Annotated in this window: 41 protein-coding genes (1 of these 41 cut by a window edge); 24 read left to right on the forward strand and 17 right to left on the reverse strand. The window is 73.2% G+C overall.

Going from position 1 to position 46395, the window contains the following annotated elements:
- Positions 1 to 285, reverse strand: partial view of a TrkA family potassium uptake protein gene (locus tag KK617_RS04290; protein ID WP_277498305.1) — the start only. The gene continues 378 nt to the left of window position 1, outside the view; the window shows 285 of its 663 coding nt (coding positions 1–285); its start codon is at positions 283 to 285; its stop codon lies beyond the left edge, outside the window.
- An 86-nt stretch (positions 286 to 371) separates the two neighbouring features.
- On the opposite strand from KK617_RS04290, the gene KK617_RS04295 reads away from it, so the two are divergent.
- From KK617_RS04295 to acnA, 3 genes are all read left to right on the forward strand, one after another.
- On the forward strand, positions 372 to 2435 hold the full coding sequence (locus KK617_RS04295) for an APC family permease (RefSeq protein ID WP_277498306.1): 2064 nt from the start codon (positions 372 to 374) through the stop codon (positions 2433 to 2435).
- Complete coding sequence (locus KK617_RS04300) at positions 2432 to 3667, forward strand: TRAM domain-containing protein (protein ID WP_277498307.1); 1236 nt, start codon at positions 2432 to 2434, stop codon at positions 3665 to 3667. Before KK617_RS04295 ends, KK617_RS04300 begins: the two co-directional genes overlap by 4 nt.
- 178 nt (positions 3668 to 3845) lie before the next feature.
- The gene (gene acnA, locus KK617_RS04305) at positions 3846 to 6650 is read left to right on the forward strand and encodes an aconitate hydratase AcnA (RefSeq protein ID WP_277498309.1); all 2805 of its coding nucleotides are present in this window, start codon (positions 3846 to 3848) and stop codon (positions 6648 to 6650) included.
- An 80-nt stretch (positions 6651 to 6730) separates the two neighbouring features.
- On the opposite strand, the gene KK617_RS04310 is transcribed toward acnA, so the two are convergent.
- From KK617_RS04310 to KK617_RS04330, 5 genes are read right to left on the reverse strand one after another with little or no spacing between them, the layout of a single operon-like run.
- Positions 6731 to 7774: a heparan-alpha-glucosaminide N-acetyltransferase domain-containing protein gene (locus tag KK617_RS04310; RefSeq protein ID WP_277498310.1), complete on the reverse strand. Its 1044-nt coding sequence runs from the start codon at positions 7772 to 7774 to the stop codon at positions 6731 to 6733.
- Positions 7749 to 8705, reverse strand: coding sequence for a hypothetical protein (locus KK617_RS04315; RefSeq protein ID WP_277498311.1), 957 nt, complete (start codon positions 8703 to 8705; stop codon positions 7749 to 7751). The genes KK617_RS04310 and KK617_RS04315 overlap by 26 nt, the downstream gene beginning before the upstream one ends.
- 1 nt (position 8706) lies before the next feature.
- Positions 8707 to 9012: a hypothetical protein gene (locus KK617_RS04320; RefSeq protein ID WP_277498313.1), complete on the reverse strand. Its 306-nt coding sequence runs from the start codon at positions 9010 to 9012 to the stop codon at positions 8707 to 8709.
- Positions 9009 to 10007 carry a hypothetical protein gene (locus tag KK617_RS04325; RefSeq protein WP_277498314.1) on the reverse strand — a complete coding sequence of 333 codons (999 nt, stop codon included), beginning with the start codon at positions 10005 to 10007 and terminating at the stop codon, positions 9009 to 9011. Before KK617_RS04325 ends, KK617_RS04320 begins: the two co-directional genes overlap by 4 nt.
- Positions 10000 to 10233 carry a hypothetical protein gene (locus KK617_RS04330; protein WP_277498315.1) on the reverse strand — a complete coding sequence of 78 codons (234 nt, stop codon included), beginning with the start codon at positions 10231 to 10233 and terminating at the stop codon, positions 10000 to 10002. Before KK617_RS04330 ends, KK617_RS04325 begins: the two co-directional genes overlap by 8 nt.
- 126 nt (positions 10234 to 10359) lie before the next feature.
- Here KK617_RS04330 and KK617_RS04335 point away from each other — a divergent pair, with 126 nt between their 5' ends.
- From KK617_RS04335 to KK617_RS04360, 6 genes are all read left to right on the forward strand, one after another.
- Positions 10360 to 10665, forward strand: coding sequence for a thiamine-binding protein (locus KK617_RS04335; protein WP_277498318.1), 306 nt, complete (start codon positions 10360 to 10362; stop codon positions 10663 to 10665).
- Positions 10662 to 11648 carry an SMP-30/gluconolactonase/LRE family protein gene (locus KK617_RS04340; protein WP_277498320.1) on the forward strand — a complete coding sequence of 329 codons (987 nt, stop codon included), beginning with the start codon at positions 10662 to 10664 and terminating at the stop codon, positions 11646 to 11648. Before KK617_RS04335 ends, KK617_RS04340 begins: the two co-directional genes overlap by 4 nt.
- 168 nt (positions 11649 to 11816) lie before the next feature.
- Positions 11817 to 13721, forward strand: a complete 1905-nt coding sequence (gene dxs, locus KK617_RS04345) for a 1-deoxy-D-xylulose-5-phosphate synthase (protein ID WP_277498321.1) — start codon at positions 11817 to 11819, stop codon at positions 13719 to 13721.
- Between the two features lie 111 nt (positions 13722 to 13832).
- Positions 13833 to 15311, forward strand: a complete 1479-nt coding sequence (locus tag KK617_RS04350; RefSeq protein WP_346812780.1) for an amino acid permease — start codon at positions 13833 to 13835, stop codon at positions 15309 to 15311.
- A gap of 126 nt (positions 15312 to 15437) precedes the next feature.
- On the forward strand, positions 15438 to 16364 hold the full coding sequence (locus tag KK617_RS04355) for a PAC2 family protein (RefSeq protein ID WP_277498323.1): 927 nt from the start codon (positions 15438 to 15440) through the stop codon (positions 16362 to 16364).
- Positions 16365 to 16442: 78 nt separating this feature from the next.
- Positions 16443 to 17327 (forward strand): acyl-CoA thioesterase II, encoded by an 885-nt coding sequence (locus tag KK617_RS04360; RefSeq protein WP_277498324.1) that lies wholly within the window; start codon positions 16443 to 16445, stop codon positions 17325 to 17327.
- 92 nt (positions 17328 to 17419) lie between these two features.
- Here KK617_RS04360 and KK617_RS04365 read toward each other — a convergent pair whose 3' ends face one another.
- Entirely contained in the window at positions 17420 to 18307 is an 888-nt protein-coding gene (locus tag KK617_RS04365; protein ID WP_277498325.1) for a MaoC/PaaZ C-terminal domain-containing protein, read from the reverse strand.
- Between the two features lie 4 nt (positions 18308 to 18311).
- A complete protein-coding gene (locus KK617_RS04370; RefSeq protein WP_277498326.1) occupies positions 18312 to 19649 on the reverse strand; it encodes a 3-oxoacyl-ACP reductase in 1338 nt (445 codons plus the stop codon).
- A 201-nt stretch (positions 19650 to 19850) separates the two neighbouring features.
- Here KK617_RS04370 and KK617_RS04375 point away from each other — a divergent pair, with 201 nt between their 5' ends.
- Positions 19851 to 21140 (forward strand): acetyl-CoA C-acetyltransferase, encoded by a 1290-nt coding sequence (locus tag KK617_RS04375; RefSeq protein WP_277498328.1) that lies wholly within the window; start codon positions 19851 to 19853, stop codon positions 21138 to 21140.
- Positions 21141 to 21215: 75 nt separating this feature from the next.
- On the opposite strand, the gene KK617_RS04380 is transcribed toward KK617_RS04375, so the two are convergent.
- Positions 21216 to 21977, reverse strand: a complete 762-nt coding sequence (locus KK617_RS04380; protein WP_277498330.1) for a TetR/AcrR family transcriptional regulator — start codon at positions 21975 to 21977, stop codon at positions 21216 to 21218.
- A 154-nt stretch (positions 21978 to 22131) separates the two neighbouring features.
- Here KK617_RS04380 and KK617_RS04385 point away from each other — a divergent pair, with 154 nt between their 5' ends.
- The 10 genes from KK617_RS04385 (at position 22132) to KK617_RS04430 (ending at position 32330) form a co-directional block, all read left to right on the forward strand.
- Positions 22132 to 23121, forward strand: coding sequence for a DNA-3-methyladenine glycosylase 2 family protein (locus KK617_RS04385; RefSeq protein ID WP_277498331.1), 990 nt, complete (start codon positions 22132 to 22134; stop codon positions 23119 to 23121).
- A gap of 279 nt (positions 23122 to 23400) precedes the next feature.
- Positions 23401 to 24351, forward strand: coding sequence for an SCP2 sterol-binding domain-containing protein (locus KK617_RS04390; protein ID WP_277498332.1), 951 nt, complete (start codon positions 23401 to 23403; stop codon positions 24349 to 24351).
- A 9-nt stretch (positions 24352 to 24360) separates the two neighbouring features.
- Positions 24361 to 25194 carry an ABC transporter permease gene (locus KK617_RS04395; protein WP_277498333.1) on the forward strand — a complete coding sequence of 278 codons (834 nt, stop codon included), beginning with the start codon at positions 24361 to 24363 and terminating at the stop codon, positions 25192 to 25194.
- Positions 25195 to 25205: 11 nt separating this feature from the next.
- On the forward strand, positions 25206 to 26027 hold the full coding sequence (locus tag KK617_RS04400; protein ID WP_277498334.1) for an ABC transporter permease: 822 nt from the start codon (positions 25206 to 25208) through the stop codon (positions 26025 to 26027).
- A 4-nt stretch (positions 26028 to 26031) separates the two neighbouring features.
- The gene (locus KK617_RS04405) at positions 26032 to 27108 is read left to right on the forward strand and encodes an MCE family protein (protein ID WP_277498335.1); all 1077 of its coding nucleotides are present in this window, start codon (positions 26032 to 26034) and stop codon (positions 27106 to 27108) included.
- A 1-nt stretch (position 27109) separates the two neighbouring features.
- Positions 27110 to 28132, forward strand: coding sequence for an MlaD family protein (locus KK617_RS04410; RefSeq protein WP_277498336.1), 1023 nt, complete (start codon positions 27110 to 27112; stop codon positions 28130 to 28132).
- The gene (locus KK617_RS04415) at positions 28129 to 29112 is read left to right on the forward strand and encodes an MCE family protein (RefSeq protein ID WP_277498337.1); all 984 of its coding nucleotides are present in this window, start codon (positions 28129 to 28131) and stop codon (positions 29110 to 29112) included. The genes KK617_RS04410 and KK617_RS04415 overlap by 4 nt, the downstream gene beginning before the upstream one ends.
- Positions 29109 to 30206: an MCE family protein gene (locus KK617_RS04420; protein WP_277498338.1), complete on the forward strand. Its 1098-nt coding sequence runs from the start codon at positions 29109 to 29111 to the stop codon at positions 30204 to 30206. The genes KK617_RS04415 and KK617_RS04420 overlap by 4 nt, the downstream gene beginning before the upstream one ends.
- Positions 30203 to 31237 carry an MCE family protein gene (locus tag KK617_RS04425; protein WP_277498339.1) on the forward strand — a complete coding sequence of 345 codons (1035 nt, stop codon included), beginning with the start codon at positions 30203 to 30205 and terminating at the stop codon, positions 31235 to 31237. Before KK617_RS04420 ends, KK617_RS04425 begins: the two co-directional genes overlap by 4 nt.
- 1 nt (position 31238) lies before the next feature.
- Positions 31239 to 32330, forward strand: coding sequence for an MlaD family protein (locus KK617_RS04430; protein ID WP_277498340.1), 1092 nt, complete (start codon positions 31239 to 31241; stop codon positions 32328 to 32330).
- Positions 32331 to 32346: 16 nt separating this feature from the next.
- Here KK617_RS04430 and KK617_RS04435 read toward each other — a convergent pair whose 3' ends face one another.
- From KK617_RS04435 to KK617_RS04445, 3 genes are all read right to left on the reverse strand, one after another.
- Entirely contained in the window at positions 32347 to 32901 is a 555-nt protein-coding gene (locus KK617_RS04435) for a carboxymuconolactone decarboxylase family protein (protein ID WP_277498341.1), read from the reverse strand.
- Positions 32898 to 33785 (reverse strand): SDR family oxidoreductase, encoded by an 888-nt coding sequence (locus KK617_RS04440; protein ID WP_277498342.1) that lies wholly within the window; start codon positions 33783 to 33785, stop codon positions 32898 to 32900. Before KK617_RS04440 ends, KK617_RS04435 begins: the two co-directional genes overlap by 4 nt.
- Before the next feature lie 127 nt (positions 33786 to 33912).
- A complete protein-coding gene (locus KK617_RS04445; protein ID WP_277498343.1) occupies positions 33913 to 35172 on the reverse strand; it encodes a phospholipase D-like domain-containing protein in 1260 nt (419 codons plus the stop codon).
- 58 nt (positions 35173 to 35230) lie between these two features.
- Here KK617_RS04445 and KK617_RS04450 point away from each other — a divergent pair, with 58 nt between their 5' ends.
- The 3 genes from KK617_RS04450 (at position 35231) to KK617_RS04460 (ending at position 39126) form a co-directional block, all read left to right on the forward strand.
- Positions 35231 to 35614: a response regulator gene (locus KK617_RS04450; protein WP_277498344.1), complete on the forward strand. Its 384-nt coding sequence runs from the start codon at positions 35231 to 35233 to the stop codon at positions 35612 to 35614.
- 61 nt (positions 35615 to 35675) lie between these two features.
- Positions 35676 to 37805, forward strand: a complete 2130-nt coding sequence (gene uvrB, locus KK617_RS04455; protein ID WP_277498345.1) for an excinuclease ABC subunit UvrB — start codon at positions 35676 to 35678, stop codon at positions 37803 to 37805.
- 31 nt (positions 37806 to 37836) lie between these two features.
- Positions 37837 to 39126 (forward strand): MFS transporter, encoded by a 1290-nt coding sequence (locus KK617_RS04460; protein ID WP_277498346.1) that lies wholly within the window; start codon positions 37837 to 37839, stop codon positions 39124 to 39126.
- Positions 39127 to 39144: 18 nt separating this feature from the next.
- Here KK617_RS04460 and opgC read toward each other — a convergent pair whose 3' ends face one another.
- From opgC to KK617_RS04485, 5 genes are read right to left on the reverse strand one after another with little or no spacing between them, the layout of a single operon-like run.
- Complete coding sequence (opgC, locus tag KK617_RS04465; protein ID WP_277498348.1) at positions 39145 to 41757, reverse strand: OpgC domain-containing protein; 2613 nt, start codon at positions 41755 to 41757, stop codon at positions 39145 to 39147.
- Positions 41727 to 42182: an ATP-binding protein gene (locus KK617_RS04470; protein ID WP_277498349.1), complete on the reverse strand. Its 456-nt coding sequence runs from the start codon at positions 42180 to 42182 to the stop codon at positions 41727 to 41729. The genes opgC and KK617_RS04470 overlap by 31 nt, the downstream gene beginning before the upstream one ends.
- On the reverse strand, positions 42175 to 42507 hold the full coding sequence (locus KK617_RS04475; protein WP_277498350.1) for an STAS domain-containing protein: 333 nt from the start codon (positions 42505 to 42507) through the stop codon (positions 42175 to 42177). The genes KK617_RS04470 and KK617_RS04475 overlap by 8 nt, the downstream gene beginning before the upstream one ends.
- Entirely contained in the window at positions 42504 to 44525 is a 2022-nt protein-coding gene (locus KK617_RS04480; protein ID WP_277498351.1) for a glycosyltransferase family 2 protein, read from the reverse strand. The genes KK617_RS04475 and KK617_RS04480 overlap by 4 nt, the downstream gene beginning before the upstream one ends.
- Positions 44525 to 45799, reverse strand: a complete 1275-nt coding sequence (locus KK617_RS04485) for a GAF domain-containing SpoIIE family protein phosphatase (protein ID WP_277498353.1) — start codon at positions 45797 to 45799, stop codon at positions 44525 to 44527. The genes KK617_RS04480 and KK617_RS04485 overlap by 1 nt, the downstream gene beginning before the upstream one ends.
- A 159-nt stretch (positions 45800 to 45958) precedes the next feature.
- On the opposite strand from KK617_RS04485, the gene KK617_RS04490 reads away from it, so the two are divergent.
- A partial coding sequence (locus KK617_RS04490) for a response regulator (RefSeq protein ID WP_277498355.1) occupies positions 45959 to 46395 on the forward strand: 437 nt, incomplete at its 3' end.

Genomic DNA, 46395 nt, shown 5'->3' on the forward strand with positions numbered 1-46395 from the left:
GACCTGCTCGATGCCGAACGACTCGCGGGCGACCCGGGCGGCGATGATGTTGGAGTTGTCGCCGCTCGACACCGCCGCGAACGCGTCGGCCCGCTCGATGCCCGCCTTGACGAGCACCTTGCGGTCGAAGCCGAGGCCCGTCACCTTCTCGCCGTTGAAGCCCGGGCCGAGTCGGCGGAAGGCCTCGGAGGCGACGTCGATCACCGAGACGGTGTGGTTGCGGTCCTCCAGGCTCCGCGCCAGCGTCGAACCGACGCGGCCGCAGCCCATGATCACGACATGCACGTGGCGAACCGTAGCCCAGTCGGGCTCGGGCGGGCTCCACCGCGAGGAAGTGGCGCCGCCACCGCGCGGGCGTACGATCGCGCCTCGTGGGTCTCGCCGACGCCTCGAAACGGGTCCTGCTCGGGCGCAAGCTCAGCAGCTCCCAGCTCGGGGAAACACTCCTGCCCAAGCGCATCGCGCTCCCCGTCTTCGCCAGCGACGCGCTCTCGTCCGTGGCCTACGCCCCCGACGAGGTCTTCATCATGCTCTCGATCGCGGGGGCGACGTCGTACGTCTTCTCCCCGTGGATCGGCGTCGCCGTCGCGCTCGTGATGGCCGCGGTCATCCTGTCGTACCGCCAGACGGTGCACGCCTACCCGAGCGGCGGCGGCGACTACGAGGTCGCGAGCGTCAACCTGGGCCCCGCGGCCGGCACCACGGTCGCGAGCGCGCTGCTCGTCGACTACGTGCTCACCGTCGCGGTGTCCATCTCCTCGGGCTCGCAGTACGCGGCCGCGGCGATCCCGTTCCTGTCCGGGCACGAGGTCTTCTTCGCCTCGGCGCTCGTCGTCCTGCTCATGGCGCTCAACCTGCGGGGCATCCGCGAGTCGGGCAGCTACTTCGCCGTGCCGACGTACCTGTTCATGGTCGCGATCCTCGGCATGGCGGTGTACGGCGGCATCCGCTGGTTCGCCGGCACGCTGCCCGAGGTCGAGAGCGCCGACCTGCAGGTGGTGCCGCGCGAGGGGTTCGAGGACCCGCTGAGCCAGTTCGCGATGGTGTTCCTGCTGGCCCGGGCGTTCTCGTCGGGCTGCGCCGCCCTGACCGGGGTGGAGGCCATCTCGAACGGGGTGCCGGCCTTCCGCCGGCCGAAGAGCCGCAACGCCGCGGCGACGCTGCTCATGCTGGGCGCGATCGCCATCACGATGATGATGTCGGTCATCCTGCTGGCCCGGGAGATGGGGCTGCGCTACGTCGACCCGCACGAGGTGGACCGCCTGCGCACCGTGGCGGGCGACCCGCTGCCGGAGGGCTACGACCAGCACACGGTGATCGCCCAGATCGCCGGCGCGCTCTTCTCCGACTTCCCGCCGGGCTTCTACTTCATCGTCACGATGACGGGCATCATCCTCGTGCTGGCGGCCAACACCGCCTTCAACGGCTTCCCGGTGCTGGGCTCGATCCTGGCGAAGGACGGGTACGCCCCGCGCGCGCTCGGCTCGCGCGGCGACCGGCTGGCCTACAGCAACGGCATCGTGTTCCTGGCGGTCATGGCGATCGTGCTGATCGTCGCGTTCGACGCCCAGACCACGAAGCTCATCCAGCTCTACATCGTCGGCGTCTTCGTCTCGTTCAACCTCAGCCAGCTCGGCATGATCCGGCACTGGACGCGGCACCTGGCGAGCGAGAAGGACCCGGCGAGGCGCCGGTCGATGCAGCGCTCGCGCGCCATCAACACGGTCGGCCTCTGCTTCACCGCGGTCGTGCTCGTCGTCGTGCTGGTGACGAAGTTCCTCGAGGGCGCCTGGATCACGATCCTGGCGATGGCGGCGGCGTTCTTCCTCATGCGGGGCATCCGGCGCCACTACGAGCGCGTCGCGCTCGAGCTCGCCGCCGAGGAGGGCGACAAGGTCCTCCCGACGCGCGTGCACGCCATCGTCCTCGTCTCCAAGGTCCACAAGCCGACGCTGCGGGCGCTGGCCTACGCCAAGGCGTCGCGGCCCAACGTGCTCGAGGCCGTCTGCGTCTCCACCGACTCCGCCGACACCGACCGCCTGCTCGAGGCCTGGGACGCCCGGCGCATCGACGTGCCGCTCAAGGTGCTGCACTCGCCGTACCGCGAGCTGATCCGGCCGATCGTCGACTACGCCGTGGAGATCCGCCGCGCCAACCCGCGCGGCGTGGTCGCCGTCTACATCCCGGAGTACGTCGTGGGTCACTGGTGGGAGCAGCTGCTGCACAACCAGAGCGCGCTGCGCCTCAAGGGCCGGCTGCTCTTCACCCCCGGCATCATGGTCACCTCGGTGCCCTACCAGCTGCGCTCGTCCGCCGCCGCCCTCGAGCGCGAGGACCGGCAGATGACCCGCGTGCGCCCGGGCGACCTGCGCCGCGGCCGGGTCACCGACGCGCCGCCGGACCGCGTGACACCCCCGTCGGAGCGCGGCCGGTGAGCGAGCCGGCTCCCGGCCGTCGGCGGTCCGACCGGGGGCGCGGTCCGCGCGACGGCGGGGTCCGTCGTACCCGTGCCCCGCGCGGGGCCTCCCGGGTCGGCGAGCGGTTCACCGCCGAGGTCGGCCCGGTCGCCCACGGCGGCCACTGCGTCGCCCGCGTGCAGCTGCCGGGCCAGGAACGGCCCCGCGTCGTCTTCGTGCGCCACGCCCTGCCCGGCGAGCGCGTCGTGCTCGAGGTGACAGAGGGCAGCGACGGCGACCGGTTCTGGCGCGCCGACGCGGTCGTGGTCGAGGAGGCCTCGCCCCACCGCGTGGACGCGCCGTGCCCGTTCGCCGGCCCCGGTCTGTGCGGCGGCTGCGACTTCCAGCACGTCGACCTCGCCCACCAGCGCCGCCTCAAGGCCGACGTCGTGGCCGAGCAGCTGCGCCGCCTCGCGGGCCTCGACCTCGACGTCGAGGTCGAGGCCGTGCCCGGCGACCTCCCCGAGCAGCTGGCGGGCCTGCGGTGGCGCACGCGGGTGCGGTACGTCGCGCTGCCCGACGGCGGGCGCGGCATGCGCCGCCACCGGGCCCACGACGTGGTCGAGGTCGACGACTGCCGCATCGCCCACCCCGACGCCCGCGAGCCCCGGCCCGGTGTGGTGCACGAGGAGGTCGCCGCGGGCGGCACGGGACACCGCTTCGCCGTCGAGGCCGCCGGGTTCTGGCAGGTGCACCCGGGTGCGCCGGCGACGCTCGTCGAGGCCGTGCTCGGGATGCTCGCGCCGGGGGCGGGGGAGCGGGCCCTCGACCTGTACGGCGGGGTGGGGCTGTTCGCGCGGTTCCTCGCCGACCGCGTGGGCCCGGACGGCTCCGTCGTCAGCGTCGAGGGGGACGCCGCGGCCTCCGCCCACGCCGCCACCAACCTCGCGGACGCCCCCGGGGCGCCGCAGGTGCGCCGCGGCGACGTGGCGCAGGTGCTGCGCGACGGCCTCGGTGACCCGGTCGACGTCGTCGTGCTCGACCCGCCCCGCGAGGGCGCGGGACGCGAGGTCGTCGACGAGGTGGTGCGCCGCTCGCCGCGCGCGGTGGCGTACGTCGCGTGCGACCCCGCGGCCCTGGCGCGCGACGTCGCGTCCTTCGCCGAGCGGGGCTACCGCCTGGAGCGGCTGCGCGGGTTCGACCTCTTCCCGATGACCCACCACGTCGAGTGCGTCGCGCTGCTCGTGCCGGACGGTCGCGACGCGGCCTGACCGCTCCTCCGGTTTTCACTCGACGCCGTGTATCTTGACGTCGAGACAAATGCCGGCCAGCCGCTCCGACCGCGGCCAGGCCGTCCGGCCCGAGGTAAGGCGAGCCTTCCTAGGAAGGTGACCGGGCCCGGCGGCAAGATGGGCCGGGAGCGCGAGACCAGCGACGAGGAGTGTGACTGTGGCAAGTCAGGACAGCTTCGGTGCGAAGAGCACCCTGGACGTGGACGGCAGGTCCTACGAGATCTTCCGTCTCGACGCGGTGACCGGTGAGGGGCTCGACGTCGCGTCGCTGCCGTTCTCGCTCAAGGTCCTGCTGGAGAACCTCCTCCGCACGGAGGACGGCGCGAACATCACCGCCGACGACATCAAGGCGCTGGCCGGCTGGGACGAGACGGCCGAGCCCGACAAGGAGATCCAGTTCACGCCGGCGCGCGTGATCATGCAGGACTTCACCGGCGTCCCCTGCGTCGTCGACCTCGCCACCATGCGCGAGGCGATGGCGGACCTGGGCGGCGACCCGGCCAAGATCAACCCGCTGGCGCCGGCCGAGATGGTCATCGACCACTCGGTCATCGCCGACGTCTTCGGCTCCCCGGAGGCCTTCGGCCGCAACGTCGAGATCGAGTACGAGCGCAACCGCGAGCGCTACCAGTTCCTGCGCTGGGGCCAGGGCGCCTTCGACGACTTCAAGGTCGTCCCCCCGGGCACCGGCATCGTGCACCAGGTCAACATCGAGCACCTGGCCCGCACCGTCTTCACCCGCGAGGTCGACGGCGAGCTGCAGGCCTACCCCGACACCTGCGTCGGCACCGACTCGCACACGACGATGGTCAACGGCATCGGCGTCGTCGGCTGGGGCGTCGGCGGCATCGAGGCCGAGGCCGCCATGCTCGGCCAGCCGGTCTCCATGCTCATCCCGCGCGTCGTGGGCTTCAAGCTGTCGGGCGACCTGCCCGAGGGCTCGACGGCGACCGACCTGGTGCTGACGATCACCGAGATGCTGCGCAAGCACGGCGTCGTCGGCAAGTTCGTCGAGTTCTACGGCCCCGGCGTCTCCGCGCTGCCGCTGGCCAACCGCGCCACGATCGGCAACATGAGCCCCGAGTTCGGCTCGACCATCGCGGTCTTCCCCATCGACGAGGAGACCACGAAGTACCTCGAGCTCACGGGCCGCTCGCCCGAGCAGCTCGCGCTCGTCGAGGCCTACGCCAAGGCCCAGGGCCTGTGGCACGACCCGGCCGCCGAGCCGCGCTTCTCCGAGAAGCTCGAGCTCGACCTCGCGACCGTCGTTCCGTCCATCGCCGGCCCGAAGCGTCCCCAGGACCGCATCCAGGTCACCGACGCCAAGCAGTCCTTCCGCGCCTCGCTGAAGGACTACGTGGCGGGCGAGGAGGAGGACGGGTACGACGAGTCCGTCGCCGAGACCTTCCCGGCCTCCGACCCGGCCACCAGCAACGGCCACGGCAAGGCGGCCCCGCCGAGCGACCACCTCTCCGCGGCGTCCACCGACGGCGGCCGGCCGAGCAACCCGGTCGAGGTCACCCTCGAGGACGGCACCCGGTTCACGCTCGACCACGGCGCGGTCACCATCGCGGCCATCACGTCGTGCACCAACACGTCCAACCCCTCGGTCATGATCGGCGCGGCCCTGCTCGCGAAGAAGGCCGTCGAGAAGGGCCTGCAGCGCAAGCCGTGGGTCAAGACGACGCTGGCGCCGGGCTCGAAGGTCGTCTCGGACTACTACGAGAAGTCCGGCCTCACGCCGTACCTGGACAAGCTGGGCTTCAACCTCGTCGGCTACGGCTGCACGACCTGCATCGGCAACTCGGGCCCGCTCATCCCCGAGGTCTCCGCGGCTGTCAACGAGAAGGACCTCTCGGTCGTCTCGGTGCTGTCGGGCAACCGCAACTTCGAGGGGCGCATCAACCCCGACGTGAAGATGAACTACCTCGCGTCGCCGCCCCTGGTCGTGGCCTACGCCCTCGCCGGCTCGATGGACGTCGACCTGTTCACCGACCCGCTGGGCCAGGACGCCGACGGCAACGACGTGTTCCTCAAGGACGTCTGGCCCTCCCCGACCGAGGTGGAGGAGACGATCGCCCAGGCGATCAACTCCGACATGTTCGGCGAGAGCTACCAGGACGTCTTCGCGGGCGACGAGCAGTGGCGCTCGCTCCCGACGCCCGAGGGCAAGACGTTCGCGTGGGACCCCGAGTCGACCTACGTCCGGAAGCCCCCGTACTTCGACGGCATGCCCGACGAGCCGACCGCCGTCACCGACATCGACGGTGCGCGCGTGCTGCTCAAGCTCGGCGACTCCGTGACCACCGACCACATCAGCCCGGCCGGTGCGATCAAGAAGGACTCGCCGGCGGGCCGCTACCTCGCCGAGCACGGTGTCGAGAACCGGGACTTCAACTCCTACGGCTCGCGTCGCGGCAACCACGAGGTCATGATCCGCGGCACGTTCGCCAACATCCGGCTGCGCAACCAGCTGGCCCCCGGCACCGAGGGTGGCGTGACGCGCGACTTCACCGCCGGTGGCGAGGTCACGTCGGTGTTCGAGGCCTCCGAGCACTACCAGGCGGCGGGCATCCCGCTCGTCGTGCTGGCGGGCAAGGAGTACGGCTCGGGCTCCTCGCGCGACTGGGCCGCGAAGGGCACGTCGCTGCTGGGCGTCAAGGCCGTCATCGCCGAGAGCTACGAGCGCATCCACCGCTCGAACCTCATCGGCATGGGCGTCGTCCCGCTGCAGTTCCCGGCGGGCGAGAACGCCGAGAGCCTCGGCCTGACCGGCGAGGAGACGTTCTCCATCACCGGCATCACCGAGCTCAACGAGGGCCGCACGCCCAAGACGGTGAAGGTGAAGGCCGGTGACGTCGAGTTCGACGCCGTCGTCCGCATCGACACCCCGGGCGAGGCGAACTACTACCGCAACGGCGGCATCATGCAGTACGTGCTGCGGAGCCTGCTGAAGGGCTGAGCGCCCCCACGCGCGCCGCACCGCCACGACGGCCCGTCACCCCGCGAGGGGTGGCGGGCCGTCGTGCTGCCCGGCCGGCCTCAGCCGCGGTGCGGGCGGAGCGGCGGCACGTGGTCGAGGCCCTGCGCGAGCGCGCGCAGCGGCCCCTCGAGCGGCCCGCGGTCCCACGGCCGCACGCGCACGACGCGCGGCCACGCCCACCCGAGGGCGACGGTGCCGAGCGCGAGACCGCCGAGCAGCAGCCACGAGTCGTCCGTCGTGCCGGGCGGGGCGTCGCGCACCCACGCCGCGGCGACGAGGACCTGCACGACGTACGCCGTGAGGGCCACGGTCCCGGCCCCGGCCAGCAGGGCGAGGACGGGGCGCACCGTGCGGCCCACGAGGTCCTCGAGGGTGCGGGCCCCCTGCACGACGAGCGCGCACAGCGCGAGCTCGAGGGCGAGGACCGGGTGCGTCCCCGAGTACGGCGTGAGCGCGACCTCCCCGGCCGCCTCCGCGCCGAGCAGGACGGCGGCGACGACCGCGGCGACCCCGAGGGTCGCCAGGGTGACGGCGCGGCCGCCGTGGCGGGCGAGGAGCACGCCGACCGCCGCCAGCGGCACGAGCTCGACGAGCCGGTAGAACGGCCCGGCCGCCGCCACCTCGAGGGCCCGCGGGTAGAGGCCGTCGGCCGGCTCGCCGGCGAACACCCGCTCGATGCGCCACTCCCCGAGGTGCGTGGTCGTGGACGCGACGACGTCCGGGGCGGCCCACAGCAACGCGACCGCTCCCACCGCGAGCACCAGGTCCGGCAGGCGCACCAGCAGCACGGCCAGCAGCGTCAGCACCCCGAGCCAGACCAGCACGACGGCGATCTGGGCGCCTGCGTCCTCCAGCAGCAGGCCGAGACCGACGAGGGCCGCGCCGCGCACGAGCACCGACGACCACTCCCCGCCCCGGCCGCGGCCCAGCTGGGCGCCCCAGCCGATGAGGAGGGCGAACAGCGGCGCCGTCAGGTGGTCGGCGAGCAGCAGCACCTGGCCGGGGCCGAGCGTGGGCGCGAAGTGCGCCACGAACATCGACAGGATCGCGACGCCGCGCGCGGCGTCGACGGCCAGGTCACGGGACGGGGTGGGGACCGGCATGGCCCGCAGTCTGGCGCACCAGGCCGGCCACGACGTCGGGATCCGCGACCTCCGGCAGCGTCAGCAGCTGCCGCAGGGTCTCGGGGCCGACGCGCGAGAGCACCGGCAGCACGTGCTCCCAGTCGCCGCGGGCCACCACGGCGGCCACCACCTGCCGCTGGGCCTCGCGCTCGAGGCGGGTGAGCAGCTCGAAGAGGCGGGTGCGGGTGTCCAGTCCCAGGACACCGAGCAGGAGGACGGCGTCGGCGGCCCGCCCGGCGTCGGCGGCGTCCGCCAGCACCCGCAGCAGCGTCGCGTCGGGCAGGCCCGCGACGACCGCGTCGAGCGCCCTGGCGTCCTCGGCGTGCAGGGCGACCTCCAGCACCGCGAGGCCCGGGGCGTCCCGGATGACCTCGACGCTCGCGCGCGGGGCCATGACCCCGACGAAGCCGCCGAGCGCGAGGTGCTCGGCGCTCGCCAGCATCCGCCGGCCCACGGCGACGAGCAGCGGCTCGGGCAGGCCGGCGACGAGCGGCCCGCTGCGGGCCGGGTCGAGGTACGTCGTCAGCTCGGCCAGGAAGTCGGGGGAGATGCGCGACGCGAGCCGCACCGCGTCGGGCTGCGGCATGACCTCGGCGGTCCGGGCCGCGACGAGCGGGCCCAGCGCGGCCTCCGCCACGCGGGCGCAGACGGCGACGGGGACGAACCGCGTCAGGCCGGCCAGCCGGGCGAAGCGGTGCTCGTGGCGGCGGTGACGGGCGTCCACCACCCGGCGACGCAGGCGGGCCACCTCCGTCGGACCGAGCTCGGCGAGGAAGTCGAGCGTCGGGTCGTCCGCGCCCAGCGCCAGCTCGTGGCGCAGGCGCGCCAGCTCCACTGCGACGTGACCCGTCCCGGTGGCGGGGCCGGTGGCCGCGCCGGTGACGGTGGCGGTGGCGTCGGGGCTGCTCACGTCACGCACCCTCCGCCTGCACTCCCGGCTCGGCTGCGCCATCGCGGCGCCCATCACCGGGCTCGTCGGCGGGGAAGAGCGCCGCGGCCACGCGACGGCGCAGGGGAGCGGGCACGAAGCGCACGGCGTCGCGCATGCTCCGGCGTACCTCGAGGTCCTCGGCGTGCTGCGCCATCGCGATCGCGGTGTCGAGCGCCTCGAGGTCGGCCGGGTCGCAGCGCTCGAGGGCCGCGAGCTCCGCGAGGGGTACGTCGAGACGCTCCGCGACGCGGACGAGCGGGGGCGGGACGGGGGCGCCCTGGGTCACGGAGCCACCGCGTCGAGGCGGGCCGCGGTGGCGGTGTCGCCGACCGCCCGGGCTGCGGCGGACACCCCGGCGAGCGCGGCGGGCCCGGCGGGGGGCTCGAGGAGGGTGCCCAGGGCGGCGTCGTCGACGTGCGCGAGGCCGGGCAGCACCTCCGACCAGGCCCCGAGCTCGGCGGCCACCGTGAGGAACCCGGCCCGGTGCTCGGCGGGCAGGGACGCGAGGCAGGTGAGGACGCGCCCGCGGCCCGGGGCGTCGAGGGCGGTGAGGAGGGTGAGGGCGTCGGTCTCGGTCCCGTGGTCGTGGCACGCGGCGAGCACGGCGCGCAGGGCGTCGACCGGCAGCTCCCGCACCAGGCCGGGCAGCACGGAACGGTCGTCGACGAGCAGCGCGACCTGGAGCAGCGCGGCGGGGTCGGCGTGCTCCACCACCGCGAGCGCGGCCTCGGGCGGCACGGCCGAGACGAGCCGGCCGAGCACGAGGTGCTCGCCCTCCTCGAGCAGGCGGCGGCCGACGGCGGTCACCAGGGCCGGGTCGAGCCCGGGCACGACGCGCTCGACGCCGGCGGTGTCGAGGGAGAGCGTGAGCTCGGCGAGGAAGTCCAGGGGCAGGCGCCCGGCGAGCCGCACGGCGTCGTCGGGGTCGAGCGCGCTCGCGACCCGGGCGCCGACGACGGGGCCGGCCTGCTGGGCCGCCCGCGCCGCGAGCCCCGGCGGGAGCACGCCGGCGAGGCCCGCGACCCGGCGCAGCCGGGCCTCGTGGCGGGCGGCGAGGCTGGTGGCGACGTCGGTGCGCAGCGCCCGCAGGGCGTCCGCCGGCTCGTCCGCGAGGAAGGCGAGCTCGTCGGGGGCGAGGTCGAGCTCGTGGGCCAGCTTCGCCACCTCCGCCCGGGTCGCGAGGCGGGCCGCGACGTCACCGAGCGCCGGGGGAGCCGCCGGGCCGCCGGGGGCTGCTGCTCCCGGGTCGCCGGGGGTCTCGGGGACCTCGGGCTCAGGCATCGTCGTCCCCCAGCAGGAGCGCGCGGGCGCGGCCCCGCAGCGGCAGGGGCACCATCCGCAGCGCCGCGGCCAGCCCGTCCTCGACGGCCCGGTCCTCGGCCAGCACCGCCAGCCCCACGGCGTCCGCCAGCACGGCCACGTCCGCCTCGGCGTGGCCCTCCAGCAGGGCCAGGCGCTCGACCGGCAGGCCGAGCCGGGCGGCGAGCTCCTCCACGGATCGCGACATGGCGGCCACCCTACTGTCGGGTAGGACGCGCCGGGAGGCATGCTGGGCCGAGGCCGTCGCCGGTGCGTCCACCGGCGGCCCGGGCGCCGCGCGGTTCCCCGGTGGTCGCGAGGAGAGGAGTGCCCCGTGCTGGTTGCGTTCTCGGTCGCCCCGACGACGGGTGGCGACGACGGCTCGGTGAGCGCGGCGGTGGCCGCCGCGGTGCGCGTCGTGCGGGAGTCGGGCCTCCCGAACCGCACCGACGCCATGTTCACCACCCTGGAGGGGGAGTGGGACGAGGTGATGGCCGTCGTCAAGCAGGCCGTCGACGTCGTCACCGCGGTCTCCCCGCGTACGAGCCTCGTGCTGAAGGCCGACATCCGACCGGGCTGGACCGGCGAGCTGACCGGCAAGGTCGAGCGCGTCGAGGCCGCCCTGCAGGAGCAGGCGTGAGCACCGGGGGAGCCGCTGCGTCCGACGGGGCCGACGGGGCCGTGGCGCGCACCCTCGACCTCGTCCACGTCCCCGGGTTCGGCACGGAGGACGTGCTGGTCGGCCTGCACGGCGTCGACGAGGGCGCGGTGTTCACGGGCACGGAGGACGGCGCGCTCCTGCGCATCTCCCACGACGGCCGCCGCGTCACCCGGGTCGGCCACACCGCCGGCCGGCCCCTGGGCCTGGAGCACCTGCCCGACGGCCGGCTGCTCGTCTGCGACGCCCGGCGCGGCCTGCTCGCCGTCGACCTGGCCGGCGACCGCGTCGAGACCCTCGTGCGCGAGGTCGACGGCACGCCGATGCGGTTCTGCAACAACGCCGCCGTCGCGCCCGACGGCACGGTCTTCTTCTCCGACTCCTCCCTGCTGCACGGGATCGACGAGTGGAAGCACGAGATGGTGCGCGTCACCCGCACCGGCCGCCTGCTGCGCCGTGCGCCGGACGGCACGGTGGAGGTGCTCCTCGACGACCTGGGCTTCGCGAACGGCGTCGCCCTGGCGCCCGACGGCTCCTGGGTGGCGGTGGCCGAGACGGCGCTGCGCACCGTCGTACGGCTGTGGCTGACCGGTCCCCGTGCCGGCGAGCGCGACCTGCTGGCCGACGACCTGCCCGGCTACCCCGACAACATCGCCACCGGGAGCGACGGCCTGGTGTGGATCGCCGTCGCCAGCCCCGAGGACCCGCTCGTCACCCGCATCCAGCACGCCCCCGGCTGGGTACGGCGCGCCGTGACCGCCGTGCCGGACCGCCTCCAGCCCGCCCCCCGCCGTACCGTGCGGGCGATCGCGCTCGACGCCGACGGCGGGGTCGTGCACGACCTCGAGGTGCGGGACCCGGCGACCCGGGCGCAGTTCCACATGGTGACGGGCGTGCGGGAGCACGAGGGCCGGGTCTGGCTCGGCAGCCTGCACGAGGGCTCGGTGGCCCGCGTCGACCTGTGAGGGGCGGGCCGAGGTGCCGGCCGCGGTGCCGGCCGAGGGGCCGGCCGAGGGGCCGGCCCGAGGATCCGGGAGCACGCGCACCCGGCCGATACACTCGACAGACGCCCACGGCACGGTCACGGGCGTGCACGGGCCACGAGCGACGACACGACGGAAGGGACGCGGCTGATGGGCTACCTGGAGTCGGTGACGGCGCCGGAGGACCTGCGTGACCTCACGGCCCCGCAGCTCGAGGAGCTGGCCACGGAGATCCGCGACCTGCTCGTCGCGACCTGCGCCACGACCGGTGGCCACCTCGGCCCGAACCTCGGCGTCGTCGAGCTGACGCTCGCGATCCACCGCACCTTCGACTCGCCGCACGACCGCGTGGTCTTCGACACCGGCCACCAGACCTACGTGCACAAGCTGTTGACCGGTCGCGCCCCCCGCTTCGCGTCGCTGCGGCAGGAGGGCGGCCTGTCGGGCTACCCGAGCCAGGACGAGTCCGCCCACGACATCGTCGAGAACTCCCACGCCTCGACCGCCCTCAGCTACGCCGACGGGCTCGCGAAGGCCTACGCCCTGCAGGGCGAGGACCGCCACGTCGTCGCCGTCATCGGTGACGGCGCCCTCACGGGCGGCATGGCCTGGGAGGCGCTCAACAACATCGCGATCTCCCCGCGCAGCCGCCTCGTCATCGTCGTGAACGACAACGGCCGCAGCTACACCCCGACGATCGGCGGCCTCGCGACCGCGCTGACGACGCTGCGCACGAGCCCGCGCTACGAGAACGTGCTCGACCTCGTGAAGCGGCGCCTCAACGCGGTGCCGGGCGTCGGCCCGGCGGCGTACGACGCGCTCCACGCCATCAAGAAGGGCGTCAAGGACGCCATCGCCCCGCAGGGTCTCTTCGAGGACCTCGGGCTGAAGTACGTCGGGCCCGTCGACGGCCACGACCTCGACGCGCTCGAGCACGCGCTCGCCCAGGCCAAGGGATTCGGCGGCCCCGTCATCGTCCACGCCCTGACCCGCAAGGGCCACGGGTACGACGCGGCGGAGCGCCACGAGGCCGACCAGTTCCACGCGCCCGGCCCCTTCGACGTCGGCACCGGCGTCGAGAAGCCGAAGGCCCGCGGGTGGACCGACGTGTTCTCCGAGGAGATCGTCACCCTCGGCGAGCAGCGTCCCGACCTCGTGGCCCTGACCGCGGCCATGCTGCACCCCGTCGGCCTGCAGGCCTTCGCCGAGCGCTTCCCCGACCGCGTCTTCGACGTGGGCATCGCCGAGCAGCACGCGGCGACGTCGGCGGCCGGTCTCGCGCTCGCCGGCATGCACCCGGTCTTCGCCGTCTACGCCACGTTCCTCAACCGCGCCTTCGACCAGGTGCTGATGGACGTCGCCCTGCACCGCTGCGGCGTCACGTTCGTGCTCGACCGCTCGGGCGTGACGGGCGACGACGGCGCCAGCCACAACGGCATGTGGGACATGTCGCTGCTCCAGCTCGTGCCCGGCCTGCGCCTGGCCGCGCCGCGCGACGGGGCCCGTCTCGCCGAGCTGCTCGCCGAGGCCGTCACCGTCGAGGACGCGCCGACCGTCGTGCGCTACCCGAAGGGCCCGCCGCCGGCCGACATCCCGGCGCTCGAGCAGGTCGGCGGCGTCGACGTGCTCCACCGCAGCGGGGACGAGGACGTCCTCGTCGTCGCCGTGGGCGCGATGGCCACGACCGCGCTCGAGGTCGCCGAGCGCCTGGGCGCCCACGGCGTCGGCGTCACCGTCGTCGACCCGCGGTGGGTCGTGCCCGTCAACCCCGCCCTCGTCGAGCTGTCCCGGCGCCACCGCCTCGTCGTCAGCGTCGAGGACGGCGGCCGCGTCGGCGGCTGCGGCGTCGCGCTGCTCACCGCGCTCAACGAGGCCCGCGTGAGCACGCCGGTGCGGATCCACGCGCTGCCGCAGGAGTTCCTGCACCACGCCAAGCGCGCCGCGATCCTCGAGCAGGTCGGTCTCGACCCGCAGACGCTCGCGCGGCAGTGCCTCGAGGAGATCACCGCGCTCGCCGACCGCGGCCCGCTGCTCGACGTCGACCACTCCGGCTGACCCGGCGAGGCTGACCCGGGGGCCGACCCGGGGAGGCCGACGCGGTGGCCGAGCCGGGAGCCCGCTCGCCCCGGCGGGGCGCCACGTCGTACGGTCCTCCGCGTGAACGTCATGCGCACCAAGTCCGTCGAGCGCTCGATCGCCGACACCGAGGAGCCCGAGCACCGGCTCAAGAAGAACCTGACCGCCATCGACCTGACGGTCTTCGGCGTCGGCGTCATCATCGGCGCGGGCATCTTCGTGCTGACCGGCACGGTGGCGGCCTCGAACGCGGGGCCGGCCATCGCCCTGTCCTTCGCGGTCGCGGGCCTCGCCTGCGCGCTCGCCGCGCTCTGCTACGCCGAGTTCGCCTCGACGGTCCCGGTCGCCGGCAGCGCCTACACGTTCAGCTACGCCACGGCCGGCGAGCTCGTGGCGTGGATCATCGGGTGGGACCTGGTGCTCGAGTTCACCGTCGGCTCGGCCGCGCTGGCCACGAGCTTCTCGGGCTACCTGTCGAGCCTGCTCGACGGCACGGCGCTCGCGCTGCCCACCCAGCTGTCCAGCTCCACCGACGGCGTGATCGACCTCCCCGCCGTCGTCATCTCGCTGCTCGTCATGGCCGTGCTCATCGGCGGCATCAAGCTGTCGAGCCGCATCAACCAGGTCGTCGTGGCCATCAAGCTGGCCGTGGTCGCCATCGTCATCGTGATGGGCGTCGGCTACATCAGCGCCGACAACTACTCGCCGTTCGTCCCGCCGTCGCAGCCCACCCCGGACTCCGAGGGCGGCTTCCTCCACACGCCGCTCGTCTCCTCGATCTTCGGCCTCGACCCGGCCGTGTACGGCGTCGCGGGCGTCATCGCCGGCGCCTCCATCGTGTTCTTCGCCTTCATCGGCTTCGACGTCGTCGCGACGACCGCCGAGGAGACCATCGACCCGCAGCGCAACGTGCCGATCGGCATCCTGTCCTCCCTCGCGATCGTCACCGGGCTCTACATCGCCGTCAGCCTCGTCATCACGGGCATGCAGAGCTACGAGGACATCGACCCCGACAGCGCGGCGCCGCTCTCCGACGCCTTCGCGGCGGTGGGCCGCGACTGGATCGGCGACCTCATCGCCGTCGGGGCCTGCATCGGCCTCACCGTCGTCGTGATGATCCTGATGATGGGCCAGACGCGCGTCGCGTTCGCGATGTCGCGCGACGGCCTCTTCCCGAAGGGCCTCGCCAAGGTCCACCCGCGGTTCGGCACGCCGTACCGGATCACCCTCATCACCGGCATCGCCGTCGCCCTCATGAGCGGTTTCGTGCCGTTCACGACCCTCGGCGAGCTCGTCAACATCGGCACGCTCTTCGCGTTCATCCTCGTCAGCATCGGCGTCGTCGTGCTGCGCCGCACCCGCCCCGACCTGCCGCGCGCGTTCCGCACCCCGGCCGTCGGGTTCGTGGCCACCGCGTCGGTGCTGCTGTGCGGCTACCTCATGCTGAACCTCACCGGCGAGACGTGGCTGCGCTTCGGGATCTGGATGGTCATCGGCGTCGTCGTCTACTTCGCGTACGGCGTGCGCCGCTCCAACCTGGCGCGCGAGGAGGCCGCGGCGCGCGGCTGACGCACCCGGCCGACGGTCCGGGGGAGTGGGGCGCAGGTCTCACCCCCGGGCCCGCCCGCGGGGGAACAACGGGCGCCACCACTACGGTTGTGCCACCGACCCTGCCCGAGCGAGAGGAGCCGCCCGATGGACCACGACCGCGCCGACCGGCTGGTGCACATCGTCGACGACGTCGAGCCGCTCGAGGCCCCGGTGCTCGTGCTGGCCCTGGAGGGCTTCCTCGACGCGGGACGGGCGTCGGTGCTCGCGGCCGAGCACCTGCTCGCCGACCGCGGCCCGGTCGTCGCCACGTTCGACGTCGACGAGCTCTACGACTACCGGGCGCGCCGTCCCCCGGTGTCGTTCGTCCGTGACCGCTACGAGGACTACGCGGCCCCGCGCCTCGTGGTGCGCCGCCAGCGCGACGCGGAGGGCACGCCGTACCTGCTGCTGGTGGGCCCCGAGCCCGACGTGCGCTGGGAGGCCTTCGCCCGCGCCGTGCGCGTGCTGGTGGAGCGCCTGGGCGTCTCCCGCGTCGTCGCCCTGGCCGCCGTGCCGATGGCCGTGCCGCACACCCGGCCCGTCGCGCTGACCGTGCACGCCAACGAGGCCGACCTGGTGACGGGTCCGTCGCCCTGGCAGGGCGAGCTGCGGGTGCCGTCCAGCGCCCAGGCCATGCTGGAGATCCGCCTCGGCGAGTGGGGGCACCCGATGCAGGGCGCCGTCGTCCACGTGCCGCACTACCTCGCGCAGATGGGCTACCCGCGTGCCGCCATCAGCCTGCTCGAGCACGTCGCGCAGGCCGCGTCGCTGTCGTTCGACCTGACGACGCTGCGCGCGGACGCCGAGCGCACGGACGCCGAGATCGCCGACTACCTGACCGAGCACGGCGAGGTGCTCGAGGTGGTGCAGGGCCTCGAGCGCCAGTACGACACGTTCCACCGCGCCGAGGAGCAGGGCTCGAACCTGCTCGCGCCCGAGGAGCCGCTGCCCTCCGGCGAGGAGATCGGCCGGCAGTTCGAGCAGTTCCTCGCCGGTCTCGAGGGCCCCGACGTGCCCGACGACCGCACCTGACCGCTCGCCCCGAACGTCCCGCACCCGACCGACACACCCTGCCGTGACCGTCCGCGGCGGGGCGCAGAAAGGCCCGCCATGCCGCAGACCGCCGACGAGCTCCTCGACCTGCTCGACATCGAGACGATCGACGTCAACCTCTTCCGCGGCCGCCAGCCCGACACGTCGCGCCAGCGGGTCTTCGGCGGCCAGGTCGCGGCGCAGGCCTTCCTCGCCGGCGCCCGGACGGTCGCCCCGGAGCGCCTCGCGCACTCGCTGCACGCCTACTTCCTGCGCCCCGGCGACCCCGCCGTCCCGATCGTGTACGACGTGCAGCGCCTCCGCGACGGGCGTGCGTTCTCGACCCGCCGCGTCGTGGCCCGCCAGCACGGGCGCGACATCTTCTACGTGACCATCAACTTCCAGGACGAGGAGCCCGGCTTCGACCACCAGGCGGGCGCGCCGACGGTCGTGCCGCCGGAGGAGTCCCTGCGGCTCGTCGACATCATCCGCAGCCGCAGCGAGGGCGGCGTGGACGTCGAGGCCTGGGAGCGGGAGTGGTCGGCGCTCGACGTGCGCTACGTCGGCGTGAGCGGCCTGGGGCTGCCCGTCGACCCGGCCCGTCCCGCCCAGGCGCGCATCTGGGTGCGGGTCGACGGCGAGATCCCTGACGACCAGGCGCTGCAGCGGGCCGTCTTCATCTACGCGAGCGACCTGACGCTGCTCGGCGCGACGCTGGTGCCCCACGGGCTGACGCTCAACTCGCCGGGGATCCAGCCGGCGTCGCTCGACCACACGGTGTGGTTCCACCGCCCGTTCCGCGCCGACCGCTGGTGGCTCTACGACCAGGAGTCGCCCTCGGCCTCGGGTGCCCGCGGGCTGTCGCTCGCGGGCATCTACACCGAGGACGGCACGCGCGCCGCGACGGTGGCGCAGGAGGGCCTCATCCGGCCCGTGGCCGGCCCGAACGTCGGCGGTCCCTGACCCTTCCCCGGGACCCTGCGGCACCCCGGGACGACACGTGGCGGGGGCCCCGGTCGTCCCGGGAGCCCCCGCCACGTGCGGTGGGTGGAGCGTCAGCGCGCGGTGCTGCGCCCCAGCAGGTGCACCGAGCCGCGGCGCGGGTCGGACAGCGAGAACGCGAACCCGTCCTCGGTCGGGCGCGAGCCGAACGCGACCGTCCCCGGCAGGAAGATCGGCTTGCGGAACGACACCTCGACGGTGACGGCGTCGGGCAGCCGGTTCTCCAGCTGCGCGACGCAGCGCGCCTTGCTCCACATGCCGTGCGCGATCTGGCGCGGGAAGCCCAGCGCCTTCGCGGTCAGCGGGTAGAGGTGGATGGGGTTGTGGTCGCCGGAGACCGCGGCGTAGCGCCGGCCGAGGTCGGCGGGCAGCTTCCACTGCGTCCCCGTGGGACCGACCTCCTCGAAGAGGGTCCCGAAGGGCGCGTCGGCGTCACCGCGTCCGCGCCGCAGGTAGACCGACGTGCTCTCCCAGACCAGCTCCTCGCCGACGTACGCCGTCGTGGTGAAGTCGAGCACCCGGCCCTTCGGGTGCGGCCGGGCCGGGGCGACCGCGGTGCGCACGGCCAGCGTCTCGCCGATCGCGACGGGCCGGTGCTGCGTGATCGCGTTCTCGAGGTGGACCGTGCCGATGGCCGGGTAGGGGAACGCCGGGTCGCTCATGATCGCCATGTGCAGCGGGAAGGCGAGCATGTGCGGGTACGTCAGCGGCACGACGTCCTTCGTCGGGAACCCGCAGACCCCGGCGTACGCCGCCACCTCGTCCCTCTCGACCACCACGGCCGGGCGGGTGAACGCCAGGCCGGTGAAGTCCGCGGCGGGACGCTTGCGCACCCCGGGCAGCTGGTTCACGCCGGGTACGGCGGGCAGCGCGGCCCGGGCGAGCACGGCGAGCCCGCCGGTGCTGCCCGAGAGCGTGCGGGCCTCGTCCTGGGCGGCCACCGCGTCAGGCCCCCAGCATCATCTGGCCGCACACGCGGACCACGTTGCCGTTGACGGCGGTGGACCCGGGGGAGGCGTACCAGGCGATGGTCTCGGCGACGTCCACCGGGAGGCCGCCCTGCGCCATGGCGTTGAGGCGCTGGCCCACCTCGCGGGTCGCGAACGGCACGGCGGCCGTCATCTGGGTGACGATGAACCCCGGGGCCACCGCGTTGACGGTGATGCCGTCGGACAGCGTCGGCGCCAGCGCGTCGACGAGACCGATGACGCCCGCCTTGGAGGCCGCGTAGTTGGTCTGCCCGACGTTGCCCGCGATGCCGGCGATCGAGGCGACGCCGATGATGCGGCCGTTCGGCCGGATGGCGTCCTGCTCGAGGAGCTCGGCGGTGATGAGCTCGGGCGCGGAGACGTTGACCGCGATGACGGAGTCCCAGCGGTCCTCGCCCATGTTGGCCAGCTTCTTGTCGCGGGTGATGCCGGCGTTGTGGACGACGATGTCGACGCCGCCGTGCTTCTCCTTGACGTGGTGCGCGATGCGCTGCGGCGCGTCGGGCGCGGTGATGTCGAGGGCGATGTGGTCGCCGTCGAGCTCCTTGACCAGCGCGACGAGGTCGGAGGCGGCCTGCGGCACGTCGACACCCACCACGGTGGCGCCGTCGCGGTGCAGCACCCGCGCGATCTGCTCGCCGATGCCGCGGCTGGCGCCGGTGACCAGGGCGACCTTGCCGGTCAGCGGCTTGGTCGGGTCGGCCACCGGCTCGGCCGTGGTCGAGCCGGTGGTGCCGACGCGCACGACCTGGCCCGACACGTAGGCCGACTTGGGGGAGAGGAAGAAGGCGAGCGTGGAGTCGACCGCGCCCTCGGCGCCGGGGGCGACGTACACGAGCTGCACGGTGCTGCCGCGCCCGATCTCCTTGCCCAGCGAGCGCGTGAAGCCCTCGAGGGCGCGCTGGGCGATGCGCTCGCCTGTGGAGCCGGTGGCCTCGGGCGGCGTGCCGAGCACGACGACGTGCGTGCACGGCGCGAGGCTGCGCAGCACCGGGGTGAAGAAGTCGCGCAGGGCGCCGAGCTCCGCGGCCGAGGTCAGGCCGGTGGCGTCCAGGACGAGGCCCTTGTACGTCGCGCCGTCCTCCCGCGTCGTCGTGGCGGTGATGCCGAGGCCGTCGAGCACCTCGGGCAGCTGCTCCACGAGGCGGCCGGTGCCGCCCACGAGGACGGTGCCGTCGACGAGGGGCGCGCCCTCGACGTAGCGGTCCAGGGCCACCGGGCTGGGCAGGCCGAGGTTCTTGACGAGGAACTTGCCGACGGGGCTCGCGACGAACCCCTGGTAGCGGTCGGTCATGGTCAGACGTCCTCCAGTGCGCGGATGGTTCGGCGACAAGACGGTGCATGATGGGCGAGCAGTAGACTACTCACCAGTAGTAACGTGTGGTGCAACTCGGTGTCCACATTCCGTGACCTGGCGCTCACCGGGTACCGCCCAGGCCGCGGTCGCCGCCAGGATAGGCACACCCGTCGTCCCCAGGATCAGGAGCAGATCGACATGCAGGCCCAGACTCGCCGCGTCGCCGTCGTCGGCGGCAACCGCATCCCCTTCGCCCGCTCGAACAGCGTCTACTCGGACGCCTCCAACCAGGACATGCTGACCGCGGCGATCGACGGTCTCGTCGACCGCTTCGGCCTCGCCGGGGAGCAGGTGGGCGAGGTCGTCGCCGGTGCCGTCCTCAAGCACTCCCGCGACTTCAACCTGACCCGCGAGGCGGTGCTGGGCTCCAAGCTCGCGCCGACGACGCCGGCCACCGACATCCAGCAGGCGTGCGGAACGGGCCTGCAGGCGATCATCTACGTCGCCAACAAGATCGCCCTCGGCCAGATCGACGCGGGCATCGCCGGCGGCTCGGACACGACCTCCGACGCCCCGATCGCCCTGGGTGAGAACCTCCGCAAGATCCTCCTCGACGCCAACCGCGCCAAGGACCTCAAGGGCCGGCTCGCGGCCCTGGCCCGCATCCGCCCGGCGGACGTCGTGCCGACCATCCCCCAGAACGGCGAGCCGCGCACCGGCCTGTCCATGGGTGAGCACCAGGCGCTGACCGCCGTCGAGTGGCAGATCACCCGCGAGGCCCAGGACGAGCTCGCCGCCGCGTCGCACCAGCACCTCGCCGCGTCGTACGACGAGGGGTGGCAGGCCGACCTCGTCACGCCGTTCCGCGGCGTGGAGCGCGACAACAACCTGCGCGCCGACTCCACGGCCGAGAAGCTGGCCAAGCTCAAGCCGGTCTTCGGCAAGGGCGAGGCCGCCACGATGACGGCCGGCAACTCGACCCCGCTGACCGACGGCGCCTCCGTGGTGCTGCTCGCGTCCGAGGAGTGGGCGAAGGAGAAGGGCCTGCCGGTGCTGGCCTACCTCACGGCGTACGAGACGGCCGCCGTCGACTACGTGCACGGCGGCGAGGGCCTCCTCATGGCGCCCGCCTACGCCATGCCGCGCATGCTCGAGCGCGAGGGCCTCGGTCTGCAGGACTTCGACTTCTACGAGATCCACGAGGCGTTCGCCTCGCAGGTGCTCTCGACGCTCGCCGCGTGGGAGGACCCGGTGTTCTGCAAGGAGCGCCTCGGCCTCGACGCGCCGCTGGGCTCGATCGACCGGGACAAGCTCAACGTCAAGGGCTCCTCGCTCGGCGCCGGCCACCCGTTCGCCGCGACCGGCGGGCGCATCATCGCGAACGCCGCGAAGCTGCTCGCCGACAAGGGCGAGGGCCGGGCCGTCATCTCGATCTGCGCCGCGGGCGGCCAGGGCGTGACCGCCATCCTCGAGCGCCCCGCGGACTGACGCGGCGGCACCACCCGCACGCGACGACGGCGGCGATCCCCGGGTGGGGGTCGCCGCCGTCGGTCGTCGTGGCGGTCAGCCCGTGGTCGTGGCCAGCGCGAGGGCCGAGGTGACCATGTAGACCCGCACCTGCTCGGGCGAGATGCTCGAGACGGTCGGGATGCCCGGCGCGGCCTCCTTCACGAGGATGCCGACGCGGGCGAGCTGCAGCGCCCCGAGCCCGCTCGCGTAGAGGGTGTTCGAGAGCAGGATGGGGTCGGCCACGGAGAACTCCCCGGAGCGCACGCCGTCCTCGAGCACGCCGGTGAGGACGGCGAGGCACCCGGAGATGCCCCGGCCCAGCCGGAGCATCGCGCTCTCGCTGATCTCGTCCAGCAGCTCGGTGCCCGTCCGCCGCATGAGGGTCTGGGCGCAGTCGACGAACGCGGGGTAGCCCAGGCCGTACTCGATGAACGCGGTCACGACCGCCTCGAGGCGCTCGGGGGCGCGCTGCGACGTCGCGGCGCCGGCGGCCAGCGCGTCGCGCAGCTCCTCGAGGTAGCCCACGAGCGTGAGGGCGAAGAGCTCCTCCTTGCCCGTGAAGTGGCGGTAGACGATGGCGCGGTTGATGCCGACCGCCTGGGCGACGTCCTCGATCTGCGCGTCGCGGACGCCCCGTTCGTCGAAGAGCCGTCGGGTGGCCTCCAGGATGTCCTGCTCGCGACGACGCCGCCGCGTCGCCGCCGCCGACCGTCGCCGGTCCCCGCCGGGTGCCTTCTCCTGGGTCGCCCCGCCCGACTCGTCGGGCCCGCCCGGCCCGTCGGCCCCGTCGGCAGGGGGCGCCGCCGCCTCGCTCATGCGCGGCATCGTAGTGCAACGCGCAGTTGCACGGGCGTGGCACGCGTGTCCGCTCGCGGAGGGGCCCGCCCGTCGGTGCGGCGGACTAGCGTCGCCCACGGACGTCCGGGAGGAGGAGGGTGCGGTGAGCCGGTGGTGAGCCCGTGGTGAGCCCATGGTGAGCGGCGAGGTGCACCGCACCTGGCGGCCCGGGTGGCCCTGCCCGGCGACCGCCGTCCTGCGCCAGCAGCGCCACGGGGCGGGGGACCCGTCGTACGCGGTCACCCTCGACGGCGCGCACTGGCGCGCCCAGCGCACGCCCGAGGGCCCCGCGACCCTGCGCGTGCTGGCCCGGCCCCACGACGGCGAGGTCGACCTCACGTGCTGGGGCCCGGGCGCGGACTGGCTCGCCGAGGCGGCCCCCGGGCTCCTCGGGGCGGCGGACGACGTGACGGGCTTCCGGCCCCACCACCCGGTCGTGCGGGACGTCTGGCGTCGCCACGGTGCCTGGCGGCTCGGGCGCAGCGGGGTGCTGCTCGACGCCCTCGTGCCCGCGGTCATCGAGCAGAAGGTGACCGGCCAGGAGGCCTTCGCCTCCTACGCCGCGCTGCTGCGCCGGTACGGCGAGCCCGCCCCGGGGCCGGAACCGGGGGACCGGCCGGCGGGCGGACGGGCGCGGACCGGTGCGGGTGTCCGGCCGGGCCGCCCGCTCCTCGTGCCACCCGCCCCCGGGACGCTCGCGCTGGTGCCGTCGTGGGAGTGGCTCGCCCTCGGCATCGACCCGGGCCGCTCGCGCACCCTGGTGCGGGTGGCCCGGGTCGCCGACTCCCTCGAGCGGGCCGTCGGCCTCGAGCCCGCCGAGGTCACCCGGCGCCTGCGCACCGTGCCCGGGGTGGGCGTCTGGACCGCCGCGGAGACCACGCGCCGCGCGCTCGGCGACGCCGACGCGGTGAGCTTCGGCGACTACCACGTCGCCAAGGACGTGGGCTGGGCGCTGGTCGGCGAGCCCGTCGACGACGCCGGGATGGCCGAGCTGCTCGAGCCCTACCGGCCCCACCGCGCCCGGGTCCCGGAGCTGCTGGCCGTGGCCGGGCTGCGGCGCCCCCGGCACGGGGCGCGGATGTCCCCGCGCACCCACCTGCCGGTGCGCCGGCGCGGCCGGTGAGCGCCCCCGCGGCGCCGGACGGACGCTCGGCAGGCCCCTTGGCAGGTCCCGTACCCGCGAGTACCTTCCTCCCGCCGGGACGTGAGCCACGACACGACACGAGCGGTGCAACGGTTAAGGTGTGACCCGCGTAACCCCAGGGTGAACCCGGCGTTACCCCTGTGACCGCTTGAGGGAGTGGAACGGAGTGCAGATGCCCACCAGTCGTGCCCCGCGGCCGGCGTCACGACGTCGGCAGCCCGGCATCGCGTCCGTCGTCGCGGCCGTCGCGGTGGCCGCGTGAGCGCCCCCGGCGGGCTGCTCGGCGCGGGTGAGCTGCTGGCGCTGGAGGGTCCCGCGCTCCTCGCGGTGCTGCGCGACGCCGACGACGCGCTCGTGCTCGAGCGGGTGACCGGCCCCGACGGGGCCGCCCTGGTCGACGCCCTGGTGGACGCGCTCGTCGACGCCTCGGGCGCCCCGGACGGCGTGGACACCTGCGCCGTCACCTTCGAGCTCACCCGACGCGGTGCGCTGGTCCACCGCCGCACGGTCGTCGTCGACGGCGGCCGCGTGCACGCCACCGCGGGGGGTACGACGGGCCGCCCCGCCGCCGGCCGGCCCGAGGTCGTGGTGCGACTGACCGCCCTCGGCTTCGTCCGCCTGCTGACCGGTCAGGCCGAGGCGGCGCTCGAGCTGCTCGCGGGCCGCCTCGAGCTCGCCGGCGACCAGGCGACGGTGCTCCGGGCGGGTCGGGTCCTGCGCGTCCCGGGCTCGGGCGAGCCCCTCGTCGAGCCCGCCGCCCTCGACCCGCGTGCGGTGTCGTCCGTGCTGCTCGGGGTCCCGACCGGGCACCTGCGCGCGGTCATGGCGGGGCCGTTCCGCGACGTGGTGCTGGCCGAGGTCGCGCGACGCCTGCCGGAGCACGTCAAGCCGCGGCTGCCGGGCCTCGTGCGGCTCACGGTCGTCTTCCGCATCACGGGCGCCGCCGGCGGCGGCCACGACCGCTTCGTCGTGCGCGTCGCGGACGGTGCCGCCACGGTCACCCCGATCACGCCCGACCGCCCGGCGGACGAGGACCCGACCGTCGACCGCGACGCCACGGTGACCTGCTCGGGCGAGGACTTCCTGCGCGTGGCGACCGGCCACCTCAACCCGCTCACCGCCGTGCTGCGCGGTCAGCTGCGCGTGCGCGGCGACCGGGCCAAGGCCCTGCTGCTGAGCTCCGCCATCGACATCCCCCGTCCGAGCTGAGGAGCCCCCGTGTCCACGACAACCCGCAGCCTCCCGGGAGCAGCCCTGGTGGGCGACCTCCGGGGACGGATGCAGGCCGGCATCACCACCACCGGTGCCATGATCATCCTCGCCGTCGAGGCGACCCGCGCGATCTTCGTCGACATCGTCCAGCGCAAGTTCTCGTGGCAGGAGGCGCTGTTCCAGGCCTGGTTCATGACGAAGGTGTCGCTGCTGCCCACGATCCTCGTGGCCATCCCGTTCGGCGTCATCGTGTCGGTGCAGATCGGCGGCATCGCCAACCAGATCGGCGCGATCTCGTTCAGCGGCGCGGTCAACGGCATCGGCGTGCTGCGCCAGGGCGCCCCCCTGGTGACGTCGCTCATGATCGCCGGCGCGGTCGGGTCCGCGCTGTGCTCCGACATCGGGGCGCGCACGGTGCGCGAGGAGGTCGACGCGCTGCGGGTCATGGGCATCAACCCCGTGAACCGGCTGGTGGCGCCGCGGCTGTTCGCGGCCATCGTCGTGGCCCTGCTGCTCAACGTGATCGTGGCGGTGACCGCGATCGGCACCGGCTACTTCCTCAACGTGGGCAGCGGTGATGTCAGCTCGGGCACCTACCTGAACTCGTTCATCTCCTTCGCGCAGCCGACCGACCTGGTGCTCGCGGAGTTCAAGGCGGCCCTGTTCGGCTTCATCGCCACCATCGTCGCCGCCCACAAGGGCCTCAACGCGAAGGGCGGGCCCAAGGGCGTCGCCGACGCGGTGAACCAGGCCGTGGTGCTCAGCTTCATCCTGCTGTCCATCGTGAACGTCGCGGTGACCCAGGCCTACGTCATGCTCGTGCCGCAGCGGATCGCGTGAGGGAGGGACCGATGGCAGCCAAGATCCTCGACGCACCGGCCGACGGGCTCGCCCGGATCGGCGACTTCTTCACCTTCGCCGTCCGTGCGATCCTCGCGATCCGGTACACGCTCGTGCACTACCGCAAGGAGGTGCTGCGCCAGCTGATGGACATCAGCTGGGGCTCCGGCGCCATCATCGTCGGCGGCGGCACGATCGGCGTCATGGTGCTGCTCTCCCTGTCGGCGGGCACCTCGCTCGGCATCGAGGGCTTCAACGGCCTCGAGCTGGTGGGTCTGGCCCCGCTGACCGGCTTCGTGTCGGCGTCGGTGAACACCCGTGAGCTCGCCCCGCTCATCGCTGCGCTGGCCCTGGCCGCCCAGGTGGGGTGCCGCTTCACCTCGCAGCTGGGCTCGATGCGCATCCACGAGGAGATCGACGCGCTCGGCGTCATGGCCGTGCACCCGTTGCGCTACCTGGTGACCACGCGCCTGCTCGCCTCGATGTTCGCCATCCTGCCGCTCTACCTCATCGGTCTGCTCGGCTCGTGGATCGCCTCGCAGCTCTCGGTGGTCGTCGTGTTCGGGCAGTCGTCGGGAACCTACGAGTACTACTTCGACATCTTCATCTCGGGCCGCGACGTCTTCTTCTCGGTCGTCAAGATCGTCGTGTTCGCCGTGCTGGTCACGCTCATCCACTGCTGGTACGGGTTCAACGCCGGCGGTGGTCCTCAGGGCGTCGGAGAGGCCACCGGCCGGGCCATCCGGGCGAGCATCGTCGTCGTCATCCTCATGAACATGCTGCTGACGCTCGCGTTCTGGGGCAACGACCCCGGCTTCAGGATCACGGGGTGATGGCGTGAGCATCTGGCAGGTCCTCAAGGGCAACAACCGCGAGCCCGCCAAGGCGACGCTCGTGCTGCGCGGCACGGCGGGCGTGGTCGTCATCGGCATGGTCGTGGCGCTCCTCGTGCTGGTGGGCCGGGGCGCGTTCGCCGAGCAGTTCGACGGCACCGTCCAGCTCGACAACGCCGGCGGCGCGCTGCGCGAGGGCGCTGACGTGCGCTTCCAGGGCGTCATCGTCGGGCGGGTCCAGTCGATCCAGCACGGCGAGGAGGCGGACGCCGACACGGGCCGCGCGTACGTGGAGGTCGGGGTGAAGTTCGACCCCGAGCTGTCCTCCGACCTGCCGCGCAACGTGCAGGCCCGCGTGCTGCCGGCGACCGTGTTCGGCACGTCGTTCGTCGAGCTCACCTCGCCGCAGGAGACCACCGAGTTCCTGCGCGCCGGCCAGACCATCCCGCAGGACAACAGCGCGGAGACCCTCGAGCTGCAGGAGGTGCTGGACAGCATCGACCAGATCGTCACCGCGCTCGGCCCGGCCGAGCTGGCCACCACCCTGCGCAACCTCGCCCAGGCCCTCGACGGCAACGGCGAGCAGCTGGGACGCACGATCGAGCGTCTCGACGAGTACCTGACCAAGCTGAACCCGGAGTTCCCCCGCGTGCGTCGCAACCTCGAGCTGCTGTCCACCAACCTGGAGGCGTTCCAGCGCTACGCGCCGGAGCTCTTCGCGGCCACCGACGACATCCTCGTCGCCGCCCGCACGCTCGTGGAGCAGGAGCGCAACTTCGCCGCCATCGTCACGAACGGCAGCTCCGCCTTCGACGAGACGCGGGCGCTGCTGACGGAGAACGAGCAGGGGCTGGTCGACATGCTGCTGCGCACCGCGGTCACCGTCGACGTGCTGTACGACGAGCGCGACGACGTGGTCGCCGGGGTCCTGGCCGCCGCCGACTTCGGGCGCGGCTTCACCGAGGCCATGAGCTACGGCCGCTACGTGCGGCTCGACGCCGACCTGGTGCTGACGGGGCCGCAGGCCTACGGGGCGGCGGACTGCCCGTCGTACGGCGACCTGCAGGGACGGGGGTGCTGACGTGACCGGGCTCAAGAGCACGCTGGTCAAGTTCGTCGTCTTCGCGGTGGTCGCGCTCGTGCTGTTCGTCGGGCTGTTCCGCATGATGACGAACACCGTCGGCGGCGACCTGCGTGAGTGGACGGCGGAGTTCACCGCGGTGAGCGGCTTGCGCGAGGGCGACGACGTGCGCGTCGCCGGCGTGAAGGTCGGTCGCGTCGAGTCGATCGAGCTGGCCGACGACAACTCGGCGGAGGTCACCTTCTCCCTGCGCGAGGACCAGCCGGTCTACGAGCAGACGCTGGTCGCGCTGCGCTACCAGAACCTGCTGGGGCAGCGGTACCTCGCGCTGTCGGCGCCCGACGGCGACCGCGGCGACGAGCTCGACGAGGACACCCCCATCAGCCGGGAGCGCACCTCGCCCGGGTTCGACCTCACCGTGCTGCTCAACGGCTTCGAGCCGCTGTTCGAGGTGCTGGAGCCCTCCGAGGTCAACCAGCTCGCGGGCAACATCGTCGCCGTCCTGCAGGGCGAGGCGGGCACCATCGAGTCGCTGCTGCAGAACACGGCGGAGGCGACGGAGTACCTGGCGGGCAAGGACCAGGTCTTCGGGGAGGTGCTGGCCAACCTCACGCCGGTGCTGCAGAACCTCGACGAGCAGTCGGCGCAGTTCGACGCCACCGTCGTGCAGCTGCGCGACCTGATGACCGGGCTCGCGGCCCAGCGGGACGTGTTCGCCAACTCGATCGACAACCTGGGCAGCCTCGTGGCCTCGACCTCCGACCTGCTGGCCGAGATCCGCGCGCCCCTGGCGCGCGACGTCGCCAGCCTCGCCGACACCGCCGCGCTGCTGGCGCGCGAGCAGGACCGGGTCGCCCGGACCGTGGAGTCGCTCCCGCTGCTGCTGGGCGCGTACTCGCGGTCGATGTCCTACGGCGCCTACCTCAACATCTACCTCTGCAACCTGGGCGTGGACGTCGCGGGGGCGACGATCTGGGTGCCGGGCAGCGGGGGCCCCTACTCGGAGGCGTGCACGCCGTCATGAGCAAGCTGAACCTCGCGAACGCGAACCGCTACCGCGTCGGCCTCGCCGGCCTGGCCGTCCTGGCGTTCCTCGCCGCCGTCATCGGCGCGGCGTCGGGCCTGTCGATCGGCACCAAGACCTACTCGGCCATGCTGGAGAACACCGGCGGCATCCGGGTGGGCGAGGAGGTGCAGGTCGCGGGCGTCGGCACCGGCGACGTGACCGACATCGAGCTCGACGGCCAGGCCGTCCGCGTGACCTTCACCCTCGACCAGGACGTCGAGCTGGGCTCGGAGACGACCGTCGAGGTCAAGGTGGCCACGCTGCTGGGCACCCACTTCCTCATGGTCACCCCGGCGGGGGAGGGCGAGCTGCCCGACGACACCGTCCCGATGGCCCAGACCCGCGTGCCCTACAACCTGCAGGACGCGATCGACGGCGCGGTGGGCGAGCTCGACGAGTTCGACAGCGTCGCGCTCGAGCGCAGCCTCGCCGAGGTCACCGAGGTGCTCGACGTGACCGGGGACGACCTCGGGCCGGCGCTCGACGGGGTGCAGAGCCTGTCCGGTGTCGTCGTGCGCCGCTCCGAGCAGCTGACCACCCTGCTGGGCGCGGCCCGCCAGGTCACCCAGCAGCTGAGCGAGTCGACGCCCGACCTCATCGAGCTGATGCGCCAGGGCGACCTGATCCTCGACACCCTGCGGGTGCGGCGCGACGCGATCAACGCCCTCCTGACCGACATGACGGAGCTGGGCACCCTGCTGCGGGGGGTGATCGAGGACAACGAGGAAGCCGTGCAGCCGCTGCTCGCGGACCTCGACACGACGGTGGCGGTGCTGGAGCGGCACGAGGGCGCGCTGAACTCGGCGCTCGAGATCCTCCCCGCGACCGCCCGCTACTTCACGAACAGCGCGGGCACGGGTCCGTGGCTGGCGCAGTACACGCCCGGCGGCCTGCCGGACAACCTCGAGTGCGTCATCGAAAGGGTGTGCGTCCGATGAGCGGGGTCCAGCAGGGCGGGCGGTCACGCCTGCGGGCGCGGACGGCGGCCCTCCTCGCCGGTGGCGTGCTCCTCTCGACCGGCGGCTGCTCCGTCGGGGACGACGGCATGATCGAGGTGACGGCGCAGTTCACCACGACCTCCGGGCTCTTCGTCGGCAACGACGTCGGTGTGCTCGGCGTCCCGATCGGCACGGTCACCGAGATCGAGCCGCGCGGCGAGGTCGTCGACGTGACGCTCGAGATCGAGCCGGACGCCGACCTGCCCGCCAGCGCGGGCGCCCTCGTCATGTCCCGCTCGGTGGCCACCGACCGGTACGTCGAGATGACGCCGGCGTTCGCCGACGGGCCGCGGCTGGAGGACGGCGCCGTCATCCCGGTCGAGCGCACCCGCACCCCGATCGAGTTCGACGAGGTGCTGGAGACGCTGCGCACGTTCAGCGACGGCCTGCGCGGCCCCGACGGCAACGCCGACACGCTGAACCGGCTGCTCGAGATCGGCGCTGGCACGCTGAACGGGCGGGGCGCCCAGCTCAACGAGACGATCCGCCAGTTCGCGCAGGCGGCGGACTCGCTGTCGGCCAACAGCGACGACATCGCGGGCACGATCGGCGACCTCGACGACCTGACGACGCTGCTCGCGGAGAACCAGGGCACGATCAACGAGTTCCTGCTCAGCGTCACCGAGGCGACCGAGCTGTTCGCGGCCGAGCAGGACAACTTCGAGGCGTCCCTCGTCGCCCTGAGCGACGCACTCGCGGCGCTGGGCCGGTTCTCGGTCGAGAACCGCTCGGCCATCGCGACGACGACGCGGGGCCTGACCGGTGTGCTCGAGAACCTGGCGGCCCACCGCGCCCAGCTCGAGGAGACCATCGAGATCGGGCCGATGGCCTTCACCAACGTCGGCGACGCGGTCACCGACGAGAACCGTCTGCTGGTCAAGCTGCCCCCGCAGTACTTCTCGCCGGTGCAGCCGGTGACGGAGGCCCTGTGCGGTGCGCTCGCGTCGCTGCCGCTGGACGTGTGCGCGCAGCTCGGCACCAGCCCGGACCTGCTGGCGCTCCTGCGCCAGCTGGGAGGACTGCTGACGCCATGAGCCCCTTCCCCCGCACCACCCGGCCGCTGCGCCGCGGCACCACCGCCCTGGTGGCGGTGACCGCCGTCGCGATGGCGGCGGCCGGCTGCAGCCGCGTCGACAACCTGCGGCCCACCGCTGCCGGCGCGGACCGGTACCAGCTCACCGCGAGCTTCTCCGACGCGCTCAACCTCCCCGACGGCGCCACCGTCAAGGTCGACGGCGTGCAGGTGGGCAAGGTCGTCAAGATCGAGCCGGACGACTACCGGGCCCGCGTCACGATGGCGATCGACGACGACATCGAGATCCCCTCGACCTCGCGCTTCCGGCTGCGCTACACCACGGCGCTGGGCGAGGTGTACGTCGAGATCACGCCGTCCGGCGAGGGCGAGCTGCTCGCGGAGGGCGACACCGTCGACGACGCCAGCACGGCCGTGGCCCCCAGCGTGGAGGACGCCCTGGCGTCGGCCTCGCTGCTGGTCAACGGCGGCAACCTGGGCCAGATCCAGACCATCGTCAGCGAGCTGAACACGGCGCTCGACGGCCGCGTCGGCGCCACCCAGAGCCTCCTGGAGCAGACGGACATCTTCCTGGCGGAGGCGCTCGCCTCCACCCAGGAGATCGACCGGGTGCTCGACGCGCTCTCCGCGGCCTCGGCCACGCTGGACGCCCGCGAGGAGACGATCAACGCCGCGCTGCGGGACCTGCGCCCCGCCGCGCAGACGCTGACGGAGAACACCGACGACCTCGCCGCGCTCCTGCGCTCCGCCGACGCGCTGGCGATCACCGCCGACGACCTGGTGGTGCGCACCCGGGAGGACCTGGTCCTCATCGTCGACGAGCTGGGCCCGGTGCTCGACACGGTGCTGGCCGCCGAGGGCGAGCTGCTGCCCGCCCTGGACGACCTGGCGACGTTCTCGGCCACCCTCGACGACCGCACCCCGACGGACTACCTCAACCTGTACTTCAAGCTGCGGGTCGACTCCGTCCTCACCTCACCGCTGCCGGGGCTGGGCGACCTCCTCGGCGGCTCGACGCCGAACGGTGGCTGACATGTCCCGCCTCCTGCCGAGCAAGCTCGTGCTCAGCGTCATCGGCCTCGTGGTCGTGTTCGCCGTGACGCTGGCCTACATGCTCACGTCGGTCCTCAACCTGCCGCTCACGGGCCGGCCGGCGAGCATCTCCATCGACCTGCCGCGCAGCGGCGGCCTGTTCGAGGGGTCGGCCGCGTCGTACCGCGGCAGTCGCGTCGGGACGGTCGACACCATCCGGATCAACCCCGAGGGGGGCATCACCGCGACGGTGAGCCTGTCCGAGGGCACCGAGATCCCCGAGTCGACGCAGGCCCAGGTGCGGAGCCTGTCGCCGGTCGGCGAGCAGTACCTCGACTTCCGTCCGGAGGACGAGGAGGGCCCCTACCTCACCGACGGCGACCGGATCTCGGCCGAGGCCGTCGACATCCCGGTGTCCTTCGCGGAGGCCGCCGAGAGCCTCAACGGGTTCATCCGGGTGATCGACGAGGACCAGCTGCAGCTGGTGCTGGCCGAGCTCGGCGCAGCCACCGACGGCGTCGGTGACGACCTCGAGACCCTGCTCGACGCGACCGACAACCTGTCGGCCACCCTCGACGCCGCGTTCCCCGAGACCCAGCGCCTGCTGACGAACGGCCAGACGGTCGGCGAGCTGCTCGAGGGCAACATCCCCCTGCTCGAGCGGTTCTCGACGGCGGCGGCCTCGATCTCGGCCTTCCTGCGCGACTTCGACCCGCAGTTCCGCGAGATCCTGGGACGCACCGGCGCCGACTTCGCCAACGTCGAGCTGCTCGTGGCCGACCTCCGGCCGGTGCTGCCGCCCCTGCTGACCCAGCTCAACACGCTGGGCCAGGTGGTCTACGAGCGCGAGCCCCACCTGCGCGCGCTGCCCGACGCGCTGTTCTACGGCATGAGCCGCTTCGCGAGCGCCTTCGAGGGCGGATGGCTCAACGTCGACCTGTGGCTGCAGGGCGCCCAGGAGTGCGACTACCGCGAGTACCGCGGCGACCCGCGCTCGACGGACCGGCTGGAGACCTACGTCGACGGTCGCTGCGCGATCGGCGGCCCGGTGCGTCGCGGCGCGCAGTACGCGCCGCCGCCGCTCGACCGCTGACCCGGTACGCCGGGGCTCAGCGCCGCCGGCGGGGGGCGTCGGGCTGCACGCGCAGGGCGTGGAGCACGAGCGCGAGCATGTCGTAGTGCCCGACGAGGAGCAGCAGCTCGACGGCGCAGCGGTCGCCGAGCTCGGCCTGCACCGCGGCCCACGTCTCGTCGTCGAGGTCGCGGTCGCGCACCAGGGCGTCGGTGGCGCCCAGCAGCAGCCGCTGGCGCGGGGTCCAGCCCTCGGCGCCGGGGCCGTCGGCGACGCGCGCGACCTCCGCCTCGCCGAGACCGGCGCGCCGCGCCAGGCGGCGGTGCTGGGTGAGCTCGTACGCGCTGCCCGCGAGGGTCGCCACGCGGAGGATCACGAGCTCGGTGTCGCGCCGCGGGAGCCGGCCGCCGGGCATGAGGCGACCCGCGAAGTGCAGCCACCCCCAGAACAGGCCCCGGGTGCGCCCCAGCGTGAGGAACACGGCCGGCGGCTCGGTCCCGGTGAGGCGCCCGGCGGCGCGGGCCAGCAGCCAGGCGGGCACGCCCACGTCCCGGCGCCCACCGGGTGCCACGCGGGGCGGGGGAGCGCTCACGCGGCGTCCTGACGCCGGGCGCGCCCGACCTCGGGCAGCGCGGCGTTGGCGGCGCGGTGGAGCACCGTCATCGCCAGGCGGTAGCCGGGCGGGAAGAGGCGCTGCAGGAGGTGGAGCAGACGGATGTCGCTCGAGGTGTAGACCCAGAACCGGCCCTTCCGGACGCCCGCGACGATGGCCTCGGCCGCCTGCTCGGGCGTGACGGCGTGGCTGCGGAACCGCCGGAGCAGGCGTCGGAAGCGCGGGGTGGTCGTGTCCACGCCGGCGATCTGCACCGTCTCGGTGAGCGGCGTCGCGACCCCGCCGGGGCACACCAGGCTCACCCGGATGCGGTGCGGGGCGAGGTCGAAGCGCAGCACCTCCGAGACGCCGCGCAGACCGAACTTGCTCGCGCTGTACGCCGCGTGCCACGGCATCGCGATGATGCCCGCGGCCGACGCGACGTTGACGAGGGCCCCGCCCCGTCCCGCGTCGACCATGGGCGGCACGAGCGCCTCGATGACGTGGACGGGGCCCATGAGGTTGACCTCGACCATGCTGCGCCAGTGGTGCCCCTCCAGCGAGCGGACGGTGCCCCAGGCGGAGATGCCGGCCACGTTCATCACCACGTCCATGGGGCCGTGGGCCGCGGTGAGGTCGGCGCCGAGGGCGAGCACCGCCGTACGGTCGGAGACGTCCGCGGCGCGGACCAGGCCGACCTCGCCGCCCGCGGCGCGGACCTCGGCGGCGACGGCGAGCAGGGGCTCCTCCCGCAGGTCCGTCAGGTGCAGGCGGGCCCCCTCGCGCGCGACGCGCAGGGCCACGGCCCGGCCGATGCCGCTGGCCGCCCCGGTGACGAGGACGTCCCGACCGGCGAGCTCGAACGTGCGGCGCCACGGCCCCATGGTGGGTCTCCTCCCCGTCGACCGGGCCGCGCGGACGTTCGTCGGCGCCGGGGCCCGGGTCGGCCCAGCCTCGCACGGTGGCAGCCCGGGGCGGAAGGGTGCGGTACGGAAGGGTGCGGGGCGGGGGTCAGAGCAGCGGGCGCAGGGGAGCGAGGACGAACTCGGTGAACTTGCGGTGGGCCGAGCGGGCCTCCCACTCGTCGCCGCGCAGCTCCCAGCTGTGTCCCTGGTCGGAGAGGAAGATCTCCTCCATGGTGGCGGCGAACTCCTCGTCGATGACCTCGACGTTGATCTCGTAGTTGCCCTGGAGGCTGAGGCGGTCGACATTGGCCGTGCCGACGGTGGACCAGCTGCCGTCGATCGTCGCGGTCTTGGCGTGGACCATCGCCTCGCGGAATCGCAGGACGCGGACCCCCGCCTCCAGCAGCTGGGAGAAGTAGCCGCGCGAGATCCAGTCGGCCACGATGTGGTTCGACTTGTGCGGCAGCAGGATGCGCACGTCGACGCCCCGGTGGGCCGCGCGCACGAGGGAGTCGACGAAGTCCTGGTCGGGGATGAAGTAGGCGTGGGTCATCCAGATGTTGTGCGTGGCCCGGTCCATGGCCTCGAGGTACATCGAGCGGATGGGGAACATCCACAGGCGCGGGATGTTGCGGTGGAACCGGATGCGGGGCTCCCACACCGACGCGGTCTCGAGCAGCAGGGGCCGCTCGCTGCTGCGGAAGCGCTTGCGGCGGTGCAGGTTCCAGAAGTCGGCGAACGTGCGGGTCAGGTCCCACACGCCGGGGCCGGTGATCCGCACGTGGGTGTCGCGCCACTCCGTGGCGTAGGGCGCGCCGATGTTGTAGCCGCCGACGAACCCGGTCTCGTCGTCGACGACGAGGATCTTGCGGTGGTCGCGCCCGTAGCGCCGCAGGTCCCAGAAGCGCAGGCCCGCGCCGTACACGGGGTAGGGGAGCACCTTGATCTCCGGCGGGAACCGCTTGAACCGCGGGTCGACCACGAGGTTCGCGAAGCCGTCGTAGATGCAGTAGACGTCCACCCCGCGGGCGGCCGCGTCGACGAGCGCCTGCTTGAAGCGCTCCCCGACCTCGTCGCCCTTCCAGATGTAGGTCTCCAGCAGGATCCGGCGGCGCGCGCCCGCGATGGCGGCGAGCATGTCGTCGTACAGGTCCTGGCCGAAGGTGTAGGTGGTGACGGTGCCCTCGCCGATCTCGACGGTGGTCGGCGACGTGGTCGGGAACGGCTTGGGCTTCTTGCCGCGGCGGCGGTAGGAGTCGACGAACGTCATGCCGAGGGCGAGCGCCAGCTGCACCCCGAGGAGGGTGAGCAGTGTGCGCCGCAGCACGCGGAGGATACGGTCGGCACCGGCGCTGCGTGATCTCACGAGCGACAATCTAGCGAGGTCGGCGCCCGCCGACCGCCCAGGGAGGGAAGAGGTGGCGATGGCACGCCGAGGACGAGTGCTGGTCGTGGACGACGACGGGGACATCCGCGAGCTCGTCGCCCTGGTGCTCGAGCGCCTGGACGTCGAGGTCGAGCAGGCCTCCCACGGCCTGCAGGCCCTCGACCTGGCCCGCTCCAACCCGCCCGACGTCGTCACCCTCGACCTCGGCCTCCCCGACATCGACGGCATCGAGACGTGCCGGCGCCTGCGCGAGTTCAGCGAGGCGTACGTCGTGATCCTCACCGCCCGCGAGGAGAAGGCCGACCGCGACTCGGGCGCGGAGCTGGGCGCCGACACGTTCATGTCGAAGCCGTTCTCGCCCCGCCAGCTGCGCGAGGTCGTCGGCGCGGCGCTCGCCGAGCGGGGCCTGTCGACGGGCTGAGCCCGCCCCGGGGCGCGCACGCCGGACGGTCCTGTCGGTGGCGCGTCGTACGCTCGCACCCATGCGACCCGTCACCGATCTCGAGCGCCGGGTGGCGCCGTTCCAGGTCGTCTCGGACTACCAGCCGGCCGGCGACCAGCCCGCCGCCATCGCCGAGATCTCCCGCCGCATCGACGCCGGCGTGCAGGACGTCGTGCTGCTCGGCGCGACCGGCACCGGCAAGACCGCCAGCGTCGCCTGGGTGGCCGAGCAGGTGCAGCGCCCGATGCTCGTGCTGCAGCCCAACAAGACGCTGGCCGCGCAGTTCGCGAACGAGCTGCGCCAGCTGTTCCCCGACAACGCGGTGGAGTACTTCGTCTCCTACTACGACTACTACCAGCCCGAGGCGTACGTCCCGCAGACCGACACGTACATCGAGAAGGACTCCTCGATCAACGAGGAGGTCGAGCGGCTGCGCCACTCGGCGACCAACTCGCTGCTGACGCGTCGCGACGTCATCGTGGTCTCGACGGTGTCGTGCATCTACGGCCTCGGCACCCCGCAGGAGTACGTCGACCGCATGCTGCGGCTGCGCGTGGGGGAGGAGCGCGACCGCGACTCGATCCTGCGCCGGCTCGTCGAGATCCAGTACACGCGCAACGACCTGGCGTTCACGCGGGGCACCTTCCGGGTGCGGGGCGACACCCTCGAGATCTTCCCGGTCTACGAGGAGCACGCCGTGCGGGTGGAGTTCTTCGGCGACGAGATCGAGCGGCTCATGTCGCTGCACCCCGTGACCGGCGAGATCCTGACCGAGGACGAGGAGCTCTACGTCTTCCCGGCGAGCCACTACGTCGCGGGTCCCGAGCGCATGGAGCGGGCCATCAAGGGGATCGAGCTCGAGCTGGCCGACCAGCTCGAGGTCTTCGAGGGCCAGGGCAAGCTGCTGGAGGCCCAGCGCCTGCGGATGCGCACGACGTACGACATCGAGATGATGCGCCAGGTCGGCTCGTGCTCGGGCATCGAGAACTACTCGATGCACATGGACGGGCGCGCCCGGGGCACGGCCCCGAACACGCTGCTCGACTACTTCCCCGAGGACTTCCTGCTCGTCGTGGACGAGTCCCACGTCGCCGTGCCGCAGATCGGCGGCATGTACGAGGGCGACATGTCCCGCAAGCGCAACCTCGTGGACCACGGGTTCCGCCTGCCCAGCGCGATGGACAACCGGCCGCTGCGCTGGGAGGAGTTCCTGGAGCGGATCGGGCAGACGATCTACCTGTCGGCCACGCCGGGCAACTACGAGCTCGACAAGGTCGGCGGCGACGTCGTCGAGCAGATCATCCGCCCGACCGGCCTGGTCGACCCCGAGGTCATCGTGAAGCCCACGAAGGGCCAGATCGACGACCTCATCGGCGAGATCCGCACGCGCGTCGAGCGCCAGGAGCGCGTGCTGGTGACGACGCTGACGAAGAAGATGTCGGAGGACCTCACCGACTACCTGCTCGACGCGGGCATCCGCACGCGCTACCTGCACTCCGAGGTGGACACCCTCAAGCGCATCGAGCTGCTGCGCGACCTGCGGCTCGGGGCCTACGACGTGCTGGTCGGCATCAACCTGCTGCGCGAGGGCCTCGACCTGCCCGAGGTGTCGCTCGTGGCGATCCTCGACGCCGACAAGGAGGGCTTCCTGCGCTCCGACAAGTCGCTGATCCAGACGATCGGGCGCGCGGCGCGCAACGTCTCGGGTCAGGTGCACATGTACGCCGACCGCATCACGCCCTCGATGGCGTCGGCGATCGACGAGACGAACCGCCGCCGGGAGAAGCAGGTCGCCTACAACGTGGCGCACGGGGTCGACCCGCAGCCGCTGCGCAAGAAGATCGCCGACATCACCGAGATGCTGGCGCGCGAGGACGAGACGACCGAGGCCCTCCTGCAGACCTGGGCCGACGTGGGGCAGAAGGGCCGGGCCGGCGGGGTCAAGCCCCGCAAGGCGCCCGTGCCGGTGCTGGGCGACCAGGCCGTGGCCGACCGGGTCGCCGGCGCGGCGGGCCTGCCGAGCGCCGAGCTCGCCCAGCTGGTCCAGGAGCTGTCGGAGCAGATGAAGACCGCGGCCGCGGAGCTGCAGTTCGAGCTGGCGGCGCGCCTGCGCGACGAGATCTCGGACCTGAAGAAGGAGTTGCGCCAGATGATGGAGGCCGCGAAGTGAGGGTCCGCGCCGCGGCGTAGGATTCGTTGCAATGAGCAACGACCCGGCCGCCGGACGGCTGCGCCCCTACGTCGTGTGGGGCCTCGGTCTCGCGATCTACCTCCTCGCCGTCTTCCACCGCTCCTCCCTCGCCGTCGCCGGTCTCGTGGCGCGGGAGCGCTTCGACATCAACGCGTCGCAGCTGGCGAGCTTCGTCATGCTCCAGCTGCTGGTGTACGCCGTGATGCAGGTCCCCGTCGGCGTGCTCGTCGACCGCTTCGGCTCGCGGCAGGTGCTGCTGTGCGGCCTGGTGGTGCTCACCTGCGCGCAGGCCGGCTTCGCGTTCGCCGAGACCTACGCCGTCGCGCTGCTGGCCCGGGTGTTCGTGGGCGTCGGCGACGCCCTCGTCTTCATCTGCGTGCTGCGCCTCGTGTCGTCGTGGTTCCCCCTGCGGCAGGTGCCTCTGATGAGCCAGCTGACGGGCACGCTCGGCCAGCTCGGGGCCGTGGTCGCCGCCGTGCCGATGACGCTGGCGCTGGGGGCGTTCGGGTGGACCCGCACCTACCTGGGCGCCGCCGCCGTCGGCATCGTGCTGCTCGTCGCGCTGCTGGTGCTCGTGCACGACACCCCGACGCGGCGCTCGCTGCGCGGGCCGGCGCTGTCCCCCCGCGACACCCTCACCGGTCTGCGCGAGGCGTGGCGGCACCCGGGGACGCGCCTGGGCATGTGGATGCACTTCATGACGCCCTTCAGCGCGAACGCGCTCGGCACGCTCTGGGGCTACCCGTTCTTCGTGCAGGGGGAGGGCCAGGACGAGGCCGTCGCCGGGCTGCTGCTCACGCTCATGGTGGTCGCGGTCATGACTGCGGGGCCCGTGCTGGGCTGGCTCGTCGGCGCGTTCCCCTACCACCGCTCGACCATGGCCATCGGCATCGTGAGCGCGATGGTCGTCATGTGGGCGGTCGTGCTCGCGTGGCCGGGCGACGCCCCGCTGGCCGTGCTCGTGCTGCTCGTCGTGGTCGTCGGCGTCGGCGGCCCGGCCTCGATGATCGGCTTCGACGTGGCCCGCACCTCGAACCCCCTCGAGCGGCTCGCGAGCGCGACGGGGCTCGTCAACCAGGGCGGCTTCTACGCCACCCTGCTCCTGGTCGTCGGCATCGGCCTGGTGCTCGACTGGCGCACCCCGGGGGACGGCGCGACGTACACGCCCGAGGCGTTCCGCTGGGCGATGAGCCTGCAGTTCCTGCTCTGGGGCGTCGGGCTCGTGCAGGTCTGGCGCTACCGCCGCTCCGCCCGCGCGCACCTGCGCACGAGCGAGGCGACGGCCGCCGTGCCCACGTAGGCCCCGTCCGGGTCCGGCTCAGCGCGGGATCACGGAGAACAGGAACCGCTTGCGCACCATCAGCCAGATGAGGGCCAGCACCGCCGTGTGCACGAGCGTGCCCTGCCAGATCGAGCCCCGGTCCAGCCCCGGGATGTTGCCGACCGCGAGCACGAAGAACACGTGCACGATGAAGACGTAGAGGCTCGAGGAGCCCAGCGGCGTCCAGAACCAGCCGATCACCTTGTCGATCGGCTTCCACATCGTCGTCAGCACCGCGTAGGCCACGATGATCATGAGCGCGAGGTCGAGCAGGCGCCCGGGCTGCAGGAACACCCGGGTGTAGGCGTTGTCGTAGAGCCAGCCGTAGGCCCCCTCCGGGAACGGCGAGGCCGAGTAGCCGTACGTGTGGGCCAGCCACAGCCACACCAGGCTGCCGGCGTAGCCGAACACGAAGACCGCGCAGCCGATCTTCCCGGCCCGGGTCAGCAGCGCCCGGGTGATCTGGCGCCGGTAGACGCCGAGCACCAGTCCGTGGGTGAACGCGATCTGCCACGTCGGCAGGGGGAACACGGCCTCGAACTGCGAGGGCAGCGGGTGGACCTCGTCGAACGCGTTCCAGATGTAGAGCCCCCAGGAGATGGCCAGCAGCAGCCACCACAGCCCGCGCTTGACGAGGAACATCAGCACCGGCAGCAGCAGGCTCAGCACCACGAACAGGCCCATGATGTTGAAGACCCAGGGCCCCATCTCCAGCAGGAGGAACTGCCGCACCGCGTACCACGGCGGCGGGTAGTCGAAGAGGCGGGGCGCGTTCGCGTACAGGTCGTAGACCTGCCCCGTGACGACCTCGCCGTCCTCACCGGTGCCGCGGTCGGTGAACGTGGTGATCACCGTGGCGTCGATGAACGGCACCAGCCCGAGCAGGTAGACGAGCATGACGACGACGAGCGCCACGACGTACTGCTTGCGGGCCCGGCGCCACATCGTCACCGCGGTCGGCCACTCACCGAGCTTGCGCACGGTGGGCAGGTAGATCATGCCGAGCACGATGCCGGAGAGCAGCACGAACATCTCGGCGCCGGTGATGGCGCCGATCGCGTTGAGGGTGATGTAGGAGTACGGGCTCGCCACCTCGATGTGGGTGATGACCACCGCCAGGATGATCCACCCGCGGAACAGGTCGAGGCGCTTGTCGCGCGGGTCGTCCTCGTCGGGGTAGCGCCACGAGGGCAGCCACCGCCCGGCCGGGCCCGCCAGCGCGAAGAGCACGGCGAGCACGGCGACGCAGAAGACGATCCAGCCCATCTCGGCGCCGATGTCGTCCGCGTCGGGCAGGCGCCCCTGGGCGGTCGCCTCGTTGCCCGCCTCCTGGTCGAGGACACGGGTGACCGGCCCGAGCCGGGTGTCGGAGTCGAGCAGGTCGGGACGCAGCGCCGCGGTCAGCTCGTCGGTGCGGGTCGCGCGCCAGTCGACGGTGCGGTCGTCGGCCTCGGCCTCCGGGCGGCGCTGCTCCAGCCACGAGTAGCCCCGCACGAGGGGGTAGTCGGCCTCGGCCTCGAAGACCTGGCGCCACCACGTCTGCTTGATGTCGAGCTCGGGGTCGCCGGCGTCGTCGGGGATCCACAGCGCCCCCGTCTCGACCAGCATCGGCAGCTCGAACTCCTCGGCGAACCGCTCGTAGAACGGGGTCCGCTCGCCGTCACCGACGTAGTTGAACTGCTCCTCGAGGCGGTCGCGGTAGGCGTCCTCGGCGGGCACGCGGTCGAGCTCGAAGCCCTCGCTCGTCTCGACGTCGCCGGTCTCGCCGCCCTCGGTCGGGTCGAGGTCGTTGTCGATGCGACCCCGGTCCGGGCCGAAGTGGTAGAGCGTCAGGCCCACCCAGTCGACGGCCTCGGGGCCCGGCCAGTACGGGCCGTACGGGTCGTCGCCCTCGTCGAGGCGCCCGCTGCCGTCGGTGTCGAGCTCGGCGACCTCCGCCAGCCGGTCCGGGTCGACGTCGCCGTAGGCCGCGCCGTACGGGTAGCCCGCGCCGTACACCGGCGACCAGACCATGGCCGCGTGCGGCGTGGCGTCGTGGACGGCGTCGGCGACGGTGCGGAAGGCCTCGACGTACGAGCGGGGCTGCTGGCCCCAGCCGTACCAGGTGCCGTTCATCTCGGGCGCGAACCGCACGAGGAAGTAGGTGTCGAGGTCGTCGTGCAGCTCCACGAGCTCGTCGGCCAGGTCGGCGGCGTGCGCGTCGGTGAGGTCCACGAGCGGCATCACCGGCTCGAGGCTCACGACGGCGACCGCGCCCTGGGTCGCGGCCTGCTCCACGAACTGGCGCAGGTAGGTGCGGTCGTCGTCGCCGAGGGGGTAGTTGACGCGCTGGGTGTACAGCGACGGCGTGCGCCCCAGCCGGCTCGCGTAGTCGGCCGCCGAGTCCTCGGTCCACGTCAGGCCGGGACCGAACCAGGGGCTGCCGGCGGGCGGCAGCTCCGGGGGAGCGTCGTCGTCGGCGGCACCGGCGGGCGGGGCCGCCGAGACGAAGGACAGCAGGGTCAGCAGGAGCCCGAGGCAGGCCAGCACGACCGGGGTACGGCGGAGCGCACCCGACGCGGAGGCCCCTCCCGGGGCGCTCAGCCCCGGGGCGCGCACCGCAGCGTCCACACGTTCCGCCCCTCGACGCGCTCGTAGCCGAGCTCGTCGAGCGCGGCGAGCGCCAGGGCCAGACCCCGGCCGCTCTCGGCGTCCTCCCCGGGCATCGTCACGTCGCTCAGGTCGAGCGCCGCGGGCTGGCCGTTGTCGCTGATGGTGCCGAGCAGGCCGTCGTCGACGCGGCGCACCTCGAGCGTCAGCCGGCGCCGCCGGGGCTCCTCGTCGGCGGCGTACGCGTGCTCGACCACGTTGCCGAGGATCTCCATCGCGGCCATGACGAAGCGCAGCCGCTCGGCGTCGCCCACCTCGGGGTGCTCCTCCCACGCCTGGTCGAGGGCGTCGTGCGCGTCGTCGAGGGCCGAGGGCTCGGCGGCCAGGTCGAGGAGCAGGACGCGCGCGCCGTCCGCCTCGTCACCCTGGGGGGAGCGCTCAGACATCGAACGCGCTCTCCACGTCCGCCCGCGGGCGCAGCACCTTGTCGATGTTGGTCAGCTCGAAGACCGACAGCACCGCCGGGGTCGGTCGGGCGATGCGGAGGTCGCCACCCGCCTGGCGCGCCGACTTGAGACCGCTGATGAGCGCACCGAGCCCCGAGGAGTCGAGGAACGTGGTCTCGGCGAGGTCGACGACGACGCGGTTGGTGCCGCCCTCGATGACCCCGTTCAGCGTCTCCCGCAGCTGCCGGGCGGCGACCATGTTGAGGCGCCCGTGGGGCACCACGACGGCGATCCCTCGGTCGGTGCTGACGTCGATGTCGATCATCGGTCTCCTTCGCTGGCGGGGGAGGTGGGCGGCAGGGCGGTCCCGGCCGCGCCGTCGGGCTCGTCGGGGGCCTCGGCGGTCTCGGAGGCGTAGCCGCGGTAGCGGACGGCCCGGATGATGACCGAGAAGATGACCAGGTCGAACACGACCCAGACCAGGTTGAGCGACGTGCCGAGCACCGAGGCCTGGCCGACGGCCAGGCGGACGACGCCGACGACGGCGGCGAGGGTGAGCAGGCCCATCGCGATCAGCTGCGGACGCACGAGGTCCCAGCGCAGCCGCTCGTCCTCCTTGCGCACCTTCGGCGTCACGGAGAAGTCGAGGTCGCGCCCCAGGAACACGTTGCCGAAGGCGGACGTGACCGACTTGATCCACACCGGGAAGAGCGCGAGCGAGTACTGCTGGCCCCGCCACGTCGGACGCCCGGCGGCGGCGACGAAGAACAGCAGCTGGTTGACGACGAGGAACGGCACGAGGCGCAGGAAGAAGTCCGAGCTGAGCGCCTGCACCGGCAGCACGCCGATCGTCAGGTAGACGACGGGCGCGGCGATGTAGACCAGCGCGGCGAAGCCCGAGAGGTAGCTCCACATCGTCGCGAAGTACATCAGCCGCTGCGGCCAGCGCAGCCGCTTCTGCACCAGCGGGTTCTCCCGGAACATGACCTGCGCGGTGCCCTGCGCCCAGCGCAGCCGCTGGGTCAGCATCGACTCCAGGTCCTCGGGCGCGAGCCCGTGCGCCAGCACCTCGTCGTGGTAGACGGTGCGCCATCCGAGCCCGTGGATGCGCATGCACGTGGCCATGTCCTCGGTGACCGAGATGGTGGCCATCGGCATGATCGGCATGGCCTCGTCGGATCGGTCGACGTCGACCGCGCGCACGAGCGCCTCGACGGTCTCGATGGCGCCGAGCGGGGAGAGCGCCCGGGCCGTGACCCGGTCGATGCTCTCGAGGCTGACGGTGGCCAGCGACTGGTCGGAGGCCTCGGCCAGGCCCTCGAGCTGCGAGATGACCTCGAGGTCGGCGGCGACGAGCTGCATGTCCTCGGCGACCAGGCGGCGCCGGATCTCGCCGATGCGGTGCTGGAACCGGTAGGTGACGTCGAGCAGCGCCTCGCCCCGCGCGATCTCGCGGCGCGCGCGGTTCACGTCGTACAGCACCTCGTCGAGGGCCTTGGCGACCGCCGTCTCCTCGGGGCCGAGCTCCTTGCGGGCGCGGGCGACGACGGAGCGAGCGGAGCGCAGGGCGCGGTTCACGCCGACGCCGACCTCGTGCACGTAGCGGGCGATGCCGACCTGCATGAGGGCCTCGCGGCGGATGACGGCGTTGGAGCCGCAGAAGAAGGCGGAGTTCCAGCCGTCCTTGCCCTGCTGGATCGGGCCGTAGAAGAGGGGCGCCTGGCTGCCGAGCGGGTCGTCCTCGGGCACGTTCACGAAGTACTGCGGGGTCTGCACGAGCCCCACCTCGGGATCGGTGAAGTAGCCGAGGGTGCGGTCGAGGATGTCGGGGGAGGGCACCTGGTCGGCGTCGAGGATGAGGAGGAACTCGCCGTCGGTGGCCTGCAGCGCGTTGTTGAGGTTGCCGGCCTTCGCGTGGCGGGGCATGCCCGCCCAGTCGCCGGATCGGGTGATCCACCCGATCCCGAGCTCCTCGGCCAGGCGCCCCATCTCCGGGCGGTTGCCGTCGTCGAGGATCCACGTGCGGTGCGGGTGGCGGATGGCCACCGCCGCGACCGCGGTGCCGCGCACGAGGTCGATCGGCTCGTTGTACGTCGTGATGAAGACGTCGACGGTCGCGTCGGGGATCGGCGGCGGCGGCTCGCCCCGCTCCTTCAGCCGCCACATCGCCATGCCGAACAGCAGCGAGTCGACGAGGCTGTAGGTCTCGGCGATGACGAGGGGGACCGCGATCCACCACGCGGACCAGTGGACGGAGAAGAGCCACCGCCAGGTGACGTAGTTGATGCCCAGCAGCGCCGTGACGAGGACGATGACCCGCAGGAGCAGCAGCCGCCGCGACATCACCCCTCCTCCGCCTGGCGGAACACCGCCAGGACCGTGACGTCGTCCAGGGGGGTGCGCTCCCGCGCGAGCCGCCGGACCGCGTCGAGCAGGCCGTCCGGCGACTCCTCCGCGCGCACGAGCCGGGCCAGCTCCGGCCACGGGGTCTCGGGCGCGTCGAGGAGGTCGAGCACGCCGTCGCTGATGACGACGAGGCGGTCACCGGGGCCCACCGTGGTCGTGTGCTCGCTCCAGTGGTCGTCGGGGAAGACCCCGAAGGGGCGGTCCTGCCCGGTCAGCGTCGTCCACGACCCGTCGGGGTGCACCACCGCGGCGAGCCCGGAGCCGGCGTCGACCCAGCGGGTGTAGCCGTCGTCGAGGTCGACCGCGGCCTCGAAGACCGTGAGGAAGGCGCCCGCGCGCTCCAGGTCGGGGGTGAGGCTCCGCGCGACCTGGGTGGCGGTGACGCCGAGGTCCGCCCCCGCCGTCACCGCGGCGTGGGTGCTGCGGATCGCGGCGCGCGCGCCGGCGCCGAGGAGCGCGGCACTGGTGCCCTTGCCCATCACGTCGCCCACCCCGAGGTGCAGCACGCCGCTGCCGACGCCGTGGTCGAAGAAGTCGCCGCCGACGGCCAGGGCGGGCAGGCAGGTGCCGGCCGCCCGCCACGGTCCGTGCGAGACGGGCTCGGCGGGCAGCAGCGACGCCTGCACCTCGCGGGCCTGGCCCATCTCGGTCGACGACACGAGCTCGTGCTGCGCCCACGCGGCGAGGTCCGCGAGGTCGGCGCGACCCTCCTCGTCGAGGTCGCGCGGGGCGTCGTCGAACAGGCACAGCGTGCCGACGACGTTGCCCAGGTGGTCGGTGAGCGGGTGGCCCGCGTAGAACACGATGCCGCCGTCACGGACGATGTCGAGGTCGGCGAACCGCTCGTCGTCGCGGGCGTCGTGGACGACGAGCAGGTCGCCGAGCGCCTGGGTGGTGTCGCAGAAGGTCTGGGACCGGGGGAGCGTGCGCAGGTCCGTGCCCTGCGCGCTCGGCAGCCACGCGCGGTCGCGGTCGAACAGGGTGATCGAGGTGGCGGTCACGCGGAAGAGCTTGCGCGCGACGCGGGTGATCCGGTCCAGCTGCTCGCTGCCGGAGCCCACCACGTCGCTCACCCCGTCCACGGCGCGCTGCAGCGCGACGTCGCCGGGTTCGTCGTGCCGGCCGGGCTCGTCGTGCCCGTCCTCGCCGTCGTGCCCCGACGCCGTCGACCCGGGATGGGTCGACGGGGTGCCCTGACGCTCGTCCTGCATCTGCCGCTCCTCGAGTAGGTGCCCCCACGGCACCAGCGGATCGTGCTCGCTCCACGCTAACGTGGAACCTACCGCGCAGGTCACGACCGGTGCCGACGCGGCTCGCCGGGTACCGGGGCGGTCGGGGATGCACCAGATGCACGAGGGAGGCGCACGGGCGTGACGGAGCAGACGGGACGCACGGTCCTGGTCGTGGACGACGACGAGGACATCCGGTTCCTCGTGGTGACGGTCCTCGAGGAGGCCGGCTACACGGTGCTGGAGGCGTCGACCGGCGCGGAGGCGGTCGAGGTCGTGCGGCGCGAGCAGCCGGACCTGGTGACCCTCGACCTCGGCCTGCCCGACATCGACGGCATGGAGACGTGCCGGCGGCTGCGCGCGTTCAGCGACGCGTTCGTCATCATGCTGACCGGTCGCACGGACGAGTCCGACCGGCTCGCCGGCCTCGACGTCGGCGCGGACGACTACATGGTCAAGCCGTTCTCGCCCCGCGAGCTCCGCGCCCGGGTGGGCGCGTTCCTGCGGCGCTCGCGCCCCGCGGTGGCGGCCACGCCGGCCGGCACGACGGCCGCGCCCGCCGCACCGGCCGGGGCGTC

The sequence above is a fragment of the Nocardioides sp. ChNu-99 genome (assembly GCF_029493445.1).
GTDB lineage: Bacteria > Actinomycetota > Actinomycetes > Propionibacteriales > Nocardioidaceae > Nocardioides.

Excerpts from the sequence above, each read along its gene's own strand:
- KK617_RS04355 (WP_277498323.1), top strand. The coding sequence starts at position 15,438 with ATGGACCACGACCGCGCCGACCGGCTGGTGCACATCGTCGACGACGTC.
- KK617_RS04415 (WP_277498337.1), top strand. The coding sequence starts at position 28,129 with ATGAGCAAGCTGAACCTCGCGAACGCGAACCGCTACCGCGTCGGCCTC.
- KK617_RS04460 (WP_277498346.1), top strand. The coding sequence starts at position 37,837 with ATGAGCAACGACCCGGCCGCCGGACGGCTGCGCCCCTACGTCGTGTGG.
- KK617_RS04470 (WP_277498349.1), bottom strand. The coding sequence starts at position 42,182 with ATGTCTGAGCGCTCCCCCCAGGGTGACGAGGCGGACGGCGCGCGCGTC.
- dxs (WP_277498321.1), top strand. The coding sequence starts at position 11,817 with ATGGGCTACCTGGAGTCGGTGACGGCGCCGGAGGACCTGCGTGACCTC.
- KK617_RS04325 (WP_277498314.1), bottom strand. The coding sequence starts at position 10,007 with ATGCCTGAGCCCGAGGTCCCCGAGACCCCCGGCGACCCGGGAGCAGCA.
- KK617_RS04440 (WP_277498342.1), bottom strand. The coding sequence starts at position 33,785 with ATGGGGCCGTGGCGCCGCACGTTCGAGCTCGCCGGTCGGGACGTCCTC.
- KK617_RS04425 (WP_277498339.1), top strand. The coding sequence starts at position 30,203 with ATGAGCCCCTTCCCCCGCACCACCCGGCCGCTGCGCCGCGGCACCACC.
- KK617_RS04450 (WP_277498344.1), top strand. The coding sequence starts at position 35,231 with ATGGCACGCCGAGGACGAGTGCTGGTCGTGGACGACGACGGGGACATC.
- KK617_RS04350 (WP_346812780.1), top strand. The coding sequence starts at position 13,833 with ATGCGCACCAAGTCCGTCGAGCGCTCGATCGCCGACACCGAGGAGCCC.
- KK617_RS04310 (WP_277498310.1), bottom strand. The coding sequence starts at position 7,774 with ATGCCGGTCCCCACCCCGTCCCGTGACCTGGCCGTCGACGCCGCGCGC.
- KK617_RS04400 (WP_277498334.1), top strand. The coding sequence starts at position 25,206 with ATGGCAGCCAAGATCCTCGACGCACCGGCCGACGGGCTCGCCCGGATC.
- KK617_RS04375 (WP_277498328.1), top strand. The coding sequence starts at position 19,851 with ATGCAGGCCCAGACTCGCCGCGTCGCCGTCGTCGGCGGCAACCGCATC.
- KK617_RS04360 (WP_277498324.1), top strand. The coding sequence starts at position 16,443 with ATGCCGCAGACCGCCGACGAGCTCCTCGACCTGCTCGACATCGAGACG.
- KK617_RS04485 (WP_277498353.1), bottom strand. The coding sequence starts at position 45,799 with ATGCAGGACGAGCGTCAGGGCACCCCGTCGACCCATCCCGGGTCGACG.
- KK617_RS04475 (WP_277498350.1), bottom strand. The coding sequence starts at position 42,507 with ATGATCGACATCGACGTCAGCACCGACCGAGGGATCGCCGTCGTGGTG.
- KK617_RS04380 (WP_277498330.1), bottom strand. The coding sequence starts at position 21,977 with ATGAGCGAGGCGGCGGCGCCCCCTGCCGACGGGGCCGACGGGCCGGGC.
- KK617_RS04330 (WP_277498315.1), bottom strand. The coding sequence starts at position 10,233 with ATGTCGCGATCCGTGGAGGAGCTCGCCGCCCGGCTCGGCCTGCCGGTC.
- KK617_RS04480 (WP_277498351.1), bottom strand. The coding sequence starts at position 44,525 with ATGTCGCGGCGGCTGCTGCTCCTGCGGGTCATCGTCCTCGTCACGGCG.
- KK617_RS04385 (WP_277498331.1), top strand. The coding sequence starts at position 22,132 with ATGGTGAGCGGCGAGGTGCACCGCACCTGGCGGCCCGGGTGGCCCTGC.
- KK617_RS04430 (WP_277498340.1), top strand. The coding sequence starts at position 31,239 with ATGTCCCGCCTCCTGCCGAGCAAGCTCGTGCTCAGCGTCATCGGCCTC.
- KK617_RS04370 (WP_277498326.1), bottom strand. The coding sequence starts at position 19,649 with ATGACCGACCGCTACCAGGGGTTCGTCGCGAGCCCCGTCGGCAAGTTC.
- KK617_RS04420 (WP_277498338.1), top strand. The coding sequence starts at position 29,109 with ATGAGCGGGGTCCAGCAGGGCGGGCGGTCACGCCTGCGGGCGCGGACG.
- uvrB (WP_277498345.1), top strand. The coding sequence starts at position 35,676 with ATGCGACCCGTCACCGATCTCGAGCGCCGGGTGGCGCCGTTCCAGGTC.